This window comes from Flagellimonas chongwuensis (assembly GCF_013376415.1).
Classification (GTDB): Bacteria; Bacteroidota; Bacteroidia; order Flavobacteriales; family Flavobacteriaceae; genus Flagellimonas; species Flagellimonas chongwuensis.
The window spans coordinates 57672-115342 of record NZ_WYET01000008.1; the positions used below are offsets into that span (position 1 = coordinate 57672).

Annotated in this window: 45 protein-coding genes and 1 tRNA gene (2 of these 46 cut by a window edge); 22 read left to right on the plus strand and 24 right to left on the minus strand. The window is 42.5% G+C overall.

Features of this window, described 5'->3' with window-relative positions; translation table 11 throughout:
- The 6 genes from GUA46_RS14755 to GUA46_RS14780 form a co-directional block, all read left to right on the plus strand.
- Positions 1–460, plus strand: partial view of a FecR family protein gene (locus GUA46_RS14755; protein ID WP_176621136.1) — the end only. Its footprint begins 497 nt before the window's first position; only the last 460 of its 957 coding nucleotides appear in the window; the start codon falls outside the window, past its left edge; its stop codon occupies positions 458–460.
- Positions 461–610: 150 nt separating this feature from the next.
- Positions 611–3865 carry a SusC/RagA family TonB-linked outer membrane protein gene (locus GUA46_RS14760; RefSeq protein ID WP_176621137.1) on the plus strand — a complete coding sequence of 1085 codons (3255 nt, stop codon included), beginning with the start codon at positions 611–613 and terminating at the stop codon, positions 3863–3865.
- Between the two features lie 20 nt (positions 3866–3885).
- Positions 3886–5631, plus strand: coding sequence for a RagB/SusD family nutrient uptake outer membrane protein (locus GUA46_RS14765; RefSeq protein WP_176621138.1), 1746 nt, complete (start codon positions 3886–3888; stop codon positions 5629–5631).
- A gap of 82 nt (positions 5632–5713) precedes the next feature.
- Positions 5714–6841 carry an alkaline phosphatase gene (locus GUA46_RS14770; RefSeq protein WP_229418523.1) on the plus strand — a complete coding sequence of 376 codons (1128 nt, stop codon included), beginning with the start codon at positions 5714–5716 and terminating at the stop codon, positions 6839–6841.
- A complete protein-coding gene (locus GUA46_RS14775) occupies positions 6838–8607 on the plus strand; it encodes an alkaline phosphatase (RefSeq protein WP_176621139.1) in 1770 nt (589 codons plus the stop codon). The genes GUA46_RS14770 and GUA46_RS14775 overlap by 4 nt, the downstream gene beginning before the upstream one ends.
- A 161-nt stretch (positions 8608–8768) precedes the next feature.
- The gene (locus tag GUA46_RS14780) at positions 8769–10040 is read left to right on the plus strand and encodes a mechanosensitive ion channel family protein (protein ID WP_108245228.1); all 1272 of its coding nucleotides are present in this window, start codon (positions 8769–8771) and stop codon (positions 10038–10040) included.
- A 3-nt stretch (positions 10041–10043) separates the two neighbouring features.
- Here the strand turns inward: GUA46_RS14780 and deoD are convergent, their stop codons facing one another.
- Both deoD and deoC read right to left on the minus strand, forming a co-directional pair.
- On the minus strand, positions 10044–10748 hold the full coding sequence (gene deoD / locus GUA46_RS14785; RefSeq protein ID WP_176621140.1) for a purine-nucleoside phosphorylase: 705 nt from the start codon (positions 10746–10748) through the stop codon (positions 10044–10046).
- Positions 10749–10757: 9 nt separating this feature from the next.
- On the minus strand, positions 10758–11396 hold the full coding sequence (gene deoC / locus GUA46_RS14790; protein WP_108245226.1) for a deoxyribose-phosphate aldolase: 639 nt from the start codon (positions 11394–11396) through the stop codon (positions 10758–10760).
- Positions 11397–11614: 218 nt separating this feature from the next.
- On the opposite strand from deoC, the gene GUA46_RS14795 reads away from it, so the two are divergent.
- Entirely contained in the window at positions 11615–12652 is a 1038-nt protein-coding gene (locus GUA46_RS14795; RefSeq protein ID WP_176621141.1) for a sugar kinase, read from the plus strand.
- A 108-nt stretch (positions 12653–12760) separates the two neighbouring features.
- Here GUA46_RS14795 and GUA46_RS14800 read toward each other — a convergent pair whose 3' ends face one another.
- The gene (locus GUA46_RS14800) at positions 12761–14413 is read right to left on the minus strand and encodes a sodium:solute symporter (protein ID WP_176621142.1); all 1653 of its coding nucleotides are present in this window, start codon (positions 14411–14413) and stop codon (positions 12761–12763) included.
- A gap of 437 nt (positions 14414–14850) precedes the next feature.
- Between GUA46_RS14800 and GUA46_RS14805 the strand changes: the two genes are divergently transcribed.
- Complete coding sequence (locus tag GUA46_RS14805; protein WP_176621143.1) at positions 14851–15900, plus strand: LacI family DNA-binding transcriptional regulator; 1050 nt, start codon at positions 14851–14853, stop codon at positions 15898–15900.
- Here the strand turns inward: GUA46_RS14805 and GUA46_RS14810 are convergent.
- Genes GUA46_RS14810 through uxaC form a run of 5 tightly spaced genes read right to left on the minus strand, consistent with a single transcriptional unit; the run spans position 15886 to position 20750 of the window.
- A complete protein-coding gene (locus tag GUA46_RS14810) occupies positions 15886–17172 on the minus strand; it encodes a TRAP transporter large permease (protein ID WP_176621144.1) in 1287 nt (428 codons plus the stop codon). The genes GUA46_RS14805 and GUA46_RS14810 overlap by 15 nt on opposite strands.
- Positions 17162–17638, minus strand: a complete 477-nt coding sequence (locus GUA46_RS14815) for a TRAP transporter small permease (RefSeq protein WP_176621145.1) — start codon at positions 17636–17638, stop codon at positions 17162–17164. The genes GUA46_RS14810 and GUA46_RS14815 overlap by 11 nt, the downstream gene beginning before the upstream one ends.
- Positions 17638–18612 (minus strand): TRAP transporter substrate-binding protein, encoded by a 975-nt coding sequence (locus GUA46_RS14820; protein WP_176621146.1) that lies wholly within the window; start codon positions 18610–18612, stop codon positions 17638–17640. Before GUA46_RS14820 ends, GUA46_RS14815 begins: the two co-directional genes overlap by 1 nt.
- Positions 18609–19280 (minus strand): bifunctional 4-hydroxy-2-oxoglutarate aldolase/2-dehydro-3-deoxy-phosphogluconate aldolase, encoded by a 672-nt coding sequence (locus GUA46_RS14825; protein WP_176621147.1) that lies wholly within the window; start codon positions 19278–19280, stop codon positions 18609–18611. Before GUA46_RS14825 ends, GUA46_RS14820 begins: the two co-directional genes overlap by 4 nt.
- 39 nt (positions 19281–19319) lie before the next feature.
- Positions 19320–20750 (minus strand): glucuronate isomerase, encoded by a 1431-nt coding sequence (gene uxaC / locus GUA46_RS14830; protein WP_176621148.1) that lies wholly within the window; start codon positions 20748–20750, stop codon positions 19320–19322.
- Between the two features lie 483 nt (positions 20751–21233).
- Here uxaC and GUA46_RS14835 point away from each other — a divergent pair, with 483 nt between their 5' ends.
- The 5 genes from GUA46_RS14835 to GUA46_RS14855 are packed head-to-tail and all read left to right on the plus strand — an operon-like array spanning position 21234 to position 28310.
- A complete protein-coding gene (locus GUA46_RS14835; RefSeq protein ID WP_417943135.1) occupies positions 21234–23417 on the plus strand; it encodes an alpha-glucuronidase family glycosyl hydrolase in 2184 nt (727 codons plus the stop codon).
- 22 nt (positions 23418–23439) lie between these two features.
- The gene (locus GUA46_RS14840; protein ID WP_176621150.1) at positions 23440–24180 is read left to right on the plus strand and encodes an SDR family NAD(P)-dependent oxidoreductase; all 741 of its coding nucleotides are present in this window, start codon (positions 23440–23442) and stop codon (positions 24178–24180) included.
- Between the two features lie 25 nt (positions 24181–24205).
- Positions 24206–25375: a mannonate dehydratase gene (gene uxuA / locus GUA46_RS14845; protein WP_218109571.1), complete on the plus strand. Its 1170-nt coding sequence runs from the start codon at positions 24206–24208 to the stop codon at positions 25373–25375.
- Between the two features lie 59 nt (positions 25376–25434).
- Positions 25435–26598 (plus strand): endo-1,4-beta-xylanase, encoded by a 1164-nt coding sequence (locus GUA46_RS14850; RefSeq protein ID WP_176621152.1) that lies wholly within the window; start codon positions 25435–25437, stop codon positions 26596–26598.
- A gap of 29 nt (positions 26599–26627) precedes the next feature.
- Positions 26628–28310: a glycoside hydrolase family 43 protein gene (locus GUA46_RS14855; protein WP_176621153.1), complete on the plus strand. Its 1683-nt coding sequence runs from the start codon at positions 26628–26630 to the stop codon at positions 28308–28310.
- An 83-nt stretch (positions 28311–28393) separates the two neighbouring features.
- Here the strand turns inward: GUA46_RS14855 and GUA46_RS14860 are convergent, their stop codons facing one another.
- The 6 genes from GUA46_RS14860 to GUA46_RS14885 form a co-directional block, all read right to left on the minus strand.
- Positions 28394–30352: a sialate O-acetylesterase gene (locus tag GUA46_RS14860; RefSeq protein ID WP_218109569.1), complete on the minus strand. Its 1959-nt coding sequence runs from the start codon at positions 30350–30352 to the stop codon at positions 28394–28396.
- Positions 30353–30386: 34 nt separating this feature from the next.
- Positions 30387–33368 carry a glycosyl hydrolase 115 family protein gene (locus GUA46_RS14865; protein ID WP_176621154.1) on the minus strand — a complete coding sequence of 994 codons (2982 nt, stop codon included), beginning with the start codon at positions 33366–33368 and terminating at the stop codon, positions 30387–30389.
- Between the two features lie 19 nt (positions 33369–33387).
- Positions 33388–34503 (minus strand): endo-1,4-beta-xylanase, encoded by a 1116-nt coding sequence (locus tag GUA46_RS14870; RefSeq protein ID WP_176621155.1) that lies wholly within the window; start codon positions 34501–34503, stop codon positions 33388–33390.
- A gap of 209 nt (positions 34504–34712) precedes the next feature.
- Positions 34713–36239 (minus strand): carbohydrate binding domain-containing protein, encoded by a 1527-nt coding sequence (locus GUA46_RS14875; RefSeq protein ID WP_176621156.1) that lies wholly within the window; start codon positions 36237–36239, stop codon positions 34713–34715.
- A 220-nt stretch (positions 36240–36459) separates the two neighbouring features.
- Positions 36460–38370 carry a RagB/SusD family nutrient uptake outer membrane protein gene (locus GUA46_RS14880; protein WP_417943139.1) on the minus strand — a complete coding sequence of 637 codons (1911 nt, stop codon included), beginning with the start codon at positions 38368–38370 and terminating at the stop codon, positions 36460–36462.
- A 13-nt stretch (positions 38371–38383) separates the two neighbouring features.
- Positions 38384–41524: a SusC/RagA family TonB-linked outer membrane protein gene (locus tag GUA46_RS14885; RefSeq protein WP_176621158.1), complete on the minus strand. Its 3141-nt coding sequence runs from the start codon at positions 41522–41524 to the stop codon at positions 38384–38386.
- Positions 41525–41798: 274 nt separating this feature from the next.
- Here GUA46_RS14885 and GUA46_RS14890 point away from each other — a divergent pair, with 274 nt between their 5' ends.
- Entirely contained in the window at positions 41799–42965 is a 1167-nt protein-coding gene (locus tag GUA46_RS14890) for a glycoside hydrolase family 43 protein (RefSeq protein WP_176621159.1), read from the plus strand.
- Positions 42966–43040: 75 nt separating this feature from the next.
- Here the strand turns inward: GUA46_RS14890 and GUA46_RS14895 are convergent.
- Positions 43041–43113: transfer RNA gene (locus tag GUA46_RS14895), tRNA-Lys, on the minus strand.
- 118 nt (positions 43114–43231) lie between these two features.
- Here GUA46_RS14895 and GUA46_RS14900 point away from each other — a divergent pair.
- Positions 43232–43744, plus strand: coding sequence for a shikimate kinase (locus GUA46_RS14900; RefSeq protein ID WP_108245206.1), 513 nt, complete (start codon positions 43232–43234; stop codon positions 43742–43744).
- Here the strand turns inward: GUA46_RS14900 and GUA46_RS14905 are convergent.
- Both GUA46_RS14905 and GUA46_RS14910 read right to left on the minus strand, forming a co-directional pair.
- Positions 43736–44233: a phosphoribosyltransferase family protein gene (locus GUA46_RS14905; protein ID WP_108245205.1), complete on the minus strand. Its 498-nt coding sequence runs from the start codon at positions 44231–44233 to the stop codon at positions 43736–43738. The genes GUA46_RS14900 and GUA46_RS14905 overlap by 9 nt on opposite strands.
- 37 nt (positions 44234–44270) lie before the next feature.
- Positions 44271–44642, minus strand: a complete 372-nt coding sequence (locus GUA46_RS14910) for an RNA-binding S4 domain-containing protein (RefSeq protein ID WP_108245204.1) — start codon at positions 44640–44642, stop codon at positions 44271–44273.
- A gap of 78 nt (positions 44643–44720) precedes the next feature.
- Here GUA46_RS14910 and GUA46_RS14915 point away from each other — a divergent pair, with 78 nt between their 5' ends.
- The gene (locus GUA46_RS14915; RefSeq protein ID WP_108245203.1) at positions 44721–45674 is read left to right on the plus strand and encodes an FKBP-type peptidyl-prolyl cis-trans isomerase; all 954 of its coding nucleotides are present in this window, start codon (positions 44721–44723) and stop codon (positions 45672–45674) included.
- A 69-nt stretch (positions 45675–45743) separates the two neighbouring features.
- Here GUA46_RS14915 and GUA46_RS14920 read toward each other — a convergent pair whose 3' ends face one another.
- From GUA46_RS14920 to GUA46_RS14930, 3 genes are read right to left on the minus strand one after another with little or no spacing between them, the layout of a single operon-like run.
- Positions 45744–46343 (minus strand): outer membrane beta-barrel protein, encoded by a 600-nt coding sequence (locus GUA46_RS14920; RefSeq protein WP_108245202.1) that lies wholly within the window; start codon positions 46341–46343, stop codon positions 45744–45746.
- Between the two features lie 48 nt (positions 46344–46391).
- Entirely contained in the window at positions 46392–47345 is a 954-nt protein-coding gene (locus GUA46_RS14925) for a transketolase family protein (RefSeq protein ID WP_176621160.1), read from the minus strand.
- 17 nt (positions 47346–47362) lie between these two features.
- The gene (locus GUA46_RS14930; protein WP_176621161.1) at positions 47363–48208 is read right to left on the minus strand and encodes a transketolase; all 846 of its coding nucleotides are present in this window, start codon (positions 48206–48208) and stop codon (positions 47363–47365) included.
- Positions 48209–48364: 156 nt separating this feature from the next.
- Here GUA46_RS14930 and tgt point away from each other — a divergent pair, with 156 nt between their 5' ends.
- The 5 genes from tgt to GUA46_RS14955 all read left to right on the plus strand — a co-directional run bounded on the left by tgt (position 48365) and on the right by GUA46_RS14955 (position 54654).
- Positions 48365–49495 carry a tRNA guanosine(34) transglycosylase Tgt gene (tgt, locus tag GUA46_RS14935; RefSeq protein WP_176621162.1) on the plus strand — a complete coding sequence of 377 codons (1131 nt, stop codon included), beginning with the start codon at positions 48365–48367 and terminating at the stop codon, positions 49493–49495.
- Positions 49495–50577: an LptF/LptG family permease gene (locus GUA46_RS14940; RefSeq protein WP_176621163.1), complete on the plus strand. Its 1083-nt coding sequence runs from the start codon at positions 49495–49497 to the stop codon at positions 50575–50577. The genes tgt and GUA46_RS14940 overlap by 1 nt, the downstream gene beginning before the upstream one ends.
- Before the next feature lie 114 nt (positions 50578–50691).
- Positions 50692–51645: an acetyl-CoA carboxylase carboxyltransferase subunit alpha gene (locus tag GUA46_RS14945; protein WP_108245197.1), complete on the plus strand. Its 954-nt coding sequence runs from the start codon at positions 50692–50694 to the stop codon at positions 51643–51645.
- A 167-nt stretch (positions 51646–51812) separates the two neighbouring features.
- Positions 51813–53360, plus strand: a complete 1548-nt coding sequence (gene dnaB, locus GUA46_RS14950; RefSeq protein ID WP_176621164.1) for a replicative DNA helicase — start codon at positions 51813–51815, stop codon at positions 53358–53360.
- Positions 53344–54654, plus strand: coding sequence for an asparagine synthetase B (locus GUA46_RS14955; protein ID WP_417943146.1), 1311 nt, complete (start codon positions 53344–53346; stop codon positions 54652–54654). The genes dnaB and GUA46_RS14955 overlap by 17 nt, the downstream gene beginning before the upstream one ends.
- Here the strand turns inward: GUA46_RS14955 and GUA46_RS14960 are convergent.
- Both GUA46_RS14960 and GUA46_RS14965 read right to left on the minus strand, forming a co-directional pair.
- Entirely contained in the window at positions 54651–55538 is an 888-nt protein-coding gene (locus GUA46_RS14960) for a dienelactone hydrolase family protein (RefSeq protein WP_176621166.1), read from the minus strand. The genes GUA46_RS14955 and GUA46_RS14960 overlap by 4 nt on opposite strands.
- 87 nt (positions 55539–55625) lie before the next feature.
- Complete coding sequence (locus tag GUA46_RS14965) at positions 55626–56417, minus strand: HAD family hydrolase (protein WP_176621167.1); 792 nt, start codon at positions 56415–56417, stop codon at positions 55626–55628.
- 97 nt (positions 56418–56514) lie between these two features.
- Between GUA46_RS14965 and GUA46_RS14970 the strand changes: the two genes are divergently transcribed.
- On the plus strand, positions 56515–56937 hold the full coding sequence (locus GUA46_RS14970) for a secondary thiamine-phosphate synthase enzyme YjbQ (protein ID WP_176621168.1): 423 nt from the start codon (positions 56515–56517) through the stop codon (positions 56935–56937).
- Between the two features lie 111 nt (positions 56938–57048).
- Here GUA46_RS14970 and rplT read toward each other — a convergent pair whose 3' ends face one another.
- Positions 57049–57393, minus strand: coding sequence for a 50S ribosomal protein L20 (gene rplT / locus GUA46_RS14975; RefSeq protein WP_014033571.1), 345 nt, complete (start codon positions 57391–57393; stop codon positions 57049–57051).
- A gap of 89 nt (positions 57394–57482) precedes the next feature.
- On the minus strand, positions 57483–57671 hold the 3' portion of the coding sequence (gene rpmI / locus GUA46_RS14980) for a 50S ribosomal protein L35 (RefSeq protein WP_108245191.1). 9 nt of this gene lie beyond the right edge of the window; 189 of the gene's 198 nt are visible here — the last part of the coding sequence; the start codon falls outside the window, past its right edge — the gene reads right to left on this strand; it ends in the stop codon at positions 57483–57485.

Below are 57671 nucleotides of genomic sequence, written 5' to 3' on the forward strand. Positions count from 1 at the left end.
ATCTGGGGAGGTGGAGACCACAGTTTTGGGAACATCTTTCAATGTAAATACCTACTCCGAAAGCAATCAAGTGGCCGTAACCGTAGCCACGGGAAAAGTAAAGGTGGCTTCTAAGGAAAAGCAAATCTTCTTGATGCCAAACGAACAAGGTGTGTTCGATAAGCAATCAAAGTCCATTTCAAAGAAGAAAATTGATATCGCAGCCTTACTACATTGGAAAGATGGTATCATTCATTTTGAAGATGCAGAACTCTCAGAAGTACTCGAAACTTTGGAACGATGGTATGGGGTGACCTTTGAAGTGGATAATGAAAACATAGGGGATTGCCATCTAACGGCATCCTATAACAACGAAAGGTTGAGTGCCGTCCTAGAAAGCATCGTTTATGCGAAAAAGGGAATAAGCTATGAGTTCCTGAACAGCAAAAAAATTCAATTAAGGGGAAAATGTACAGACTAAAACCAACTGAAACCAAACATCAATAAACTATGACATAGAAACAAACTCATTAAAAAAGAGACAGCCCATTACACTTTGGCGAGCGGAAATAGGCTGTCGATAGTTCAATAATTACAAATAATCATAACCATTTAAACATTATGTGAAATTATGAATTCACTAACTATTAAACAATTAATCAAGTTGACATTCCATACATTTTGCTTTCTGATTGTTTTGTCCCTGCTGAATCCGGTGCTTGCTGCCGATGCCAGAGGTCAGAACTTGGAAAGTTTTAAGGTGGATCTGTCTGTGGACGACGCCACCGTAGTAGATGTGCTGAGACAAATTGAAGATCAAACCGATTTCAAATTTGTATATGACCGCAAAGTGGATAGGTTGCAGAATACCTATAACATTGCGTACCAAAACGTTTCATTGAAATCTGTTTTGGAATTGATGGCCAAAGACGCCGACCTAACTTTTAGAAGAATAAACAATACCATTTCCATAGATGTAAAGCCCAAAGCTCCTAAAAGAGTGGTTGAAGTGGTTTTTCTGACAGTTACCGGGCAGGTAACCGATGAAAACGGAGTTCCCTTGGCGGGGGCATCCGTTATGGAGAAAGGCAAGGGCAACGGCACCATTACAGATTTTGATGGAAACTACACCATTGAGGTCGAGAATGATGCCGTTCTTCAGGTTTCTTATCTAGGGTACAAATCACAAGAAGTTGAGGTTAACGGACAGAGTACCATAAATGTACAGCTCGCACAAGACGCGACCATGCTGGAAGATGTTGTTGTGGTTGGATATGGAACACAAAGAAAAACGGATGTAACCGGTTCCATTGCCTCGGTGGACAGTGAGGATTTTAACAAAGGAATTGTAATGAACCCAGGTCAGCTTTTACAAGGTAAGGTTGCCGGTGTAAATATTTCCAACGTAAGCGGTGAACCGGGTGCACAACAAGATGTGATCATTCGGGGCGTAGGTAGTCTTCGTTCCGGGACAACGCCATTATATGTAATTGACGGATTTGCTCTGGACAACACCAGTACCGGGGTGCCGACCAACCCGTTGAACTTCATCAACCCGCAGGATATTAAAAGTATCGATGTATTAAAGGATGCCTCTGCCGCAGCCATTTATGGGGCTAGGGCAGCCAATGGTGTAATTGTGATCACTACAAAAAGGGGCAAGGCCGGAAGAACCCAAATGGATTTGAACGTGTCCACTGGTTTTTCGAGCTTGGCCAATCAAGTGGATGTTTTCTCTGCAAATCAATTTAGACAAGAGGTTGTTGCTGCAGGAGGTACTTTGGATGATGGAGGGGCCAATACCAATTGGCAAGATGCCCTCAGCAGAACCGGGTTTACCAAGAATGTGAACTTGGCCATGAGCGGAGCATCCGAGCAATTCTCATACCGAGCTTCTTTGGGAGTTAATGACCAAGAAGGAATTCTTAGGGGCAACGACCTTAAGCGTTATTCAGGAAGATTGAACCTTACCCAAAGAGCATTCAATGATCGGTTAAAGGTCGAGTTCAATATGACCGCTACCAGAACGGAGAACCTTCGTGCCGATTCTGATGCCATAGTAAGGGATATGCTTCAGTTGAACCCTACACTGCCATTGTATGTTGATGGTGAGCCAGCTTTGTTGGACAACATGCTCAACCCTTTGACACGAGAGCGAATCTATAGTGATGATGCCGTGAACCATCGTATTCTGGCCAATTTGGCACCTTCCGTAGAAATCGTAAAAGGCCTTACCTATAAATTGAACTTGGGTGTGGATTACTCTTCTACCGCTAGGGACATACAGCTAAAACCATACTCGCTGTTGGAAGATTTTGTCAGGGGCGAACTGAACAGCATCTATACGACCAATAAGAACAGTCTTATTGAAAACACCTTGACTTACAATTTGATGACTGACAGGCACAACTTTACTTTCTTGGTCGGGCATACCTATCAAGAAACCTTTGTGCACCAGAAAAGTTTTGAGATGGAGGATTTCTCCGATAACGGAATAGATCCAAAATATCAAGATCAGATCAGCTCCGAGGATATGCCGACCTATATGAACACCTATGCCACCGAGAACGAGCTGCAATCCTTTTTTGGAAGGGCCAATTATGTGTTTGACAATAGATACATGTTAACGGCTACTATGAGAGCGGACGGGTCATCCAAATTCGGGGGAAACAACAAGTACGGATATTTCCCTTCCGTAGCGGCAGGATGGAATATTATGAACGAGGAATTCTTAAGTGATAACGCTACTATCAACAATTTGAAACTAAGGGCCAGCTGGGGTAGAACAGGTAATCAGGAGATACCTTCAAAAATTACCAAAAGAAGTTTTACCGATAGTAGGGACAATAACGATTCCTATCCAATAAATGGTGATGAAAGCACTTTGGCGGATTATCCTTACGGAACTATATTTACCCGTTTGGCAAATCCCGATATTCAGTGGGAAGTGTCGGAACAGTTGGATTTTGGTCTCGATTTTGGACTGTTCAACAACCGTTTGTCGGGTACTTTGGACTACTTTAATAAAGTATCCGAGAACATTTTGCTGGAAGTAACACCGGCAGATCCTGTTCAACCTACCGATAAATATTGGACCAATATTGCGGATATGGAAATCAAGAACAGCGGTATAGAACTCTCCTTGGACTACCAAAGCGATTACAGCAGGGACTTTTCCTTTAATATAGGGGGGAACCTTGCGTACACCAAGAACGAGGTGACCAATTCACCATATGAGGTGTTGACTACGGGTGCTGCACAGGGAGCGGGACAAACCGATGCCACCATTAACGGAAACATCAATGGAGAGCCAATAGGTGCTTTTTACATGCAGGAGTTTTTGGGAATCGGGGATGATGGGCTCAGTATTTTATCCGATGATAGACAGGTTGTGGGAAGTGCATTGCCAGATTTGATCTATGCATTCTACCTGAACTTCAATTATAAGAATTTTGACCTTGGATTGAATTTTAACGGAGTGTCAGGAAACAAGGTCTACAACCATACCGCCATGTCCTTGTTCAGTAAAGGGCTCCTGACTTCCAACTTCAATACCACATCCATTGCCACACAGTTTCCCGAGGAGGATATTACCAACTCCAATGCCGTATCCACCAGATATTTGGAAGATGGGGATTTCCTAAGGTTGAACAATGCCACGTTGGGATATAACCTAAACCCTGCGTTGATTGGGCTGGATGGATTGGTCAATGCCATTCGCTTGTCGATAACCGGACAAAACTTGTTTGTGATCACGGATTATAGTGGGTTTGACCCTGAGATCAATTCCAACTTGACCATAGACGGGATACAGACCTTTGGTATTGATTACTTCAACTATCCCAAAACAAGAACCCTTGTTTTTGGCCTAAACGTATCATTTTAATCAAAAAAACACTTCAAAAAATGAAGAATAGAATAATAATTGCATTATTTGGAATAGGCTTGCTTACCAACATAAGCTGTACCGATCTTGAAGAAGAAGTTATTGATGAATCCCTCGAGGGTAGCGGTCAGGCCGAAGCAATCAGCGGGGCCATTGCACCAGCCTATGGGCAAATAGCCTGGACTTGGCGACATACCAACTATTACGGACTGCAATTGATTCCCGCCGATGAGGCCATATTGCCTTACCGTGGTGGAACGGATTGGTATGACAACGGGAAGTTTTTGGATGCCCATTCACACGACATCGCGCCCAGCAATGATCTTGTGGGAAGCTCTTGGAACGAAGTGACCCGAAATATTTCCAGAACCATTACTGCTATAGAGGTTCTACAACCTCTTGCAGAAGCCGGAGATACGCAAGCAGAAGGAGCATTATATGAAATGATAGCGTTGAGGGCCTATTTGAACATGCTGACCTTGGATAGTTGGGGATTGGCCTTTAGAAAAGAAGTTTCTGGCGAGCTATCGGAGATTTTAAGAGGGCAAGAAGCCATCGATTATATCGAAAGTGAATTACTGTCCGTTGTGGATGTCATTAATACGAGTAGGGGGCCAGGAAGGATTACCCAAGCTGCCGTGTGGGGCTTTTTGGCACGATTGAGCTTGAATGCCGCAGTATATCGTGATCCTTACGGAACACCGGATTTTACCCAAGAGGATATGAACAATGTAATCGAATACACCGATCACATTATCAATTCAGGAATGTTTTCATTGTCCCCAGAGTATTTTGAACTTTTCAATGATGAGAACCACGACAATCCCGAGTTGATTTTTGCGCTGGACCAGCGTGGGGTAATGAACAATGAACATAGTCGGTGGGCCTATTGGTCATTGGCAGGTTCGTGGTATCCTCGACCAGAGCACCCAAGTGCTGATGGAACGGATGGCCCTGCAATTACATCCGATTTTTATCAAACTTGGGTAGATGCCTACGGGGATATAGATCCAGCACAGGCGGATGCAAGATTCTATCAAGAAAATCAAATGATTCCAGCAGAGCTTCAGGATTTGACAGGAGTTTCTCCCGAAAATGATGAAGACCACTATTACTGTGTTTCCGCTGACGATTTTGAAATCAATAGAGGGATTATCCGAGGAGTAATTTGGGGACCTCGTAAGGACGAGAACGGTGCTTTTTATACTTGTGATGAAGGTTACCGTATCTATCCAGTGATTCAAAGAAAAGGAAATGGCCCTGATAGGGATGTGGATTATGTGAACCATAATTTGCAGGTGGATTTTACCAATCAAGGAAGATTGCACAAAAATGGTTACCGCGTTTCCAAGTATCAGTTTAGTCGCACTTCACCCAACGGAAACAACTATAGCAGTGTTGATTTGGTACTGATGCGTTTGGCAGAAATTTATTTAATGCGCGCCGAAGCAAAACTAAGAACGGGTGACAATGCTGGTGCCTTGGGCGATGTAAATACCGTAAGAACTTCAAGAACGGCCCGTCCGGCTCAAACCCCGGAGGCGTTACCGGCGATTGATTTGGAAATTTTGTTCCGTGAAAGAGGATTTGAACTCTACTGGGAAGGTTTTAGAAGAGGAGACCAGATTCGATTTGGTCACTACGAGGACACTTGGACAGAAAAAACGGACGACAACGTATATCATAGATTGTTCCCGATTCCACAAGATGCAATAGATGGAGCATCCAATGTTGCAGGATATTTGGAGCAGAACGAAGGTTATTAAGATCAGGTGTATTTTTTAGCTAAGCGGCAAGTTGGTTTTTCCACTTGTCGCTTATATTTTTATAAACAACAAAGAAAAGAGCATGAAGATTTTATATCGAATGGTTATTGCGGCAATGGCTGTTTTAGGCCCGGTGGGCTGTAGTACTAAAAAAGAACAAGAACAGAAAGAAGTAGTTTCCAAGGAACCCTTGAGCATCATTTTTATGATTGGTGACGGAATGGGTGTGCCACAAGTCTCATCCGCCTATTATTTTGGCGACAGCTTGCCGAATTTTTCACGGTTCAAACAAATTGGGTTTCACCAAACGTCCGCAACGGATTACACTATTACCGATTCGGCCGCAGGGGCCACGGCCTTCTCGACTGGAGAGAAAACCTATAAAAGAGCCATAGGAGTGTCTTCGGATTCCCTTCCAAAAGAAACCATTTTAGAGCAACTTAAGGAGCAAGGATATCAAACCGGGTTAATAAGTCTCACCACCATAACACATGCAACACCTGCCAGTTTTTATGCACACGTCACAGACCGTGACATGCACGAGGAAATTGCAGCTCAGTTGATAGATGCCGAAGTCGATTTTTTTGCTGGAGGAGGTAAAAAGTTTTTCCGCCAAAGAGAAGATGGCAAAGACCTTTTTGCCGAGTTACTGTCCAAGAACTATCATTTGGATACCTTAGGGCTTTCAAAACCCGAAATAGGCAAAAGGAATGCCTATGTATTGGCGGATGATGGGATACCATCAAAAGTTGAAGGAAGAGGCGATTATTTGTCCGAAGCCACCAAAATGGCCTTGGATTATTTAGATAAGAAGGATGCACCGTTTTTTATGATGGTAGAGGGGTCGTACATAGATTGGGGAGGCCATGCCAAAGATGCAGAAATGATGATATCCGAAGTCTTGGATTTTGATAAGACCCTCGGTGTTGTTTTGGATTATGTAAAAGCCAATCCCAATACATTATTGGTAGTTACCGCAGATCATGAAACAGGCGGTGTGAGCATAGGCAAACACTATCAGATGGACGAAAGTACCGGAGAAAAAAAGGAGGTTCCCGAAAAAGTATCGGTATATTTCAATACGGACCAGCACAGTGGCGAGTTGATTCCGGTTTTTGCCAATGGTCAGGGAGCAGAAAACTTTCAGGGAATTTACGAGAACAACGAGATTTACCATAAAATGTTAAAAGCCATAAATCAAACAAAATGAGAAAAAGAACCTATTTGTTGATTATTGCCGGAGTAGTGCTCTTTATTTCCGGAAAAGTTTTCGGCCAGAATAGTTACAAAATTCACTCACATAACGACTATGCACAAGAATTACCATTCTGGTTTGCATACAGTAGCGGAGCATCATCCATTGAAGCTGATGTTTTTTTGAAGAACAATGAGCTATATGTTACCCATGCGGAAGAGGAAATCGTAGAAGGGTATACTTTGAACAAACTATATTTGAATCAACTCAATGATCTGGAAGCATCCGGGAAGCTTAGGGAACTTCAATTACTTATCGATATCAAGTCCGAAGCATCTACCACTTTAAAAAAACTGGTAGATGTGTTGAAGGAGTATCCGGAATTGATATCAGATGGCAAAGTCAAATTTGTGATATCCGGCAATCGACCAAAACCTGAGGAATACAAAAACTATCCTGATTTTATTTGGTTCGACCATCAAAATTTGGAAGAGCTAGGAACTATTGATTTGAGTAAGGTCGCATTGGTGAGCACGAGCTATAAAAACTATTCGGTATGGAACGGCTATGGAAGAATGACAGGACCGGATTTAGCCCAAGTAAAAGATGCGATTTCCAAGGCCAAGGCATCCGGAAAACCGTTTAGGTTTTGGGCCGCACCGGATACAAAGACTGCTTGGGCACGTTTGGCCAAATTGGGAGTAGACTTTATCAATACGGACAAACCGGCACTGGCAAAACAATATTTGGACGATGTGGACAAAAACACTTTTACCTTGGAATCGCCAGTTGAGGTTTATACACCCAAATATGAATATGATGCCGATTCCAAACCTGCCAATATCATTTTAATGATAGGAGATGGAAATGGTCTTGCCCAGATTTCTTCGGCCATGATTGCCAATAGGGGAAATCTTACTATAACATCATTGAAAAATATCGGACTGTCCAAGACCGCTTCCTATGATAATCTTATAACCGATTCGGCGGCTGGTGCCACGGCTATGGCCACAGGGCAAAAGACCAATAACCGTGCAATCGGTGTAGGGCCGGATGGCGAAAACTTATTCAATTTAACCGATGAGCTGAGCAAGAAAAATTTTAACACCGCCATAGTGTCAACGGATGCCATTTATGGTGCCACGCCCTCATCTTTCTATGCCCACAGGGTAGAACGGGATGACACCCCGGGTCTGGTAGCGGATTTAAAACGTAGTCAGTTAAATCTTTTTGTTGCTGGTGGTGAAGGAGAGAAAAAAAATATTGAAGAAAAATTTTCCACCACAGACCTTTCTTCTCTCAGTGAATTGGACGAACCAACAGCAATCTATCTAGGGGACAATAAGGCGCCATCCATGGCAAATGGTAGAGGAAACGCACTTCCCAAAAGTGTTGCCAAAACGCTTCAGGTTTTGGGGTCAAAGAACAATCCTTTCTTTTTGATGGTAGAAGCTGCCCAAATTGATAACGGTGGACACTCCAACAGTACCAGCGACATTGTTCTTGAAATGTTGGACTTTGACCGTGCCATTGCTGAAGCTATAAAATTTGCAGATTCCAATAAGAATACCCTTGTGATTATTACTGCAGATCACGAGACATCCGGTTTTGGGATAGTGGGTGGAAATCTAGAAACCGGTACAATCCAGGGCGATTTCTTAACAGTAGACCATACAGGAATCATGGTGCCCGTATTTGCTTATGGACCAGGAGCCATTAATTTTAATGGGGTTTATGAAAATACGGAGATCTTTAAAAAAATCTTGGATTCTTTGAAGTAGCATATGATCAAGGACATTTTTTGAACAAAGATGTCCTTGGTTTTTTAAAGATACATTATCAAGTCAACACCCTCAGCTCTGAAATAAAATCATGAATAGGAACTATTGGGAGCAGGATTAGTTTCCTTAATTTTGTGCCATATTTCTTTCAAAGACAAACTATGGACAAGGATTTAGGTCGTTTGCTTTATAACTATCTAATTGAGTTGGGAATGGCGGAAGGCATTGCCACTTACATCAATTTGATTGTGTTGATGTTGGTTGTCCTCGTCCTGGTGCTCTTGCTCGATATCCTGATTTGGAAGATTCTAAGAGGTGTTTCCGTTCGCTTGGCCAGAAAGTCCAAGAATAATTTCGATAATTTTCTGGTTGCACATAGGGTTCCGAGGTACGTGGCACACGTGGTTCCACTTACCATTTTATTGGAATTTGTACCCATAGCGTTCGAAGATTTCGATTACGCAGAGGGCATAGCACTGAAGACCATTAAAATTCTCTTTGTTCTTCTGGTCTTGGTCATATTCCGTAAGTTTTTTAAAAGTGTAAATGGCTATTTAAAAACCCGGCCCAAGTTTAAGGACAAACCTATAAACAGCTATGTGCAGGTATTCATGATTTTTGCATGGATAGTGGGTATACTTACCATTTTTGCTATTGTAACAGGTACTACGGTTTGGAAGTTTTTTACCGCCTTGGGTGCGGCATCAGCAGTGGTCCTACTTATTTTCAAGGACTCCATTTTAGGTTTGGTGGCCAGTATTCAAGTGACCATAAACGACATGGTCCGCATCGGGGACTGGATTACGTTTGAAAAATATGGGGCCGATGGCGACGTGGTAGAGATCAGTTTGGCAACGGTCAAAGTCCGAAATTTTGACATGACCATTACTACTATCCCTACCTATGCACTGATTTCGGATTCCTTCAAGAACTGGAGGGGTATGCAGGTTTCGGGGGGAAGGCGAATCAAAAGATCGTTGATTATAAGGCAAAAGAGCATTCGTTTCTTAACCGAAGAGGAACTGGAAAAGCTTAAGAAAATACAATTGGTTGAAGCTTATATAAATGCCAGAAACGAACAGATTAAAGCCTACAATCAAGATAACAAAATCAATAAAGAATTATTGGTAAATGGAAGGAATCTCACCAATTTCGGTGTTTTCCGGAAGTATGTGACGACCTATTTGGAAGGTCACTCTGCCATAAATAAAAATATGACTTTGATGGTTAGGCAGTTACAACCTACTCCACAGGGCATTCCCTTGGAGATTTATGCGTTCAGTTCAGATAAAAGATGGGAAAATTATGAATATGTGATGGCCGATATATTTGATCATCTGCTCGCTGCTCTACCATATTTTTCTTTGGAGCTTTTTGAGCTTCCCGTTACAAAAGAGTTCGTTCCTGTTGAGGAAGACGAACCTAAAGCCTGATTTTTAGGGCAAAGCGGCGGCCAAAGCAATTTTCACCATATCCTTAAAAGAACTTTCACGGGCGTGGGCCGATAATCTTTCCTTCGTCACCAATGAATCTGAAATGGTAAGGATGCTCAAAGCCTTTATGTTGTACTTTGCGGCTATGGTGTAAAGTCCGGCTGTTTCCATTTCCACACAAAGCACTCCATATTGTGCCCAGAGTTTGTACTCCTCCGGGTCATCTACATAAAATTCGTCGGAAGAAAGTACATTGCCTGCCTTTATCGGAATTTTATGTTCCTGTGCATAATTCACTGCTTTAATAAAAAGCTCAAAATTGGCAGTGGGGGAATAATCGGAGTTGATAAACTTTGAGTTGTTGATGCCCGAAGTGGTTGAAGCGGCCATCGCCAATACCACATCGTTTATTTTTACATTTTCTTGGTAGGAACCTGCAGAACCCACGCGGATAATGTTCTTGACCTCATAATCTTGAATCAGCTCATGAAAATAAATCATGGCGGAGGGCATGCCCATACCGCTGCCTTGAACAGATATTCTTTGGCCCTTGTATGTTCCCGTGTAACCGAGCATACCCCGTATTTTGTTATAGCAAAAGGCATCTTCCAGAAAAGTTTCCGCAATCCATTTAGCACGCAGGGGGTCCCCCGGCATTAAGACCGTGGCGGCAATCTCTCCTTGTTTGGCTTCAATATGGGTGCTCATTACTTGTTTTTATTGAATTAATGATGGTCCAGATGAGGTTCCAATTCGGGATACACCGAGTTCAATATATTTTAAGGCTTCTTCACGGGTCTTAATTCCACCTGAAGCTTTTATTTTTGCGTTATCGCCAACAACTCTTTTCATGAGGGCCACATCTTGCAGCGTGGCTCCGCCCGTACCAAAACCGGTAGAGGTTTTTACATAATCCGCCTTTGCTTCAACAGCTAAACGGCACGCTATTTCTTTCTCTTCATTTGATAGGAAACAGGTTTCAATGATTACTTTTAGTACATGGTCGCCAATGGCTTTTTTAATAGCTTCAATCTCCTCTCGAACGGCATCATAATCTTTCGATTTTAACCATCCTATATTAATGACCATATCAATTTCATCCGCACCGTTTTCAATACAGTCGACTGCTTCTTGGACCTTTGCCTTGAAAGACATGGCTCCTAATGGAAAACCCACTACGGCAGCAATTTTTATATGTGTTCCCCTCAGTACTTTTTTTGCGGAGGATACATGGCAGCCGTTAACGCAAACGGCATAAAAATTATATTCAATGGCCTCTTTGCACAATGCTTCAATATCGGTAGTGGTGGCCGTAGGCTTTAAATTGGTATGGTCAATGTATTTTTCCAAAGGAATAATAGTGATTAAAAGCTAAAGATAACCAACATATACCATTTATTCTTCCGACAGATGGTCTAAGATTTTTAAACATATGCTGATACGGCACACCTCTTTTCTACATATCAAAACAAACCCCCAATTTGTTAAAAATTCTTCATTGAATAGCAATGGAATTTGCTTGGAATATAGTAGTTTGCTAGGTGTACTGAACTATGTTTAACAAAACAAATAAAATGAAAAAAATTGTAACATTTGGAGAAATCATGCTCCGTTTGGCCCCCAAAGAAAACCTAAGGTTTTCTCAGGCATCAGAATTTAATGTCATTTATGGGGGAGGGGAGTCCAACGTAGCTGTATCCTTGGCCAATTATGGCCTTCCCGTGGAATTTGTTACGCGTTTGCCCAAAAATGATATTGGCGAATGTGCTCTTATGGAAATGAGAAAGCGGAACGTAGGTACCAATCATATTGCTTATGGAGGCGATAGACTTGGAATTTATTTTCTGGAAACGGGGGCCGTAAGTAGAGGGAGCAAAGTAGTTTATGATAGAGCCCATTCTGCCATGGCAGAAATTCAACCCGGAATGATAGATTGGAAAGAAGTTTTCAAAGATGCTCACTGGTTCCATTGGACGGGTATTACACCTGCAATTTCACAAGGTGCTGCCGATGCCTGCTTGGAGGCCGTTAAGGTGGCCAGTGATATGGGACTCACCATTTCAACGGATTTAAACTATAGAGCTAAATTGTGGAAGTATGGAGTGGAACCGGAGAAAATTATGACCCCATTGGTGTCATATTGCGATGTGATCCTCGGCAATGAAGAAGATGCACATAAACATTTTGGTATTCATCCCAAAGGACTGGATGTCCATAAAGATGGTAAGGATGTAACAGCTGAAGCATTTTTATCAGTTTGCGAACAAATGATGGAAAAATTCCCAAGAGCCAAAAAAGTAATTACAACTTTAAGAGGTTCCATTAGCGCGTCGCACAATACATGGGCGGGGGTAATGTACGATGGGAAAAGAATGTACAAGTCGACAACCTATCAAATTACACATATTGTGGATAGAGTAGGAGGAGGCGATAGTTTTATGGGCGGTTTGATATATGGGTTGAATACTTATAATGATGACCAGAAGGCTTTGGAGTTTGCAGTTGCAGCATCCTGTTTGAAGCATACCATTTACGGTGATGCGAATCTAGCTACAATCGCCGAGGTGGAAAAGCTGATGGAAGGCGATGCATCAGGAAGGGTGGCAAGATAGTTTTTTATTTACCTATTTATACAATCGATTGTGTAAATCAACCGAACAGCCATGAAAAAGAAAAGCCCCGTAATTACGGGGCTTTTCAACATATAAATTTTTCTATTATTATCCAGTAAAGTAAGAAAGGATACCTATTACTATTACCACCAAGAGCACCGAAAGTACAATATCGATAGTGCTATAACTACCTTTTGAATTTATACGATCCTCGGGAGACAGTGTTCCAAAGGACAGTCCTTTTATGGTCGTATAGTTTGGTGGAGCGGTTGCCAAAGTAACGGCAATGCACAACGCTACGGAAAAAAGAAACATAAAGATGGCCATATGGGCAAAGTTTACCGTAGCAAACGCAAACAGAAATCCAGATAACTCTGTTCCTGCTGCAATCTCAGGTTGGTAATAAATCTCTGACCCCAAACGCAGGATTAATAAAACCAGTCCCGCCAATAATGTGGTAATGGCCGCTTTGGAGTTTACCCTTTTCCAGATGATTCCCAATAAAAATACCGTGGTTACGGGCGGTGCGATATATGATTGCACGTTCTGTAGGTATTGGTACATAACACCACCGCCAATTTTGTCCATAATCGGGATCCAGATGATACCCAAGACAACAATAATACCAGTGGCAATCTTACCAATGGTCAATAATTCCCGTTCAGATTTTTCTGGGCGCAATTTTTTGTAGATATCAATGGTGAAGATGGTGGAGCATGAATTGAACACAGATGCCAAAGAGCTCATCAATGCGGCCATAAGACCACCTGCGACCAAACCTTTTAATCCAACAGGCAGTAAAGTTTTTACCAACATAGGGAAAGCCCTATCAGCTCTATCTACACTAAAAACCTCAGGATTTTGAATGGTGAGTGCAAAGGCAATGATACCAGGAATCAAGAAAATCAAAATAGGCATCAATTTTAGATAGGCTCCAAAAATGGCCCCTCGTCTACCAATCTTAATATTATTGGCCGCCAAGGTACGCTGGACAATATATTGATCGGTACACCAATACCAAATTCCAACAATGGTTCCACCGAACAGCAATCCGGTCCACGGAAAATCAGGGTCGCTCATGGGTCTCCACATATTAAAATGGTCTGGGCTTACAGAGGTTACTGTTTCGTGCAGTTGTCCCCAACCACCTACTTCTTTCAGTCCAAGGTAGGTAATCACCAACGAGCCTAAAATCAGGATAACAGTCTGTAATGTCTCGGTGTAAATAACAGCTTTCATACCGCCGACAACAGTATAGATTCCTGTAAATATGACTACACCGATAGCTCCATACCAAAATGGGATTCCCAAAAGCTCGGAAACAACAATACCACCGGCGTAAATGGTTACCGATACTTTGGTAAGCACATAGGCGACCAAAGAAAAAATGGACAAGAACCAGCGGGAACGACTATCGAAACGTTTTTCCAAAAACTCAGGCATGGTAAATGCACCACTTCGGATGTAAAAAGGCAGGAACAACCAGCCCAACAATAGTACAATCCAAGCATGCAGCTCATAATGCGCCATTGGGGTTCCTGTTTCAAACCCTGTACCTGCTAGGCCTACCACGTGTTCCGAGCCTATGTTCGAAGCAAATATGGAGGCACCTATCACAAACCACCCTACATTTCTACCGGCCAAAAAATAGTCTTCGGTATTTTTGTTCTTTTGGGATACCACCCAAACGGCAACGCCGATCAAGGCCAAAAAGTAAATGCCCAGAACAATCCAATCCGGCCTTTCCAAAACTGATTCCATAATTAAGTTTGATTAGTTAACGAAGTATTTTATTTATTGGTTTGATATATATATATTAATGCTAAGATCTTTCAATAGTGCACATAGCGTCTCCACTTGAATCGATTATGTTTATATCTTTTAGGTATTTGTCAATGGTTAATGTGAACACCTTATCAGTATCTTGATTAAAAAAGTACATATTTTTTCATATCTTATTTCAAATATAGTTAACGGAATCGATTGCATAAATTAATTTTTAAATTTCTTTTGTTGAAGTAAACATTTCTAGGGAGATAAGGTATTTGCTCTTGATCGGAATGAGCCTAAATAGCGCCAAATCCAAAAATCGATTTCAAATAATTATACTAAACTGAAACTAAAAGTTAATTTAGCAACATAAAAACTCAGGTCTGTTACAATTCCTCGACTTGAATAACCTAACCGAAATCTGAACAATGAAGATCAAAAAGGAGGTTACCATCTACGATCTTGCCAAAGAATTGAACTATTCACCCTCGACGATTTCGAGAGCCTTGAACAATCATAAAAGTATCAGTAAAAAAACCATTAAGTTGATCAAAGGGGCTGCTGAAGAGATGGGTTATCGTCCCAATAACTTGGCTGCGGGACTTAGAAACAATAAAAGCAATACCATAGGAGTACTCATTTCCAGGATCAACCGCCCCTTTATGGCTTCTTTGATCAGTGGAATAGAAGAGACTGCACGAAAAGCCGGTCACAATGTGCTTATCAGTCAATCCAACGATAAGTATGAGAACGAAATAAGTAATTGCAACACACTTTACGATAGTAGAATTACTGGGTTGATCGTTTCACTTTCCATGGAAACCGTGGAGATGGACCATTTTCAAAAATTTGTGGACAAGGGCATACCCATTGTCTTTGTGGACAGGGTGCCGGATAATTTCAATTCCTACAAAGTCGTCATCGATAACTACACCGCGGGTTATTCCGCAACCAAGCATTTGATAGAACAAGGTTGTAAACGAATTGCGCATTTTGCAGGGGCACAGCATAGAAATGTATATCGGGAACGTAAAAAGGGGTATTTGGATGCGCTTCGTGAACATGGTCTGCCCATTGAGGATAATTTGATAGTCCACTTTAAGACCTTAAGTTTTGAGGAAGGCAACAAGGCGACCAAAAAACTTTTAAAAATGAGCAATCCACCAGACGGCATTTTTTCTGCCAACGATACCGCTGCGGTGAGTGCCATTATGTGTGCCAAGAAAATGGGGGTTAATGTGCCGGAACAATTGGCGGTAATCGGATTTAACGATGACCCCATTGCATCCATTGTGCAGCCATCCCTGTCTACCGTATCCCACCCCGCAAGCAAAATGGGTGCGATTTCGGCCAAAAGAATATTAGATCATTCCATAAATACTTATGATACAGGTGTTTCTGAAGTCACCGTTCTCGGAACAGAAATAATTGCCAGGGATTCCTCCTTAAAGAAGGCCAAAGTTTTAGAGTCCGAATAATCTAGGAAGCCAAAGGCTAATCTCTGGAAATATACTCACCAAAATCAAAGCCAGAATCATTGCTAAAAACAAGGGCATCAGTGGACGTACTACTTTTTGAATCGTTGTTTTGGCCACCCCGACCCCTATGAACAATACTGCACCGACCGGTGGTGTGCACAGACCAATACATAGATTTAGCACCATTATAATTCCAAAATGGACAGGGTCTATCCCAAGTTCCATCACCACGGGCAAAAATATGGGAGTAAATATTAATACAGCAGGGGTCATGTCCATAAAAATTCCTACGATAAGAAGAATTATATTGATCAAGATGATAACCATAATCTTGTTGTCGCTCAAACTCAACAGTGCTTGGGTGACCGCTTGCGGAATGTTTTCATAAGAAAGCACCCACGACATCGCAATGGAAACAGCGATGAGCAACATTACAATGGCAATGGTTGAAGAGGACTCCACCAAAATAGGACGAATATCCTTAATAGAAATTTCCTTGTAGATCATGGCCAGTACCAAACAATAAATGACTGCTACGGAAGATGCTTCCGTTGCAGTGAATATTCCCGCCACAATACCACCGATGACCACTATCAATAGGAAAAGACTGGGCAATGCATTTAAAAAAGTAGTAAATATCATTTTAAATGAACTTCGGTCCGCGGTAGGATATCCTTTTTTTCTGGCCCAGATATAAGCAACTATCATTAAGAAAATTCCTGTGATAATACCGGGAAGATATCCTGCTAAAAATAGGGCGCCAATACTCACCCCACCACTGGCTACGGAATAAATGATAAAAATATTGCTGGGTGGAATTATCAGTCCAGTTGTGGCAGAGGTAACATTGACCGCCACTCCAAATCCTTTATCGTATCCTGATTCTTCCATTTTTTCCGACATAAAACCGCCAATGGCTGCCGCTGCCGCTCCGGCAGAGCCTGCGATGGCTCCGAACAACATGGCCGCAACAATGTTCACATGGGCCAATCCGCCGGGCAACGCACCCACTAAACTTTTGGCGAAAGCAATCAGGCGTTCGGCAATGCCCCCCTTGTTCATAATATGGCCGGCCAGAATAAAGAAGGGTATCGCCAAGATGGAAAAACTGTCCAATCCGGTTACGAGTCTCTGTGCAATGGTGGTTACTGCTGGAAAAGTATCTACACTCACCAATAAGGTAAGTAAGGATGATATCCCAAGGGCCCATGCAACGGGAACGCGAATAGAAATCAAAATGAGAAAACTCAGGATAAGTATGCTAATTTCCATTCTTTAATTTTTTTAGGATGATGAAAAGCTCCGACAATTTAAAATAGAGGATAAAAGCACCGGAAATGGGCAGTATCATATAAACAAATCCTATGGGCAATTGAAGCGCAGGTGAGGTCTGTCCCAGCGCAAAGGAAATATAGACATACCTTATACCCCCAATCAAAAAAACAGCCACAGCAAATAGCAGAACAAGTAAGTGTATAATGATGTCCAAATAATTCTGCTGCTTTTGATTAAGATGTTGAGGCAGCAGGTCGATGGCGATGTGCAGCTTTTTGCCCGAAGCGTAAGCGGCCCCCAAAATGCTGAGCCATACCAGTAAAAAACGGGCAAGTTCATCTGTCCATGAACTTTGACTTTCCAATAGATATCGTGTGATTACGCCCCAAAACACATCCAAAACCATAGCACCCAACAAAAAAGCCATGGCCCATTCCAAAAAAGTATCGACATGGTTTTTCATTATTCAGCGTTTTTTATTTCCTGTATCAGTTCATATAAATGCCCATTTTTTTCTTTTAGGGATTGGAGCATCGGTTTAGCTTTTTCCTCAAAAAGAGACTTGTCCGGGTATGAAACTTTAACTCCCGCTTTTTCAATTTCCGTCAACGCTTCACGTTCCGCATCTTCCCATAATTTTCGCTGTAAAACAGTAGCCTCTTCCACAGCTTCCATCAACCATCCTTTTTCCTGTTCGTTCAGCTTGTTCCAGGTCAATGTGCCAATGACTAAAATATCAGGGATTGAGGTATGTTCGTTTTTGGAAAAATACTTACAGACCTCATAATGTTTCGAGGTATAAAAACTGGGAAGGTTGTTTTCTGCACCATCCACGACGCCTTGTTGAAGTGAAGTGTATAGTTCCGCCCAAGAAATGGGAGTAGGGGACCCACCGAAATTCTTTACCATTTCTATGGCAGTGGGACTTTGCATGACCCGTAATTTAAGACCCTCCAAGTCTTTTGGGCTATCAATTGGGGTATCCTTTGTATAGAATGAACGATTTCCGGCATCAAAGTAGGTCAATCCCTTTAACCAAAACTGCTCTGAACCGGAAAGAAGTTCTTTGCCAATTTCACCATCATAAATTTTGAATCGATGTGCATCATCTTCAAATAGATACGGATATCCCAATACCTTAAGGTCGGGCGAAAAATTTTCCATTACCGCAGCGGATACCTTCGTCATTCCCAAACTGCCTATTTGGAGTAGTTCCAAAGATTGTTTCTCGGAACCTAATTGGCTACTGGGATAAATTTCAATTTTGAGTTTGCCCTCCGATTTTTTTGCGACCAAATCTGCCATGTGGACCATGGCTTCGTGCACAGGATGTTTTACCCCAAGACTATGTGCCAGTTTTATGGAATTTACATTTTCTTCATCAGCCTGACAACTCAAAAGAAAAATAGCAAAAAATAGAAAAAACCAGGTTTTCATACCGATTTTATCTCTTGGATAATCTTTATAACATCTTTTACCTTTTGCTTAATCAAATCAAAGTTGCCCTCTACCAGAGCCTGTTTGTCTATGAGTTTGGAGCCCATTCCCACACATATGGCGCCAGCTTCAAACCAAGCGGTCAGATTTTCCCGGGTAGTGTCAACCCCACCTGTTGGCATTATGTTGGTCCATGGTTGAGGTCCCTTAACAGCCTTGATGAATTGCGGGCCATATACTTCCGCAGGGAATAATTTTACCACTTCACAACCGAGTTCTTCGGCCCTTGTAATTTCGGTAAGGGTGCCGCATCCGGGGGACCAAAAAATCTTTTTACGGTTACAGATGATGGCAATGTCCTCGCGGAATACTGGAGTAACCACAAATGAAGCGCCCATATTAATGAAGTTGGATGCAGTAGCGGCATCTGTGATGGAACCCACGCCTAAAATCATATTCGGACACTCTTCATTACAAAAAGTGACCAGTTCAGAAAATACCTTTTCGGCGTTTTCCCCTCTGTGGGTAAATTCAAAAAGTCTAGCGCCCCCATCATAGCAAGCTTTTACTACTTGCTGTACCATTTTGGGGTCGGAATTGTAGAATAAGGGAACAAACCCAGTCTTCCCCATAGTTTTAAAAACCTCGAGACGGTTGTATTTTTTCATGTGCAATATGTTTGTTTAGTTCAGGGGTTGTGAGTCCCTTTATGTTTTTACGCTTTCATTTTTCATTACGCTCGGGAATTGAAAAAATGACTTGGCGTTATTATATGTTATGTCTTTTACTATTTGTCCTATCCATTCCATATCATTCGGTAGTAATCCAGCTTTAAGATCGTTGCCCAGTATGTTGCACAATACCCTCCTGTAATATTCGTGACGAGGAAAGGATAGAAAGCTTCTGCTATCCGTGAGCATACCCACTGAACAACTGAGTAATCCCATGTTGGAAAGAATGTTGAGTTGGTCTTCGATGCCATCTTTTTGATCCAAAAACCACCAAGCGGCCCCGAATTGCACCTTGCTTTTTACCCCTTCTCCTGTAAAATTACCGGCCATGGTTGCAAAAACCTCATTGTCCGAAGGATTGGAATTATACAGGATGGTCTTGGGCAAGCTATCATTTTTGTTCAGATGATTTAAGAATTTGGCCAAATGCTCCGCTTGTTGATAGTCACCGATACTGTCTACTCCGGCATTGATCCCGATTTTGGAAAGAACGGCCTGGTTGGTATCCCGTATGGGGCCTAAATGCAATTGCATTACCCAATTTTTCTTAGCGTACAACTCGCCCAGCGCATGCATGATCGCCGATTTGTATTGAGCCACTTCTTTTCCGGTAATCGATTTGCCCTCCAAACGAAGCTTCAATATCCCATCAATTTGATCTGGGGTAAAAGCTTCACCATAAGCATGGATAAGCCCGTGGTCGGAAAGTCTGCATCCATGGGCATGGAAAAAGTCAATCCTTATACCAATGGCTTCCTTTAGGGATTCAAAATCAGAGATGGCAATGTCCGTGATTTCGGATAGGCGTGATAGGTAATCTGTAAAACCATGTTTCTCAATATCGATTAATCCATCAGGCCTGAAGGTCGGTAGAATCTTAACGGGATAATCCGATTCTCTCAGTTGGTTATGGTCACAAAGATTATCCAAGGGGTCATCCGTTGTGCAGACGACTTCCGCCTTCATCCCATAAAGTAGGTTCTGTGGAGAAAAATCGGGACTTTCCAATTTTTCATTACAGATTGAATAGATTTCGGCTGCAGTCTTGGGAGACAGTATTTTATCGACCCCAAAATACCGGATCAGCTCCATATGGGTCCAATGATATAATGGATTTCTTAATGCATATGGAACGGTTTCAGCCCATTTGAGGAACTTCTCCTCATCTGTAGCGTTGCCCGTAATGTACCTTTCCTCTATGCCCAAGGCTCGCATGGCCCTCCACTTATAATGATCGCCCTCAATCCATACCTGCGTCATGTTGACAAAGTTTTTATTTTCTGCAATTTCGTTGACCGGGAGGTGACAGTGAAAGTCTATTATAGGCTGATTTTTTGCATAATTATGATATAGCTCCTTGGCGTAATCAGTTTCCAGCAAAAAGTCATCGTGTATAAATTTCTTCATGTGTTGGTTTCTAAGTAAAGGTTTAATTTAAGATGACAGTTTTGGCTGGGCTGCCATGCCTCAATTAGTGAGGAACTATCATCAAAATATACTTCGAGCTTTACAGGTGAAAAAACCTGTTTACCCATATTGAATACAATTAGCCAAACGTTGGGTTCAAAAGTGAAGGTACTATTTTTCGAGGTATTTAGATTAATATTTTTTGGATAGCCCTCAAGGTCCCGTTCCATGATTTCTTTTATTTTCTCCTTGCACAATGAAAAAATAGAGAAAGCCAGGGAACAAAATAAGTGAACCTTAGAAGACTTCATCGTTTATTGGTTTAGATTACTTTTTCTTTAAATAGATTCCAAATTTCGTAAAAATTTTCATTTTTGCAATCGATTGCGTTAAACATTTTGTTAATCTATGAATTTTTTACTTATTTTACTGGGCGCAATTGATTGATTAACCAATTAATCGATTTTTTTTGTGAATTTCCAAATGATGAAACATCTCTTTAGACTTAAAAAAACATTTTCCCTAAGCTTTTTTGTACTGCTGGGCAGTATGTCGTTCGCCATGTCCAACGGATATGAGCTATGGTTGAATTACGATAAAATATCAGATGATACTGTCTTAAAAACTTATCGAAATCAGCTTCAAAGTGTCTTTATGGAGGAAGGTGGTGCGACAATGGAAGCCATAATGATGGAGTTGGAAATGGGTTTGGGAGGCCTATTGGATAGGGAAATTCGGTTCGATTCCCTTCCATCTTCAGGGAATCAATTGGTTGTTTCCAAATATGGTAGTTTGCCGAAGGACTTTAAAGAGGACATCAATATTGATTACCTTAATAGTGAAGGCTACATCATAAAGCATATCAAAAAAAGTGGGAGGGGCTATTTGGTTATTACAGGCAAGGAAGATATCGGATTGTTATATGGAACTTTTCACCTTTTACGCATTCTAAAAATGCATCAAACACTGGAAGGTTTAAATTTGGAAGAATCCCCAAAAGTCGATATCCGTATGTTGAACCATTGGGACAATTTGGACAGAACGATAGAAAGAGGCTATTCTGGGTTCTCCATTTGGAATTGGCAGACACTTCCCGATTATATCGACCAGCGTTATATCGATTATGCCCGTGCCAATGCATCAATTGGAATCAATGCCACAGCATTGACCAATGTGAATGCGAATGCACTTATTTTAACCCCTCAATATTTGGAAAAAGTGCAGGCCTTGGCAGAAGTTTTTCGCCCATATGGCCTAAAAGTATATCTCACGGCCCGTTTTTCAGCACCCATGGAAATAGGAGGTTTGGAAACAGCGGATCCTTTGGACCAAGAAGTAATTCAATGGTGGAAGAACAAGGCTGCAGAAATTTATAAAAGCATTCCTGATTTTGGAGGTTTTTTGGTGAAAGCAAACTCTGAAGGGCAGCCCGGACCGCAAAACTATGGACGAACCCATTTGGATGGCACCAACATGTTGGCCGACGCTTTGACACCATACAAAGGAAATGTAATCTGGCGTGCCTTCGTATATTCTGAGCACGATGCGGAGGATAGGGCCAAACAAGCGTACAGCGAATTTGTTCCAGATGATGGGAAGTATCGTGACAATGTGCTTATCCAAGTGAAAAATGGCCCTATCGATTTTCAACCACGGGAACCGTTTCATCCTATGTTCGGAGCCATGCCGAATACTCCACTTATGATGGAGTTTCAAATCACCAAGGAATATTTGGGCTTTGCCACGCATTTGGTTTATCTCCCCAAGTTATTTGAAGAGGTACTTCAGAGCGATACCTATCAAAAAGGAAAAGGGTCCACGGTGGCCAAGATGGTCGATGGCTCCCTCAATACTAAAAAGTTAACCGGAATGGCGGGCGTGTCCAATATTGGAACAGATACCAATTGGACGGGACACCCGTTCGGTCAGGCAGATTGGTACGGCTTCGGAAGGTTGGCATGGGATCCCTCCATGAACTCGGAAGCAATAGCCGATGAATGGTTGAGAACTACTTTCAGTAATGACGAAGAGTTTATAAAATCCGTAAAAAAAATGATGCTGGAATCTAGGGAAGCCGTTGTCAACTATATGAATCCACTGGGATTACATCATATATTTGATACCAGCCATCATTACGGCCCCGGACCTTGGGTCGGTAATCTGTCCCGCCCGGAGTGGAACCCGGTATATTATCATAAAGCGGATGAAGATGGAATTGGTTTTGACAGGACCAAAACGGGTAGTAATGCATTGTCCCAATACGCACCAGCATTCGAGGAAAAATTTGGCAACCTTGAAACCTGTCCGGAGGAATACCTCCTATGGTTTCATCATTTGCCATGGGATTATCAGCTGAAGAGCGGAAGAACGCTCTGGGACGGTTTGGGAATCAAATACCAGCAAGGGGTGGACCAAGTCAAGCAAATGATCAATACGTGGGAAAACATGAAACCCTACGTGGATGAATATAGACACAATCAAGTGAGGATGTTATTGGGTATACAGCTCAAAGAGGCCAAATGGTGGCGAGATGCATGTATGCTCTATTTTCAGACATTCTCAAAAATGGATTTTCCAAAGGAAATGGAATCCCCGGAAAATACATTGGAATATTATAAATCTTTGAAATTTCCATATGCACCCGGTATTCGGCCGCAGTGGGATTAAAATTTACCAACACACATAATTAATGGATAAAAAAGTAGCCATAGTAACCGGGGGCAACTCTGGATTGGGATATGCAACAGCAAAGAAATTCTGCGATAACGGTATTAAAACCTATGTTATTGGGCGGACAAAGGAGCGCACGGTAAATGCCTGCTCCGAGATAGGGGACAATGCCATGCCATTGATTTTCGACCTGACAAATTTGGATGAAATACCCGGAATGATCCAAGATATTTTCGATAAGGAAGGGCAGATTGATATTCTGGTCAACAATGCGGGCATTAATATGAAGAAAGAGTTTATCGAAGTCACGGATGCCGAATTTGAAAACATACTCCACACCAATTTGTTCAGTGTTTTTGCCATCAGTAGAGAGGTGGTGAAAAAAATGAAGGAAACAGGAGGCGGAAGCATTGTGAACATCAGTTCCATGGCCGCACAGTACGGTATGCCCAAGGTAGTGGCGTATTCCGCCAGTAAAACCGCTATAGAAGGTATGACACGGGCAATGGCCGTTGACCTGGCCCAATTTAACATTAGGACAAATTGCATCGCTCCGGGCTTTATCAAGACCAAAATGACCGCTAAGGCACTGGATTCCGACCCACCACGAAAGGAAAAGGTCTTTTCAAGAACACCGATGGGCAAAATGGGACTTCCAGAAGATATTGCAGATGCCGTGTTCTTTATGTGTTCCAAGGAGGCCAAATTTGTTACAGGAACGGTACTTCCCGTTGATGGAGGAAATAGTATAGGTTTTTAATTATACAGGACAGAGTATGATCAGAATGCAGCAGACCATGCGTTGGTATGGCCCAAACGATGGTGTTTCCCTTCGGGATATCAGAGAGTGTGGGGTAGCGGGAATTGTTACCGCTCTGCACCAGATTCCAGTTGGGGAAGTATGGCAGGTACAGGATATTCAAGAACGTCAGCAGGTCATTCGTGAAGAAGGCATGGAGTGGATGGTAGTGGAAAGTTTGCCGGTACATGAGGATATAAAAAGACGTGGTGGTAACTTCGAGCAATATATCCAAAACTATAAAAAGAGTTTGAAAAACTTGGACGAGTGTGGCATCAAAGTGGTCGCATACAATTTTATGCCCATTTTGGACTGGGTGCGTACAGATCATGCCCATGTCAACCCTGATGGGACAAAAGCATTGTTGTTCGATGAGGTGGCCTTTATATTTTTTGATGTGTATTTACTAAAAAGAACGGGTGCAGAGGACGATTATACCAAAGACCAATTGATTGAAGCAAAAACCTATGGAAACTCGTTGGACGAATCTGAAAAGGAAAAACTCTTTAAAAACGTGTTGTTGGGATTGCCGGGAAGTGATGAAAGCTTCACCCCCGAAAAGATTTTAGATCTATTGAATGCTTATCAGGGTATCGATGATGATGCCTTGCGCAAGAATCTGGTTCATTTTCTTTCCGAAGTAGCACCTGTGGCCGAAGAACTCGGAATAAAATTGGCCATTCATCCAGATGACCCACCTTTCTCCGTGTTAGGACTTCCTCGGGTGGTTTCCACCGAAAAGGATCTCGCCGATATTTTATCTGCCGTTCCACTTGATGCCAACGGACTTTGCTATTGCACAGGTTCCTTAGGTGCCCAACCGAACAACGATTTGTTACGGATCATAGATCGGCACGGAGATCGTATTCATTTTTTGCATTTACGGAATGTAAAACGGGAGGATGGTAAACGGTTCAGGGAATCGGAGCATTTGAACGGGGATAATCCCATGGAAGAAATTATTGAAAAACTCTTGTTGGTCATGAACAAGAACAACTCTCCTCTTCCGATGCGCCCCGACCATGGGTTCCTGCACTCTTTTGAAGCTAAAGAAAAGTACCCGGGATATTCATTAATTGGAAGGTTAAAGGGATTGGCAGAATTGAGAGGGTTGGAACTTGGAATTGTACATAAACTGAAACAAACGAAACAGTGAAGTCATTCTACTTCATTGAATCCACTTTAAAGGCACATATTAATTAAACAACGATTGAAATGAAATTATTGAAGATTATATCTGTTTTGCTATTGGCAATGTGTATAGGTTGTAGTTCTGGGGACGATGGGGGACCTCAAGTCGGAGGACCAACTGAAACTCCCGACCCCGATTCCGAAACACCACCAGTGGATAACAGCGACCCTTTTTTATATAGCGCAACCCAAAACTTGAAAGATGTTGCAGATTTTCCTCTCGGAAATATAGTGTCCGCAAGTAAATTGGCTTCAACATCTGCCAGTAACACCACTTTTAAGGATATCTTGAACCAGGAATACAACAGCATCACTGCCGAAAACGACATGAAGATGGCCAATATGTTCACTGGTCCGGATACTTACGATTTTAGCGACGGAGATGCCATTGTTGCCTATGCTCTGGAAAATGGGTTTAGAGTGCACGGCCATGCATTGATTTGGCATTCGTCCATTCCCAATTGGTTGAACACTTTTGAAGGTACAGATGAAGAATTTGAAGCCCAGATAGAGGCATATGTCAAAGCAACCGTAGCACATTTTGCTGAAGTGACCGATGGTGACGGAGTTCCTGTGGTAGCATCCTGGGATGTGGTAAATGAATATTTTGATGGTTCCGCTGTACGTACTTCCTTGTTCACTCAACGTATCGGTACGGATTTTCACGAAAAGGCCTTTCAATGGGCCAGAGAGGCCGACCCCGATGTGAAATTGTTCTACAACGATTACAATATAGCTGGAGAGGTTGACAAACGTAACGCCATTATAAGCATGGTCTCCAACTTTATATCCGATGATATTCCAATCGACGGGATAGGTATGCAAATGCACCTGAACCACGATTGGCCATCAACGGATTTGCCGACATCTATCCAGGATATCGCCGATACGGGGTTATTGGTCCATATTTCGGAGCTGGATGTAAAAGCAAATTACAGTGATGACCTCAGTGAGCTGACCGTGGAAAGGGCCCAAGCCCAAGAAGAGCAGTATCAAAGAGTCGGATATTATTACACCAGCATAGTTCCACAGGCACAGCAATTTGGTTTGACCATATGGGGTGTTAGAGATCAAGATAGTTGGCTGTACGATGGTGGTTCCGATTGGCCATTATTGTATGATAATGATTTCAATACCAAAATCACCCACAGGGGATTGGTCGATGGATTGGAAGGAGTGGCACCTTGATAAAAACATGGAATCATTATAACCAAATTATGAAGAAGATAGTTTTATTGTTACCCACAATTTTGTTGTTTTTGAGTCCAATGGCCTCGAAATCACAGACCACTACATTGGTCAACCCGATCCTGACCGGTTTTTACCCCGACCCCAGTATTGTAAAAGTGGATACCGATTATTATTTGATCAATTCTACCTTTTCCTACTTTCCTGGCATTCCGGTAATGCACAGCAAGGACTTGAAAAACTGGAAACAGATAGGAAATGTAATCCACCGCCCTTCTCAAATGGATTTTATGGGCGAACGGATGACCCGGGGATTGTTTGCCCCGGCCATTAGTCATCACAAAGGTATTTTCTATGTCAGTTGCACGGATATCGATAACATGGGCAATTTTGTGGTGACGGCGACGGACCCTGCCGGGCCATGGAGCGACCCTGTTCTGCTTCCAGAAGTAAGTGGGATTGATCCTTCCATATATTTTGACAAGGATACTGATAAGGCCTATATCATTTACAATAGTGATGCCCCGGATAGGAAGCCCTTATATTCTGGGCACAGAACCATCAGAATGTATGAGTTTGATTATGAAAACTTGAAAACAGTAGGAGAAGAAATACAGCTGGTGAACGGGGGAGTGGACATTTCAGCAAAACCGGTATGGATAGAAGGTCCGCACATTTGGAAAAGAAATGGGTGGTACTACCTGTATGCTGCAGAAGGGGGTACATCCGTCAACCATTCCGAAGTGGTTTTCAGGAGCAAATCACCCCAAGGCCCTTATGTTCCCTACAAGAACAATCCCATCCTTACCCAAAGGCATTTGCCAGAGGAGAGGGACAACCCAATTACTTCAACGGGACATGCTCAATTTGTTGAAGGCCCGGATGGCAAGACCTATTCTATCTTTTTGGCCGTTAGACCGTATGAGGGAGATTATTACAATACAGGTCGCGAAACTTTTATTGCCCCGATTGAATGGAAGAACGACTGGCCCCACTTTGATTTGGGCGGAGAGGAAGTAAAGTATGCGTATGACTTTGATTACAAGGAAGCGCCCCAGAAAGATGCTTTGCCACAATCTGGTAATTTTGAGTATACACTGGATCTGAAAAAAGGATTGGACCCATCCTTACTCTTTCAGAGAACTGTTGATAGCAGTTCGTTTTCCATATCCAAAAAAGAAGGTTTGGTGCTAAAGTTAAAGCCCGGGACCATTACGGAATATGGAAACCCTTCCTTTGTTGGAAAACGTCAGCAACATTTAAATAGCAGAGCAGAGACTCAAATACACTTTGATGCGAAAGCTCAATATGAAAAAGCCGGTTTAGTGGCCTTTCAAAATGAAAAGCACTTTTATTTTTTGGCAATTTCCCAGAAAGAAGGTCAAAAGGTTATCCAGCTGTATAAGAGCAATCCTGATGAAGGAGAAATGGATGAACTGGCAAATCTTCCTTTGAAAGTTGATGATACTAAGATTAAACTAGCTATTGAATCCAAAGGAGCTACGTACAGCTTCCACTATTGCGTAAATGGCAAAGATTGGCAATTGGTGAAGGATAATGTGGACGCCAAATTTTTGAGCACTAAGGTAGCGGGCGGATTCATTGGCTGTTTGTATGGTATGTACGCTACATCATCCGGGGAGAAGTCGGAAAACTCAGCTTCCTTTGAATATTTAAAATATACGGGTAATGACCCTGTATTTAGGGATTGATGCAAAATTCCAGCATTCTTTTTATAAATAGAAAAGGGACATCATTATCGATGTCCCCTTTTTTTTGCCTTGGCTAATTTAACCTATTTAGTTCTGAAAGGTGATGCTGGAAGTCCTTCCTTGTTGTATAAATTCGGATTATCGGGATTGTCGGCCCATGCATATCGTACATATTTTGGGTTTGGAACTTCATCACTCCAAACGATTACTTTATCACCATCAATTTTCGCGTTGGCCCAAACAAAGTTTTTGTCTTCGCCAGCAATCTCGAAGCTATCAAGGGCCTCACCATCATCAGTGGTCAATCCACCTCCAATATGGGAAAATGAAATGATGATTTTATCGTTCTCAACCTTGGAAGATTGGTAGAGCGGCCCGGAATAGACGATATCTTCCCCATATGCTATTTTTTGGGCTGCCAAAGCCATACGTTCCCCAACATCTTTCTTGTTGTCGGGGTGGATGTCGTTCCATTCCCCAAGGTCGATGTTTACTGTCATGGCTGTGTTAGCGTCGTCCCATGCCCGCAATTGCGCTTCCCTTAGTTCGGCCCAGTTACTGTCCGTAGGTGAATAGGTAACATCTCCGAAGTTGGGAAGCTGGGCGTAAATAAAGGGCAGCTCTGGGTCCCTGTAAATACCCCTCCATCCATTGATCAGGGCGTGCATTAAATCCAAATATTCTTCAGGTCTACCGGCATTGCTCTCACCTTGATACCATAATACCCCTTTAATAGGAAGCTGGGTGTAGGGAGCGACCATGCCATTATATAAGGCTGTGGGTTCATTTTGAGGATTGATGATCCTTTCCTCTGGGGCATCATTATTATGCGTAAAGGATGAAAAAGCTATAGGTGGATAGACTTCCCCAACTTTGTATTTCCAGTATCCTTTTAGGTCTACGGTATCCTTGTCGGTGAAAATGTAATACGGTTTATCCGGTACAAAACCGCCCTTACCGCTGTTGTTGGTCACGCGAATCACGAAAGTGTTTTTCCCGGCCTTAAGAAGATCGGCAGGTACATCATACCTTCTTTGCGGGTATTGGTAGGTAGTCTTCCCAACTTTTTCACCGTTGATGTACAACTCGTCCGCATCTACAATCCTACCTAAAAAAACAGTAGCTTCCGCCGCGTCCATTGATGGAGGCAAGTCGATTTCTTTTCGGTACCATACCACACCGTTGAGGTCTCTGACCCCTTGATCTTCCCAATAGCCTGGAATATTGATCCTGCGCCAGTTTTTGGGCTCAAAGCTGACATCGTACCAAGGTGTTTCGCCAATTAGCCCCTTGTCTTTCGGTTTTTGAGATTGTTGATTTCCAGAAAAGCGGTTCATGGAATGACTGTTCACAAAAGCCGTATCCTTGTTCTCTTCGATGATTTTTAATTTTTCAGGGAATTTTTGATACCCTTCCCTGTTTATCCATGCCTCGATAGGAGTACCGCCAACACTGGCATTGATTAATCCAATGGGGACTCCATATCTCTTGTACAATTTACGGGCAAAGAAGTAAGCAACTGCCGAGAAAGGCCGAACTTCGTCGGATACGGCTACCTCCCAAGAGCCACCATCCAGATGTTTGCTTGGACCTGTTAGGTCTGTCTTTCGGGGGACTTTAAAATGGCGTATTTCAGGATAATTGGCATTGGCAATATCCTCGGCGTAGGTAACATCATGAATGTCCATTTGATGTACCATGTTGGATTGCCCGGAACAGAGCCAAACATCGCCGATGAGAATATCTTCCAGAAGAATTTCGTTCTTCCCTGAAATCTTCATGGTATACGGCCCCCCTGCCTTCATTTTGGGAAATTCTACGCTCCAGTCACCATGGGCATTTGCAGTAGCTTTTCTTTTCTTGCCATTGAAGGTGGCAACCACTTGTTCATTAGGTGATGCCCATCCCCAGATCATGATGTTTGCATCACGTTGCAGGACCATACCGTCCGTGATAATCTTGGGAAGTGTTATTTGGGAAATTCCCATGGTGACCGAGCAAATGAATATTATGAGGGCCACCAAGACTTTACTACTTTTCACAATTATGGTTTTAGTGTACTGTTTGTTTCAAAAATTATTTTATCAGGGTACTTTCAGGAGGGCCCAAATAGCTTTCTGCATTGGCGCCTTCCTTTTGTAATACCATTTTTTGCAAGACCAAACCGGGGTCCACGGCCCAATATTTGATGGTATGTGCCCCTTCCGAAAGTTCTTTTTCAAGTACGGACTGTGTCATGATGTTATCCTTGACCGCTTCATTCCACCATTCTGGGTAGGTCCAATCTGCGGCAAGGGCATCTTTATGCAAGTTCATCATTTTTGGGTTATCCCCATCAATGGAAACCGCATAGATCAGGCCTTCGTCTTTCTGAAAATTCAGCGTAGGTGAAAAATATGTGGTCAGGTTATAGGTGCCGGAATCCAATAGATATATTTCATATTCCAAATAAGGGCCATCGTTGTTGGGGTTTTGTTTGGGAGCTGTAGCGGGCATAGTGGTAATCGCTGACCCAGTGCGCCCGAGATTGGGTATGGTCTGCCAAGAAACTTCTGCTGTTTCTTTAGCGTTCTGATAATTGACGGCATCCACGCTCACGATACCTTGGTTCGCTACAAAGCCTTTAATGTTTTCTGCGAGATTATTGCGGATAGGGACGCTAACCTTGGTTCCTCCTTCTGAATTGTCCGCTTTAATCACAATTTCTCCTACCTCTTTTCCTTTGGGTGCCTTGTTCCAATCAATGCTAACAAAGACTTTTTCGTCGTATTGGATGGTCCCGCCCTTTGAGGACAACTGTATCCAATCGTTTTCTGAAGTGATGGTGTACGTCAGTTTCTCTTCGCCCATATTGAAGACTTCAACATAGTATTTTTGATCATTGATAGGGTCAAAAGTCGAAAAGCTACGACTGTTCAAACCGCTTGGCATCCATTGAGACCTGCTGATGCCATTTTCCACCACATAACCCAAATTGGCTTCCTTTCCAGATTGGATGAACGATACCGAGGGCATTTTGTTAAATGCCGGGTCGTTCCAACTGATATGGCCCATGTGGGTTTGGGACATCATATGGTTCCATTTACCGTTGGCCAAGCTATCCTGATAATAAGAGGTGAATTCGGCATCCTTGAAGAACAACTTTTTGGTTTTGTCAGCGTAGAAGTTGGTCGACGCTCTGTTTTGAAATGCGTACAATCTGTTCTTTCCTGCAGCGACGTACATCTCGTTCAAATTGGCACAGGTTTCAACAGGATATTGCACTAATTGATAGAATGCAGCGTGCGCATCTGTGGGCAATTGCTCCTTCACTTTTTTTGCACGTTCCACCAGCGTTTTATAATCTTCCACCATATTTTCAGCCTCATTAAAATGTTGAAGACTGTAGGTGTTGGGTTCTATCAACTCTGGTTTTCTGCGTGAATTAAATTTGGTGTACAGCGCGATGATTTCTCCGATTTCTTGGGCATGCTTGGCACCAAATTGTTTTTGGGCCCATATAGTGTAATAGTTTGGTAATTGCTCTGCCGAAAAAGATTCTGGGTTCCAAGCAAAATCCAAAAAGAAACTGATGGGGAATTCCATGGGCTTTATATCACCAACGTTCACCAACCATATCTCATCGACTCCGTAGGAATAAGTAAGGTTCATTTGCTCCCAAACACGCTCAATTTGAGTAGTGTTCAACCACTTGTAGCTACGGGGACCACCCACAAAGTCAAAATGATAGTACATGCCATACCCCCCTGAACGAGGTTTACTGTCCAAAGCGGGCAAAACCCTTACTTGGCCCCAGTTATCATCACAGAGCAACAGGGTTACATCGTCGGGAACTCGCATGCCTTTATCGTAATATTCCTGCACCTCCTTGTAGAGCGCCCATACTTGTGGCGTTTCTTCAATAGGTTTTCCGGTAACCTCTTTAATGATTTCTCTTTGATCTTTCACGATTTTTTCTAGAAGCTCAATATTGGTTCCCTCGCTCATAGCTTCATCACCATCTCCACGCATAGCAAGTGTAACCACTTTTTCCTGTCCCTGGGTACGTTCCATACCTTTTCTCCAAAAATCCTGGAGTTTTTCCTGGTTTTTATCATAGTCCCATGGGCCTTCCCCATATCGGTTCCATTCTACATGAGAGCGCATTAAGGGTTCATGGTGCGAAGTGGCCAGGACCACACCCATTTCATTGGCCAATGGCGCAGTTTCGGGGTCATCGTCCCATAGCGAACTACCCCACATCGCCGGCCATAGGTAATTTCCTTTTAACCTTAGGATGAGTTCAAAGACTTTTTCGTAAAACTGTTTGTTGAAACCACCAAACTTTTCGGAAGACCATCCCGATAGTGCCGGAGCTTCGTCATTGATAAAAATGCCCCTATATTTCACTTTGGGCTCGCCCAAGGTGTACGTGTCAGGCTTTACGTAGATATTCTTTCGGACCTTTACAGGTACATCGGCCCACCAGTACCAAGGCGAGACACCCATCTGTTCCGAAAGGTCGAACATCCCGAAAATGGTCCCTCGTTTGTCGCTTCCAGCTATCACCAAGGCGTTATCGACTCCTTCAATGGGGTTTTGTACAGGAGTGATTGAAAATTGTTCCCACTTGCCTTCCAATTCGGCCACATCGATTTTGCCTTCTTCGACCAAATGGTCGATTACTGTGCTCTGGCCAACGGTTCCAATGATAATCAGGTTATTGGATTGATGGGTATTTCCAAAAATTAATTCTGGTTCATTGCCGGAGACATTACCCAAGTCTTTCTGAAAGATCCCGGCAATTCTTTTAACTCCGGGATAATCGGACTCGCTAACAAGAAGGTCACTAGCAACCCCATTTGCAATAATTGGGAATGTATTCTCTTCTTTTTCGGTTGTAAGTATTGAATTTTGTGGGAAGGCATCCTCTGTGGGTACGGTAAGGATTTGTTCTATGTCGTTTGTTTCGGTATTGGCCTCTAACGTTTCTTCTTTACAGGAGAAGAGGAACAATAATACCACCAAGGGGTATAAGTGAAAGAAATTCGGATATCTAAGGTTGGTTCTTGTATTCATGAATCTTTTAGAATGGAAATTAATGATTAACCGTTTGTATTACAGCGTGAAATGCTTTCTTTGGTTTCAGTTCTCTATCGAACAACAAGGTGTAATCCGTTCTGCCGCGAATAGGGAAATTGTTTTTCCAGGACAATCCATCGTGCAATCCCCAAAAGGTAACCCTTCCAATTTTGTCGGAATGTTTGTTGAATAGTTTAAAAATTTCTGCATACCGGTTAGCCAATTGGTCCTCAACCGAATCTGGTAAACCGTTGGGGTATGGGTCCATGTCCGGATTGTTCTCAAAGCTTACGGAAACATCAGCGGTCGGCGAGTTCCATGGACTGGGCAAAACCGAAATATCCAATTCCGTAAACATGACCTTCACACCGGTCTCTGCATACATTTCAATGGCGGTCTCGATATCTTCGATGGAGGGTTCGTCCAAACTCCAATGCGCTTGGACGCCGACCCCGTCTATTTTAATGTTCTTGCTCTTAAGGTGGTTTATAATCCGAATGGCGCCATCTCTTTTATCTGCATCGATGAGGTTGTAATCGTTGTAATATAACTCAGCTTCGGGGTCCGCTTCATGAGCAAACCTAAAAGCATTTTCAATGAATGTTTCGCCACTTATTTTATAAAATGTGGATTCCCTGTAGGAGCCATCTTCGGCCAAAGCTTCGTTGACCACATCCCAAGCATCTATTTGGCCTTTGTATTTACCTACGATAGTTGAAATATGTTTTTCTATCCGATGGGTCAATTCCAAATTATCAATAGTGTCCCCATTTGCTGTCTTAAAAACCCAAGGTGCCAATTGACTATGCCATACCAAGGTGTGCCCGATCACAAACATATCATTGGCATCTGCCAGGGCCACCAATTTGTCGGCCTGTTCAAAATTGAATGTATTCTCCTTGGGATGTATGTGCATCCACTTCATATCGTTTTCTGCGGTCAATGCATTGAATTGGGAAGTGATCAGATCTGTTTCTTTCTTGTTGCTTTGGTTTATTTGATATCGATTCACCGCTACGCCCATCAAGAATTTATCTTTAAAAGCATCTTTGAGGCCTGTTGCTTGTGCGAATAGAGGGGATTGGCCTAGAAGTGTCGATATGGTCAAAATCAAGGTCAAGTATTTGTTCATAATGGGTTATCAATTTTAGGGTTATCGTTGGATAAATCAATGTGCAAAAGGCAATCAACTGCATTTATAAAGTGTATTTTGATCTTAAATTTTTCATGTTGCAATTTGATGAAAACCAAATTGTATCATCCTTAGGGTCATAAAAGGAAAGGCCGCCCAATGACAGCCTTTTCATTTTAATTTATAAACGTATACGTGTCATCGTTGTCCTACTCTTCTTGTGGTGGCGCCAATAGGCTTACATCATCAATAAAATAAACTGCATCCAGGGTGAATCCAAGGTCCAATACTATGCCGGTCTGAGTGCTATTTGCTGTAAATATCCATTCAACTTTCTGCCATTCGGTGGTTACGGTCACATCACCTTGATATTGTGCATCCCCGTTACCGGTGGTGGACATTCTGATGGAACCTCCATTGCCAGGACCTGGTGCCGCTTTGATCCATAAACTGGCGGTATATTCCACCCCATCTTCGGTTGCAACTGCATCACTAGCCAATTGGGTCCTCCAGGCATCTCCTCCAAATCCAACGGCCCTTAGCGCCCTTTCGCCGCTTCGGACTTCGTCGCTTGCTGTTGTCGCAGTCAACAAATCAGCTCCATTGAACTTACTCCAATTGGTAAATTCATCGCCATCTCCTTCTTCAAACCCTCCATTGAGCAAGATTTCCGTAGGCTGTGGTCCTGAAAGGCCGGTTGCGACCAAGGTGACGTTGTCTATAAAGTATACGGCATCCGCAATTACCCCAAGGTCCAAAACAGCTCTTGCAGGTGTGGCGTTGGCTGTAAATACCCACTCAATTTGCTGCCACTCCGTGGTTATATCGTAGTTTCCACTGTAAAGGGCATCCGGATTGGTCGAAAATCTAATGTTCCCACCATCGCCAGGGGATCCTGCCTGTGCTTTGATCCACATGGTTAGCGTGTATTCCACTCCAACCTCTAAAGGCGCTGTATCACTTGCCAATTGGGTTCTCCATGCGTCTCCGCCGGCACCCAAGGCACGTAGGGACCTGCCGAAATAGGCCTGACCATCGACGCTGGTTGCCGTAAGTCCATCGCCACCGTTAAATTTTGACCAATTGGTAAAATCATCTCCATCACCCAGTTCAAAACCTCCATTTAAAAGTAGATTTTCACCTACATAAAATTTTCCTGGCGCTGTTGCCTCACCACCAGATGTTACCACGGTAATCGGCGCTTCAAGATTTTCTTGAAGACCGGAAGGAACGGTAATCGTCAATTCTGTTGCTGTCGACGAAACTACATTTGCTTCGACCTCTCCAATAGTCACTGACTCGAGATTATTGAGGGATGTTCCTTTAATAATCACTTCTGCACCTTCCGGAGCAGCATTTGTAGATAATGCCAAGATAATAGGGAAAGGCCTTGCAACCACCTCTATGTTTCGGGTAACAATATAACCATCTGGCATTACCAATGTTACAAGTCCTTCACCAATGGCCACGTTTGAGGGTAGGGTAAAGGTCAATGTATCGCCATCCAATTGAAAGGGAATCTGGTTATTTCCTAAAAATACGAAAAGGACGGCTTCAAAATTACTTCCTTGCATGGTTACCTGATCGCCCGGATAAAAATTCTCGGACTCTACGCTGGTTACATCTACCGTGGAAGCGGATAAATCATCCTCTTCGCAACTCGATATCATGGCAGCTGCAAAAACAATCGCCATAACGGTTAAAAGGTTACTAAAATATTTTAGAGTTTTTGACATGATCTTGGTTTTTGTTTAGTTGTAACTTATGTTTTATGCGCTAAAAATGAATTAAATAGTAGTTATGTTATGGATACTCCTATGCTATTGTTATCGTTATCATTTTGAGGTCTCTGCCATCTGCATTTTTAAAAGAGGCCGTCGCATTGGACCGCCTCTTTTTAATGCAACTTTAAACTAACTAACTCAAACTATTTACGAATTTTACGTAACTAGATTTTTAATATCCTGGATTTTGATATGCAGCCTTTTCGGCTTCTGACATATTCAAATCATCTATCTGTCCTTGTGGTATTGGTCTTAAGTAATGGTATGGTTCAATGGTCCTGTTCGTTGTTTCAGGATTATGGTCGGCAGCATCATTTCCTGCAATTTCATAGGAACTTGCGTATTCTGTCCATTTTTGTGTGCGTACCAAATCATACCATCTCATACCCTCGCCAAAATATTCTCGCGAACGTTCGGCCAAAACATAGTCGATATCTATTACGGCGGGTGTTGCAGCGACCATAGCGGCACTGTTGTCCTCGATACGTTCTTGTTGCTCACCGTTATCGAAGCGCCACATACCGGCACGGGCACGGATTACATTAATGAGGTCGTTCGCAGTAAAGCTTCCTGTAGCCCCTTTAACAGCTGCTTCGGCTGCCACTAAATAGAATTCTGAGAATTTGGCAATAGGGAAGGGGCGTGTGATGGCTCCGTTAGGGGATCCTAGGCCTCCACCATTATCGGTACGGTAGGTTCCCAATTTCCATAGACCAGGATAGAACCTCCTGTTAATTTCATTGAGATTGATAACATAATCCGACCTTCCAGGAATTTGTCCTCCTCCTATATTACCACCATTTACGCTATAGTCTACAGCCGGATCATAATCATCCAAGAACGATACCACTGCATCTCCCGGAGCTATTTCCAAACCATTGGCCGCGGTTAGGGTAGGACTTGGGTCTCCCCCTTTATCCCAGTTTCCTCGATAACTGGTGACGAATGTACCATCGTAACGGGAATCCAAATCTTTTTCTGCAAACGTTTCTGTGAATACACTTATAGGCGGGGCCATACGCGTCCAAGGCCTACCATAGCTCTGCGCAGCTTCACGTTGAACTGCAGCAACACCATCAACGCTGATGGTCGTATAGTTGGATGTCACCATCCAAACAGCTGTATTTGCTGGATTTTCGGTTCCGCTGAAGCCTAGGTCCGCACCGTTGTAAATTTGACTTTCTTCCGTACGGTCGGCATACAACATCATTTCCTCATGACGGTCGTTGGTAGCTACATGTACATCATAGAAATAATCCAATAGGCGATATGGCCCAGGGTTATTGATGCCCTGTACTGCTAGATTGTACGCTTGTTGGAAATAATATGATGGGCCATTGCCATCCGGGTCTGTCCTTGGGGCTTCTGGATATGTTGGAATACCGTTGGGGTTTTCCAACCACCATCCGTAAGTTAAATAGGCCTTGGCCAAGATCAATCGGGCCGCGTTTTTGGTAACTGCCCCGGTCAACCTTGGGCTTTCTGGCAAATTGGCAACGGCATCCTCTAAATCGGGAAAAATAGCCCTGGTATATACTTCTGGGACGGTGTTACGGACCGAAGTCCTGACCGCGGAACTGTTGAAAGCCAATTCGCCCGAACCTAGATCCAATGGAACACCTCCGTAGGTTTGAACCAATAGGAAATAATTGAACGCCCTAAAAAACTTGGCCTCTGCGATCAAAGATTCGTCCAAGCCCACGGCTGCTGCGTTTTCTATGATTCCGCTGGCAGTATTGATGGCCGGGAAAGCATTGCCCCACGGCGTACCGATGGAAAAACCGCTTTCAGGTCTTAGATTTCCTTGGCCAGCAAGGTCAAGGTCATAAAAATTATTATCGGCACTTTGTGCAGCGCAGTACTCATCTGTTCCCGTTTCTCCCAAATTTAGGAAATAGGCAAAGCCATATACGTTCCTTAAGTTTTGGTACAAATAGGTCAAACCACCCTGAACACCAAGCTCTGTTGAGAAAAACTCTGGGGTGAACACACCTCTTGGTTCCTCCTCTATAATATCTTTTGTACAGGATCCTATAAACAATGCAATGGATAAGATTGCTATTGATATACTTTTTCTTTTCATCTTTCTCATTTTTTTAAAATGTTACGTTTAATCCTAGCATAAAATTCCTTGATGTGGGCGCATTGGCTCCTACCGTTGGTATTCCTGTGGAAATATTATTAGTGTTAACGGCAACGTTTTGTCTTGTGCCGTCAGCATTTACACCCGAGTTGGTTTCCGGGTCCAGACCGGATTCATCGTGGAATGGAGAGAACAATACAAATGGATTTTGTACCGTGGCATACAGGCGCAGACTTTTGAACCAAGTATCCTTTAAAGTGGATTGGTCAAAATTATAGCCCAAGGTCATTGCGCGGACCTTTAGATAAGAGCCATCAAAATAACCTAAGGTACTTCCGTATTTTGGGTTGTCACCGCTTTGGATTCCCCCAGGAGCAGGATACCTGGCATCGGTATTGGAAGGGGTCCAATAATCTACATCAACGTTATTTCTTCTACCGGTAAGTAGGTTCAGATATCCGCTTGATGAGTACAATGTACTTACGAGTATACCTCCACTTTGGAAAGCACCAACCACATTCAAATCGAAATTTTTATAGGCAAGGCGAGTATTGAAACCACCAAGGAAATCCGGGGTGGGGTCTTGAACGATTCTGTCATCGGCACCGATAACGCGGGTAGGAGAACCGTCAGGATTGAAATCTCCGGTATATCTTACCCTGATCATACCTTCGTTACCTCCGGGTTCATATTGGTCCAGATATTCAAACCCTGGGTCGGATTCGTTCCATAGGCCCAATCTTTCGTAATCAAATATTACATTGATGGGAGAGCCAACAAACCAAAGGTTTCCTTCATCCCTGTCCTGACCGGAGGCCAATGAGGTAATCTCGTTTCTATTGGTATACACGTTAACCCCAACGTCCCATGAGAATCCATCGGGATTGTCGAAAATGATACCGTTCAGCGCAATCTCGAGACCTTTGTTCTCTGTGTTACCTATATTACTGGTCACGCTTCCCACACCCGCAGTACTTGGAAGTCCGAGGCCCAATAAGATATCATTGGTTTTGGTAATGTAGTATTCAGCGCTACCGGATAGACGGTTGTTGAAAAATCCAAAATCCAGACCGTAGTTGTAGGTTTCTGAAAACTCCCATCCCAGATCCGGATTAGGTAGTTGATTTACAAAGTAACCTGTGGCAAAGGTATCCCCAAAGTTATAGTTGACCTGTCCTAATCTACCTTGAACGGAATAAGGAGCGATGGCCTGGTTGGAGGTTTCACCGTATCCTGCACGCAATTTCAACTGATTTACCCAGCCAACTTTGTCCATAAATGGCTCATTGGCAATATTCCATCCTACAGAAACTGCGGGATATGTAACCCACTTACGCCCGGGAGCTAATCTGGATGAACCGTCCGAACGAACGGTAGCGGTCAATAAATACCGATTGTCAAACTGATATAGGACCCTGGCCATATAGGATAATAGGCCAGTTGCGGAATAACCGGTTCCGTAGTCTGTAATGTCCTCTGAAAGCGCAGCATCAAGATTGTACCACAAAGATGTTTCATCGGGAACATTTCGTACAGCCAGTCCCACATTGTCAAATTCGGTGTTCTGAGAAGAGAACAACCCAACAAAATTGACTTGGTGTTTGCCAAACGTCTTATCGTAGATTAATTGATTTTCAATGACGTAATCCTTTTGGATTGAAGAGTTGTAGCTTGCAGATGAAGGGTTTATGGGGTTATAATTGAATACACCCTGACCAGTGAAATTACCATCTCTGGCCGAACGGAAATTCAAACCGACATTAAGGCGGTATTTTAATCCATCTACCCAAGGTATTTGCAATTCCCCATAGATATTGTTGTAGGTACCGAAGTCTAGTTGCTCGTTTACCCTACCTTTACCGATACGGTTTACTTCGTCTCTGGTGGGAATCCATGCATCATCTGCCTGCGTTTGAAGACGGACAGATTCTAGGTAGTTACCATCTGCATCGTACGGACTCAAGAGGGGAGATGCTCCCAACGTTTGGTATATGCCCACAATACTACTTGTTTTATTGAAGTTGGTAACCGAGTTTAAACCAAATCGGAACAGTTTTCCTACATTTTGGTCAATCTGTGCACGTAACGAATATCTATCAAAGGAATCGCCAGGTACAACGGATGTTTCTTTAAAATATCCCAGTCCCACATTATAGGAACCATTTTCCGTACCACCCTGAATACTTACATCGTGAGCGGTTTGCAGACCGGTCTTGTATAATTCGTCCTGCCAATCGGTATCGTTGCCCAAGTATTCATCACCGGCCAAACCGAATAGTGGCGTACCTCCGTTGTTTGCCGCCACATCTGCCCGCAATTGAATAAGCTGTGCTGCATTCATCATCGGGAATTTGGCAAACACTTCTTTTGATGCATAATAGGTATTATAGGTAATGGTGGCCTTTTGCCCTTTTGTACCGGATTTAGTGGTAATCAAAATAACACCGTTTGCACCTCTGGAACCATAAATCGCTGTGGCGGATGCATCCTTTAATATGTCAAGGCTCGCAATATCGTTTGGATTGATATCACTTAATCCTCCAGAAAAAGGGATTCCGTTGAGAACTATCAACGGGTTGTTGTCCGCAGAAAGTGAGCGTGTACCACGAATACGTATTTGTGGTGCCGCACCGGGCCTAGAACTGGTCGAGGAAATGTTGACACCGGCGGCTCGACCTTGAAGTGCTTGTTGGAAGTTGGCCGATTGTACCTCATTTAAATTATCGCCCTTAATGGAGACCACGGAACCAGTTACAGATTCCTTTCTTTGGGTACCATAACCTATTACGACCACCTCGTCCAATTGTTGGGTATCCTCAGCCAATTGCACATTAAGTGTAGATTGGCCATTTACCGCAATCGTTTGAGAAATGAAACCAAGATAACGGAATTCTAGGGTCGCATTGGACGCAGCCTCAATCTGATAGTTCCCGTCAAAGTCTGTCGATGTTCCATTTGTTGTATTCTGCACGATTACACTGGCCCCTGGAATTGGTGTGCCAGATGCGTCAGTCACAGTACCTGATACGGTGACGGTGTTCTGAGCTATAGCTGCGGTAGTGCAAAAAATAAATAACAAAAAGCTTGTTAAGTACAAACGCAAAGGGGAGGTCCATCTGCCATTTGTATAAACAAATAAAGGTTTTTCAGTCATGTTACTAAGTTTTGATTTTGTTCAGTTAATTAATTCCATTATGACAAAAAAGAATGCTCATTATTTGGAATGTGATAAATATACATAATATATCGTTTAACGCAATCGGTTGCATTAATTTTTTTTAGATTTGACATTGAAATTATTCTGTATGCACAATAAATACTATATAAGTAACTGATAAACAGTTTTATATATTTTTTAAAAAAATAAGCAAACGATTGTTTATTCAGAATAATATGTATTTTTAAAAATCAAAACGATCTATTGTATTATGAAAAACACATTTTTGACTCAAAAAAACTGCTCAAGGCGGATTTCTTCAACCTGTTTTCTATTAATTCCACTTGTTTTTTTTACGTTTAGTTGCAAACGTCAAAAGCAAGGTCCCCAAGATGCTCAGGAGGATGTAGGTGTGATTGTGGATACCGTCGGAACAACTCCTGATAAGGTCTATACTTTGACATCTGAACTTTATACTGCAGATCCTTCTGCCCATGTTTTTGAGGGTAAGTTATATGTATATCCATCACACGATTTTGAATCAGGAATTCCAGAGGATGATTTGGGAAGTCATTTTAACATGGAAGATTATCATGTGTTTTCGATGGATAGTGTGGGAGGAGAAGTTACAGACCACGGATTGGCGCTACATATTGACGATGTCCCTTGGGCAGGTAGGCAAATGTGGGCTCCGGACGCTGCTAAAAAGGGCGATGAATACTTTTTATACTTTCCGGTTAAGGACAAAGAGGATGTTTTTCATATTGGTGTGGCCAAGAGCAACGCTCCCGAAGGTCCATTTGAAGCCATGCCGGAGCCAATTAAGGGAAGTTTTAGCATGGACCCTGCGGTTTTTGGGGATATCGATGGCTCCTATTATATGTACTTCGGAGGTATTTGGGGTGGACAGCTTCAACAATGGGACCAAGGGGAATATTTGGGAACCGACAAGTACCCTGCAGATGACGAACCGGCACTTATGCCCAAGATTGCCAAAATGGGAGATGATATGATAAGTTTTACTGAGGAGCCCAAAGATGTTATGATATTGGATAAAAATGGAGAGCCTATTCTTGCAGGGGACAACGACCGAAGGTTTTTTGAAGCTGCCTGGGTCCACCGGTATAATGGCAAATATTATCTTTCTTACTCCACTGGTGATACCCATAATATTCTTTACGCTATCGCAGATAATCCATATGGACCGTTTACTTATCAAGGGGTGATCTTAGATCCTGTATTGGGTTGGACCAATCACCATTCTATCGTCGAGTATCAGGGGAAGTGGTGGTTGTTTTTCCATGATAGTTCCATGTCCGGCGGAAAAACACACTTACGAAGCGTTAAAATGACCGAACTTACCTATAATCCCGATGGGACCATCCAAAGAATTAATGCGCTGGTAACTGCAGAAACCGGGTCTGCCGATGAAAAATAAAATCTCGTAGTAAAACACTTAAAAAGAAAAACCCGATAAATCGATTGACTTATCGGGTTTTACGTTTTTTAGAAGTGACCTGACTGGGGCTCGAACCCAGGACCCTCTCCTTAAAAGGGAGATGCTCTACCAACTGAGCTATCAGGTCTTCAAGTTGTGCCTAGCTGTTTGGCTAAGCGGGTGCAAATATAACATCAATAATCTATTTTCCAAGGTGAATTATGGATAAATTTGTGTTTTTTTGAAATCTGATAAAATTCATCAATATGAAAATTGTGTTAGTAGGGTATATGGCGAGTGGTAAGTCGACCGTTGGACGATTGTTGGCCAGTCATTTACAGATGGAGTTCGTCGATTTGGATGATTACATTGAAGCCAATCAAAAAAAAACCATAAAAAATATTTTTTCCGAAAATGGTGAGATTTTTTTTAGAAAGTTGGAGCATCAAATGCTCAAGGAAGTTCTAGAAAAAGAAGAGTCCACTATAATTTCAACTGGGGGCGGTACACCATGCTATGGCACCAATATGGCCACCATTTTGGAAAAGGCCGATGCATCTATCTATCTTGACCTGAGCATTCCCAATTTGGTGAACCGGATTTCAAAAGAAAAGGAGAATCGCCCATTGGTGAAAAATATTCTCGATGCGGAACTTCCAGAATTTATCGGAAAGCACTTGTTTGAGCGAAGGCCCTATTATTTACAATCAAAGTATATTTTGGATTGTAATGGAAAAGATGTGGAAACTGTAGTGGATAAAATCAAGGAACTACTCTAGGTAGACGGCGTTGTTCTTGGGCTCAAAATCCACTTTTATATGCTCGTTCAATGATGTGGATAACGAAATACCCTTGAAATCGGCCTTAATCGGATATTTTTTGTGGTTCCTGTTGACCAATACAGCCGTTTTAAGCTGTTTTATGGGCGTTTTAAGGAAATGATGGGTTCCATATATCAAAGTAGTGCCGGAATTCAGCACATCGTCCACCAAAACGATTGACTTATTTTTATAACCATCTTCAGCCAGGGAGGTACTGACCCCACTTTTCAACGGATTTTTCTTGTCCATATCCATTTTGCACAACACAATGTTGGCATCGGTAATGTTCTTGAGCACGGCAACTATTTTTTTTGCAAAACTTTCTCCGCCACCTTTAATTCCAGCGACCACAATTTCAGCTTCGTCCACATTGGTCTCATAGATCTGATAAGCGATTCTCTTGGTAATGTGCTGTATCTGGTCGTGGTTAAGAATAAGGTTCCTCATAGTTGCGCAATAGTTGATTCAAAGATATGAAAACGGTTTATTCCGATTCGTCCAAAAAGTCGTCCAAATCCCGACGGTCTTTTTTGGTAGGTCGACCAAGTCCTTTTTTTCGGTAATGCTTTTTGGCATGTTGAAGCAGTTCGCTGTGCTCAAAGGCCTCTTTTGGCGTAGTATCTTTTCGGTAGATGTCCACCAATTTGGCCGCGACACGGCTTTCGGGAACGTCCAAAACAGTAAGCTGATAATCGATTTGATTTTTCCGTACCACGATTTTATCCATGGGGAAAACATCCCGTGAAGGCTTCACGGCGCTCCCGTTTACCTTAACATGGCCCTTTTTTACCGCATTGGAAGCAATGCTTCGTGTTTTAAAGTATCTGGTGCACCAAAGGTACTTGTCTATTCGCATGGTCTTCGCAAATCTTTGTTAACGGACGGAACAAAAATAATGGAAAATTGTATCTTGCGCGCCTAAATAACAGACTTGATGAAGTACGGAGTTTTAGTATTTATTTGTTTTGCGGTCACACTGCTATCCTGTAAAAATGATGATAATGGAGGCCCTGAAGCCATACCACCAAGCTTATTGAGCGATGTAGCACCGGAGGATGACGAAACCATAAGAGAATTTTTGAACACCCACTTTTACAATTACGAAGAATTTGAAACACCACCTGAGGGCTTTGATTATAGAATAGTTATTGACACCATAGCAGGTGAGAATGCGGACAAAAGGCCTTTGATGGAAGATGCTGAATCTATTACCTTGAATGTATCATCAAGTTTTTTGGGCCTTAGTGCCGGAGAAGAAAATATAGCTCATAAACTGTACTACATCGAAGCACGTGAAGGAGGCGGAGAAAGCCCGACGTATGCAGATTCGACTTTTGTAAAGTATGAAGGTACGTTGTTGGATGGTACTCCTTTTGATCAAAGATCTGAATTTTTGTGGCAAGAACTTGCAGGAACTGTTCAAGGTTACTCTAATGGTGTTGCACAAATGAAAGCTGGAACATCTGATCAGGTAATAGACAACCCTGATGGCACCTACAGTATTGCTAACAGCGGAATAGGTTTGATCATTATGCCTTCCGGTCTTGGATATTTTCATAGTCCAAATTCCTCGGTAATACCAAGATATGCACCTCTTATCTTTAAAATGGAATTAGGTGCTTTTATTGAGGATACCGATAGTGATAATGATGGTATTCCCTCAATCCAGGAAGATTTGAATGGTAATGGTTACTTGGGTGACGATAATACAGACATCGACCAAGAATCATCCTTTACTGGTTTCATCCCTAATTTTCGTGATTCGGACGACGATGGTGATGGCATACCTACACGCGATGAGATTTCAGACGAAAATGGGAATATCATCATTCCTTATCCAGATGCGGACGGAGACGGAGTTCCAGATTATTTGGACCCGGACAACTAAAAGCAATCGCTTATAAAAAATAAAAACCCGCTGCATTGCAGCGGGTTTTTTATTGTACTTAATCGGATTTTATAATTTCAGCGATGCTGCAAAAATAACTTGCGAAGGTCTTGAATCTATTCTTCCTTCCACATTGGCAACATTTGCGTCGATGAATTCGGCCTCATTTTTAGAGAAGCCTCTTTCGTATCGTACATCAAGTCCCAATCTTCCCAAGTTGACACCTATACCTGCATTCAAGCCTACGGTAAAATCGTTCTCCACATCTTCGATTTCCAAACCTTCCAAATCGTTCTTAAGGGTATATTGGAAAGCTGGACCTGCAAAAATATGCAAGGGGCCAATCAATTTATACCCTAAAAGAACAGGCATATCCAATTTGGATACATCATAATCTTGTGAGTCACCATTAATATCATAGGAACTCTTAGTTTTGGAATACACCAATTCGGGCCTTAAATAAATTTTTGGAAAATCAAGTTTACCCCAAAAGCCAAAATGATACCCAGCTTTACCCTCGGGGTCATCTACAGCATCTGTTACAGTATTGACCAAGTCACCATTCTTGTTGTAAGAAAGACCGGCCTTGATACCGAATCCTGAACCGCTCTGAGCCATGGCAGCAGAGCCAATAAGGGCAAATGCTACTACTAAAAAAGTTTTTTTCATAAGTGTTGTTTTAAAAGATGAAATATCCCCATAGGGGGATACCTGAAACTATTTACGTTTCAACACCTTTAAAACGGCTTCTTCAATAGCTTTATTGTTCAAACCATACTTCTCCATAAGTTGCTCGGGCGTACCACTTTCCCCGAAGGTGTCCTGTGTTGCCACAAACTCTTGTGGTGCAGGATGGTTGCTGGCTAATACACGAGCCACACTTTCTCCAAGTCCACCTAAATAATTATGCTCTTCTGCAGTTACAACACAACCTGTTTTCTTCACGGAATCCAAAATGGCTTTATCATCCAATGGTTTAATAGTGTGAATGTTGATCACTTCTGCAGAGATTCCTTGGTTCTCCAAACTTTCGGCAGCAATCAGAGCTTCCCATACCAAATGGCCCGTTGCAATAATGGTAACGTCGGTACCTTCGTTGAGCATAAGGGCTTTCCCGATTTCAAATTTTTGGTCAACAGGAGTAAAATTGGCCACTTTGGGTCTTCCAAAACGAAGATATACCGGTCCATGGTGCTCGGCAATGGCAATGGTTGCCGCTTTGGTCTGATTGTAATCACATGGGTTGATCACGGTCATTCCGGGCAACATTTTCATCAAACCGATATCTTCCAAAATCTGGTGGGTAGCACCATCTTCACCCAAGGTCAAACCCGCGTGGGAGGCACATATTTTTACATTTTTATCCGAATACGCAATGGACTGGCGGATTTGATCGTACACACGGCCAGTGGCGAAGTTCGCAAATGTAGAGGCAAAAGGGATTTTCCCGCCAATGGTCAAACCAGCGGCCATTCCCATCATGTTGGCCTCGGCAATTCCTACCTGAAAGAAACGTTCTGGGTTCTCCTCAATAAAAGTTTCAATTTTAAGGGAACCTACCAAATCGGCACAAAGGGCCACTACATTTGGGTTGGTCCTCCCCAATTCCGTCATTCCGGCACCATATCCGCTTCGGGTGTCCTGTTTTCCTTGATCTGTATATTTAGTCATCGTATCTTTTTCTATAATTAGTAATCACCTAAAGTCTCTGGGTTCTGCTCCAATGCATTTGCCAATTGCTCATCGCTTGGTGCCTTACCGTGCCATGCGTGGGTGTGCATCATAAAATCAACACCGTTCCCCATTTCAGTTGTCATAACAATACATACTGGCTTTCCTTTACCAGTTCTGCTCTTGGCTTCTTTTAGCCCTGCAACAACTTGCTCTAGATTGTTTCCGTCTTCTATTTCCAACACATCCCATCCAAAGACCTTGAATTTTTCGGCAACATCGCCAATGGGCAATACATCTTCGGTAGCCCCATCGATTTGTTGTCCATTTCTATCAACGGTTGAAATCAAGTTGTCCACTTTGTTCCCGGCAGCGTACATAATTGCTTCCCAGTTCTGACCTTCCTGCAACTCACCGTCGCCATGAAGACTGAATACCAAATGGTCGTCACCGTTCAGCTTTTTGGCTTGTGCCGCACCGATGGCAACCGACATTCCCTGACCCAAGGACCCAGATGCTACGCGAACACCGGGTAGGCCTTCGTGGGTAGTGGGGTGTCCCTGTAATCTGGAATCGATTAGCCTAAAAGTGTTCAATTCCTCAATCGGAAAGTAACCTCTTCTTGCTAAAACGCTATAAAAAACGGGAGAAATATGGCCGTTGGACAGGAAAAATAAATCTTCCCCGATTCCATCCATATCAAAACCATCCTTTAATTCCATTACCTCGTTGTAGAGTGCTACAAAAAACTCGGTACAGCCCAAAGAACCTCCTGGGTGACCCGAATTTACCTTATGGACCATTCGTAAAATGTCCCTTCTAACCTGTACTACCAGGTCCTGTAATTCTTGCGTGTTCGGCATCGTGTCAATAATTTAGATATCAAATGTAATTGCATTATTCGTAGAAAACAAGTGTCTATTTTACATTTAATAAACATCTTGTGCTCAGAAACTTTATTTTTTTGTTAAGGATGAACGAAATAGAGTTAGTTATATTTGCGGTTCTAAAACGAACAATTGGAATTTACCTTACTACAAAAGGACAGCAAAACAAAGGCTAGGGCAGGGGAACTGACTACCGACCATGGCAATATACAGACTCCTATTTTTATGCCCGTGGGAACTGTGGCCTCCGTTAAGGGCGTTCACCAAAGGGAATTAAAAGATGAAATAAATCCTGATATTATTTTAGGGAACACCTATCATCTTTTCTTAAGACCGGGCACCGGAATACTTGAAGAAGCTGGCGGACTTCATAAATTTATGAATTGGGACCGTCCCATTTTGACGGATAGTGGTGGGTATCAGGTGTATTCTTTATCTGATAACAGAAAGATTAAAGAAGAGGGGGTCAAGTTCAAGTCCCATATTGATGGGTCACGTCACGTTTTTACTCCGGAAAATGTGATGGAGATACAGCGTACCATTGGTGCGGACATCATCATGGCATTTGATGAATGTACACCTTACCCTTGCGATTACCAGTACGCCAAACGCTCCATGCACATGACGCATAGGTGGCTGGACAGATGTATCAATCATTTGGAAACACTTCCGTTCAAATATGGGTATTCACAAAGTTTTTTCCCGATTGTACAGGGGTCTACCTATAAAGATTTAAGAAAACAATCCGCAGAATACATTGCATCCGTAGGTGCGGAGGGCAACGCAATCGGAGGACTTTCGGTTGGGGAACCTGCTGAGGAAATGTATGAAATGGCGGAGATTGTATGCGATATCCTGCCAGAGGACAAACCAAGGTACCTCATGGGTGTTGGTACCCCTATCAATATTTTGGAGAATATAGCATTGGGCGTGGATATGTTCGATTGTGTGATGCCTACTCGTAATGCTCGGAACGGTATGTTGTTCACCGCACATGGTACCATCAACATCAAAAACAAAAAATGGGAGAACGATTTTTCTGCCATTGATGAAATGGGCATCACATTTGTAGATACCGAATATTCCAAGGCCTATCTGCGACATTTGTTCGCTGCCAATGAATATTTGGGCAAGCAAATTGCCACCATTCACAACCTTGGTTTTTATTTATGGTTGGTACGTACCGCAAGAGAACGTATTTTAGCCGGAGACTTTTTGGAGTGGAAGACCAAAATGGTCATTCAAATGGATAAAAGATTGTAATGCTTACCATACTCGATAGATACATTTTAAAACGCTACCTGATCACCTTTATGGGGATGCTTTTGCTGTTCGTGCCTATTGGGATTATGGCCAACCTGGCAGAAAAAATTGGTAAGATCATTGACAATGAAGCGCCGTTGGCCGAAGTAATCGTGTTCTATGGAAACTTTACTTTGGTGATCGGAAACCTATTGTTGCCGATTTTCCTTTTTCTATCTATCATCTTTTTTACCTCGAAATTGGCGAGCAATACCGAAATCGTGGCGATTTTGAGTTCAGGGGTATCTTTCGGACGTTTTTTGCGCCCCTATTTTGTGGGGGCAACATTGGTGGCCATATTGATCTTTATGATGGGAATGTTCATTGTGCCCCATGCCAGCATTGGTTTTAACGAGTTTGAGTACAAATATTTTAAAAAGGGTAAACAGACCAGGGTAACGGAGAATATCTTCAACCAATTGAACGAGCGAGACTATTTGTACGTAAGCAGTTTTGATCCCAATCGTCAAATAGGATACAATTTTACCTACGAGCATTTCGATTCCATTGGTAAACTGGATTACAAGATTTCGGCGAGTAATATTCGGTGGATTGCTGACGACAGCATATACCGTTTGACCAATTACGAGAAGCGAGAGGTAAGGAACGAAACCGAATACATCAGCGCAAAGCGTAGGCTGGATACGGTGTTTGCCTTCAAAATCGATGACCTTACTCCGGTATCCTATGTAGCCGAAACCAAAAACCTTTTTGAGCTGAACGATTTTATTGAAGATCAGCGTAGAAAGGGAGCATCCAACATCAATGCATATGTACTGGTAAAATATAAAAGGTGGGCACTGCCCATTGCAGCATTCATCCTTACAGTTATTGCCGTAGCGGTATCATCAGTGAAACGTAGGGGAGGTATGGGTCTTAATCTGGCGTTTGGTATTGGGGTGGCCTTCGTATATATCTTTTTTGATAAAGTTTTTGGAACACTGGCAGAGCAATCTGGTTTTTCACCACTATTGGCAGTTGTGATTCCCAACCTTCTTTTTGGCGTTTTTGCGATTTATATGCTTATGAAAGCCAAACGATAATTTAGTCACAATGGCGTATATTGTTGAAGTTAAAAGACTTGTATATTTCATGTGAGTATGTCATAATGTTATATATTTGTCCCCATTGTTTTTCGTGAAAATAAAAGACTTCCCATGGAATATCTAGAATTTGAACTCCCTATCAAAGAACTTGAAGACCAACTTCAAAAATGTATGGTGATCGGGGAAGAAAGTGATGTTGACGTTACCGAGACCTGTTCTCAAATCGAGAAAAAACTGGCCCAGACCCGAAAAGATATATATCAGAACCTTACCGCTTGGCAAAGGGTGCAATTATCCAGGCACCCCAGCAGGCCTTACACAATGGATTACATCAATGCCATTTGTGGAGATACCTTTTTGGAGCTCCATGGTGACAGAAATGTAAAGGATGACAAGGCTATGGTAGGGGGACTTGGAAAAATAGGCGACCAGAGCTACATGTTCATCGGTCAGCAAAAAGGATACAATACTAAGACCCGTCAGTACCGTAATTTTGGTATGGCAAATCCTGAAGGATACCGTAAAGCACTTCGTTTGATGAAGTCCGCCGAAAAATTTAAGATACCTGTAGTGTGCTTTGTGGATACTCCCGGCGCTTACCCAGGTATTGAAGCAGAAGAACGTGGACAGGGAGAGGCAATTGCACGTAATATTTTGGAGATGACCCGCCTAAAGGTGCCTATTATAGTAATCATAATTGGCGAAGGTGCATCGGGTGGAGCATTGGGCATTGGTGTTGGAGATAAAGTGCTGATGTTGGAAAATACATGGTACTCCGTAATCTCTCCAGAATCTTGTTCATCCATTCTTTGGAGAAGTTGGGAATACAAGGAACAAGCCGCGGAAGCTTTGAAGTTGACCGCTACCGATATGAAAAAGCAGGGTCTTGTCGATGAAATCGTTAAGGAGCCTCTTGGAGGGGCACATTCCAATAGACAGAAAACATTCGAAACCGTAGCCAATAAAATTTCTTCCCATTTCGAAGAACTCAATAAGTTATCACCAAAGGAATTGGTGAAATCCCGAATGGAAAAGTATTCCAATATGGGTGTTTTCAGTGAATAATCCTTGTTTTTTGGGGGTTGACCATTTTAGTTAGGTTATATCCCCGATTTTTTTTATGTTATTAACAGGTATTTTAAGTTATCAACATTTAAATTGTTGAGTACCTGTGGAAATCGTTACTGTCAAAATTAAAGTTAACTAAAGGTTAATTAGCTACTTTCGCATTCATGGAAAAACCTAGCCCCATAGTTGGACACAGAGTGGACAAATCTGCCCTTATCAGTCTTGAGAAAGGAAAAATACCTCCTCAAGCAGTTGATTTAGAGGAAGTTGTGTTGGGTGCTATGATGATTGATAAAAAAGGTGTCGATGAGGTCATCGATATTCTTCATCCAGACGTTTTCTATAAAGATTCACATAAATATATTTACGAGGCCATCTTCAAACTCTTTGAATCTTCCGAACCGGTGGATTTATTAACGGTTTCTTCCCAGTTGAAGAAAGATGGCAAGCTGGAAGTGTCGGGAGGTGATTTTTACCTCATTAAACTTACCCAAAAAGTAGCATCTTCAGCCCATATCGAATTTCATGCCAGGATCATACTTCAAAAGTATATTCAGAGAAGTTTGATCAAGATTTCCAACGATATTATCGAGGAAGCGTATAGTGATGCTACTGATGTTTTCGACCTTTTGGACAACGCGGAGGCGAAATTGTACGAGGTTACCCAAGGTAACTTGAAGCGTTCGGCCGAAACTGCCCAAAACTTGGTGATACAGGCCAAAAAGCGAATCGAAGAAATTTCGAATAAGGAAGGTCTCAGTGGTATTCCATCCGGGTTTGATAAATTGGATAGACTTACCTCTGGGTGGCAGCCCAGTGATTTGATTATTGTGGCAGCACGTCCGGGTATGGGTAAAACAGCTTTAACGTTGTCCATGGCTCGTAATATTGCTGTGAACTCAGAAATCCCAGTTGCGTTCTTCTCCTTGGAGATGTCATCCGTACAGTTGATTACCCGTTTGATTTCTTCCGAAACAGGTTTGTCATCGGAAAAATTAAGGACAGGTAAACTGGAAAAGCATGAATGGGAACAATTGAACGTAAAGGTGAAAACCTTGGAAAAAGCACCGTTGTTCATTGATGATACCCCTTCGTTGTCCATTTTTGACCTTCGTGCCAAGGCAAGGCGATTGGCTTCACAACATAATATCAGGTTGATTATCATTGACTACTTGCAATTGATGACCGCTGGAGGAAGTCAAAAAGGAGGAAACCGTGAACAGGAAATTTCTACCATTTCACGTAACCTAAAGGCATTGGCCAAGGAACTGGATGTTCCCGTAATTGCACTTTCACAGTTATCCAGGGCCGTGGAGACACGCGGAGGTAGCAAGCGACCCATACTTTCGGATTTGAGGGAGTCCGGTGCAATCGAACAGGATGCGGATATCGTATCGTTCATCTACCGTCCCGAATACTATAAAATTGACGAGTGGGACGATGAGGAACGCACCCCTACCCAAGGTCAGGCAGAATTTATAGTGGCGAAGCACCGTAATGGTGGTTTAGAAAATATTAGGTTAAAATTTGTGGGTGCTCTAGGTAAATTTGATAACTTGGATGACTTTGATTCCCCATTCGAATTCCAATCGAAGATGAATGCGGATGAAGATAATCCCTTTGCAACACCAAATCTGCCCAGTGCGGATGATGCGTTTGGTAGCGCAATGAACAGTGATGATGACCTAGATGATAATGACGTACCGTTTTAAAAAATTTCTTTCCGAAGTGTCATTTCGAGCAAATGCGAGAAATCTCACCTTCATTTTTATTTTATTTTTTTTCTTTAAAGCTTCAGCCTCCGTTATCCTAATCCCTATGGATGATGAAGGACAAAAAAATCATTTAAAAGCATACGGAATTACCTATTGGGTGCTTTCCAAGCAACAAAAGGTTCAATGGCTACTTAACTATCGAGGTGGGTCTTTTTTGTTGCCTGATGGAGATGCCATCCGTAAAGAATGTCAGATTAGAGGTGTTTCTTTTGAAGTACTTTCAGATGGACAGGCTGCAGGGATTTTAGATGATATTAGCAGCCCATCCCAAAACCAAGATGCCGTAATCCTTGAAAAGGCCCCGAAGATTGCTGTCTATTCCCCAAAGGGAAACCAACCATGGGACGATGCGGTGACCATGGTGCTTACCTATGCAGAGATTCCCTACACCACCATTTACGATACGGAGGTGTTAGGGGATAAATTGGCCTTGTATGATTGGCTGCACTTGCACCATGAAGATTTTACAGGTCAGTATGGACGATTTTACGGGCACTACAGAGCTGCGCCATGGTACATCGAAGATAAGGCAAAAGCTGAAGCATTGGCTCAAAGTTTGGGCTATTCGAAAGTGTCGGATGAAAAATTGGCCGTGGCTCTTAAAATTAGAAATTATGTGATTGGAGGAGGGTTCATGTTCGCCATGTGCTCTGCCACCGATAGTTTTGATATTGCACTGGCCGCTGAAGGTATTGATATCTGTGAACCTATGTTCGATGGGGACCCTTCGGATGCGAATTATCAATCCAAGTTGGATTATAGCAATACGTTTGCATTTACCAATTTTACGTTGGAGCGAAATCCTATTCGGTATGAGTTTTCATCCATCGATATGACCAATAAAAGGGCGAATGTGCCCAAGGAGTCGGATTATTTCTCTTTGATGGAATTCTCGGCCAAATGGGACCCTGTCCCCACTATGCTTACACAGAACCATACCAGCTTGGTCAAAGGATTTATGGGACAGACTACGGCCTATACTCGTAAAGAGGTAAAACCAACGGTAATGGTCTTGGGTGAAAACAAAATCAATGGGGAGGCTAGATACATCCATGGTATTAAAGGCAAAGGTTTTTTTACCTTTTACGGAGGTCACGACCCGGAGGATTACCAGCATAGGGTAGGGGACCCTAAAACAGAGTTGGAACTGCATCCCACCTCACCAGGGTACCGATTGATTTTGAACAATGTGTTGTTCCCTGCTGCCCGCAAAAAGAAACAGAAGACCTAATTCAGGTGCTCTTTGAAGAAATCTACCGTTCTTTTCCACGCTAAATCCGCCGAAGCTTCATCAAAGCGAGGAGTAGTATTGTTGTGGAACCCATGGTTGACATCGGGATAAAAATGTACCTCGTAATCCTTGTCGAGTTCTTTTAATTTGGCTTCGTAATCCTCCCAGCCGGCATTTACCCTTTCATCCAATCCTGCATAATGAATCAATAATGGAGCGTTGATATCTGCCACTTGATCATCTGCGGGCTGACTTCCGTAAAAGGGAACGGCTGCGGCCAAATCGGGAATTTTCACGGCCATCATATTGGAGATCCATCCGCCAAAACAAAATCCTACCACACCAATTTTACCGTTGCAGTCCTCATGGTTTTTAAGATAATTGAAGGCGGCGATAAAGTCCTCCAACATTTCGTTTCGGTCTCTTTGTCGCTGAAGCGTTCTACCTTCATCATCATTGCCTGGATAACCTCCAAGGGGGGTAAGGGCATCAGGAGCCAAAGAAATAAATCCTGCTTTGGCCGCCCTACGTCCCACATCTTCAATATAAGGGTTTAGACCACGGTTTTCGTGTACGACCACAACACCACCCATTTTACCCTTACTATTTTTTGGTTTGGATAGCAATCCTTTGATTTCACCGCCGCCTTTTGGAGAATTATAGGTGATGAATCCGGAATCCAAATCAGGGTCGTTTGGTGAAACGGTTAGCGTATCCTTATAATTCGGCATAATAAAGCTCATCAACGAAGCCATGGTGATGCCGCCAACAGCGTACACGGAAAGTTTTTCCATAAACTCACGGCGGTCTATTTGGTTGTGGGCGTATTTGTCGTAAAGGTCAAAGACCTCTTGTTTGATGTCGTCTTTTTTTAAGGGAGCCATAGTGTTGCTTTTATAGTTTGTTCTTTAAGGTACAAAATTTACAAAAGCAAATTTCTCAGGCAGAGCTGAATAAAGAGGAATTATATGTTAAATCAATTTCTCCAAAATCCTCTCCACGCCAAAATTATCATTGCTATCTGTTCTGAATTTTGCTGTTTTTAGCACATTAGGGTGGGCATTTGCCATGGCGAAACTAAAATCAGAAAGTTCCAGCATCTCCAAATCGTTGTTATAATCCCCGAATACCATTATTTCATTGGGAGCTATCTGAAATTCATCCATTACTTTCTTCAAGGCGTAGCCTTTGTGGGCGTTCAAATCGGAAATATCCACCCAATTGGCACCGGAGACTTTTACCTTTAACTCTCCCTCTAAATGTTTTACGTGTGGATAGATATGTTCCTCGGAACTTTCAAAATGGTATATGGCTATTTTCAGCACGTCATCGACCACTTGTTTTTGGTCTTCCACGATTTGAAATTCTGAATAATATTCACGTAGCATATCCAAAAATTCATTGGAATCTCCACCGACGTACGCGGTGTTTTGGGAACATAGCACGGGATGGACGTTTTTTAACGGTTGTACCGTATCAAGAATGCGGTGTACTTCGGACTGGTTGATTGTAGTGGTGAGCAGGGTTTTTTCTTGCTGTTTTATCAAAGCTCCATTTTCTGCAATCACCAGAATCTCATTTTTAATGGAATCCAATTTGTCCACCATGCTATGGTACTGTCTGCCACTGGCGGCAACAAAGGCAATGTTCTTTTTTTTGAGTTCTTCGAAAATTTCAAAAAATCGAGGGCTCACCTCATGTTTGGAATTTAAAAGCGTTCCATCCATATCGGTGACCACCATTTTAATCTGTGATAAATCCATGCAAAATATTTAAGCTGCAAAGTTATTTGTTATTCATGGAACAGGACCTTTGTTTTGGTAAACTTTATATTAATTTGGGGTCAAAGAATGTTTTTGCATGAATTTTTATCAGAAAGAAATACAATTACGATCATACTCCAGAGGGTTCCATTTAATTACGGATACGATTCTTGATGCGTTGCCAGAGCTCAAAAGGATAAGCACGGGCTTTTTACAGGTTTTTATTAAACACACTTCCGCTAGCTTAACAATAAATGAAAACGCCGACCCAACGGTTAGGAGGGATTTTGAGAGCCATATTAATGAAATGGTACCGGAAAATGCTCCGTATTATGTTCACAATTATGAGGGGCCCGATGATATGCCGGCCCATATCAAGGCCTCCTTGATGGGGGCCTCTGTTCAGATACCAATAACACAAGGTAGTTTGAATATGGGAATATGGCAAGGGATTTATCTTTGTGAGCACAGGAACCATGCTTCCGGGAGAAAGCTGGTCATTACTGCATTTGGGCAATAATCATTCTTGACAATTTGAGTAACTCGTGTCAAGCTGTTTAGACTTTTTATAAAATAAAAGATCCCGCACAAGGCGGGATCTAAATAAGCGGGGTAAGTTTATATTAGCTTTTTATTTTACTTTCTCAACGATGGCCTTGAAGGCATCTGGGTGGTTCATGGCCAAATCGGCAAGAACTTTTCTGTTCAATTCGATTCCATTGGCTTTCACCTTGCCCATAAATTGAGAGTAAGACATTCCGTGCATCCTGGCCCCGGCATTGATACGGGTAATCCAAAGTGAACGGAAAGTACGCTTTTTGTTTCTTCTGTCGCGGTAAGCATATAGCATTGCTTTCTCTACCGCATTTTTGGCTACTGTCCAAACGTTTTTACGTCTTCCAAAGTAACCTTTGGCTTGCTTCATTACTTTTTTTCTTCTAGCTCTTGAAGCAACTGAATTTACTGATCTTGGCATAATGTCATTTTTTTGTAGCAGGCGTCCCTATATTGAGTACTTTTTTTGGCCTGGCTCCATGGTTAATAAATAATGTACCGGTCGAACAATTATTTTAAACGTAATTGTTCTTTGATGTTGTCCTCGTCCGCTTGGTGAACCAATGTGGAGTGGGTCAACTTTAGCTTGCGCTTTTTTGATTTTTTGGTCAAAATGTGACTCTTAAAAGCGTGCTTTCTCTTGATTTTACCAGTTCCTGTAAGCTTAAAACGCTTCTTGGCACTGGATTTTGTTTTCAT

Bases quoted from the DNA above. Each gene is read 5' to 3' on its own strand.
- GUA46_RS14915 (WP_108245203.1), top strand. From the start codon at position 44,721: ATGAAGTACGGAGTTTTAGTATTTATTTGTTTTGCGGTCACACTGCTA.
- GUA46_RS14760 (WP_176621137.1), top strand. From the start codon at position 611: ATGAATTCACTAACTATTAAACAATTAATCAAGTTGACATTCCATACA.
- uxaC (WP_176621148.1), bottom strand. From the start codon at position 20,750: ATGAAGAAATTTATACACGATGACTTTTTGCTGGAAACTGATTACGCC.
- rplT (WP_014033571.1), bottom strand. From the start codon at position 57,393: ATGCCAAGATCAGTAAATTCAGTTGCTTCAAGAGCTAGAAGAAAAAAA.
- GUA46_RS14930 (WP_176621161.1), bottom strand. From the start codon at position 48,208: ATGCCGAACACGCAAGAATTACAGGACCTGGTAGTACAGGTTAGAAGG.
- GUA46_RS14775 (WP_176621139.1), top strand. From the start codon at position 6,838: ATGAGAAAAAGAACCTATTTGTTGATTATTGCCGGAGTAGTGCTCTTT.
- GUA46_RS14870 (WP_176621155.1), bottom strand. From the start codon at position 34,503: ATGAACAAATACTTGACCTTGATTTTGACCATATCGACACTTCTAGGC.
- GUA46_RS14970 (WP_176621168.1), top strand. From the start codon at position 56,515: ATGAATTTTTATCAGAAAGAAATACAATTACGATCATACTCCAGAGGG.
- dnaB (WP_176621164.1), top strand. From the start codon at position 51,813: ATGGAAAAACCTAGCCCCATAGTTGGACACAGAGTGGACAAATCTGCC.
- GUA46_RS14920 (WP_108245202.1), bottom strand. From the start codon at position 46,343: ATGAAAAAAACTTTTTTAGTAGTAGCATTTGCCCTTATTGGCTCTGCT.
- GUA46_RS14910 (WP_108245204.1), bottom strand. From the start codon at position 44,642: ATGCGAATAGACAAGTACCTTTGGTGCACCAGATACTTTAAAACACGA.
- GUA46_RS14855 (WP_176621153.1), top strand. From the start codon at position 26,628: ATGAAGAAGATAGTTTTATTGTTACCCACAATTTTGTTGTTTTTGAGT.
- GUA46_RS14875 (WP_176621156.1), bottom strand. From the start codon at position 36,239: ATGTCAAAAACTCTAAAATATTTTAGTAACCTTTTAACCGTTATGGCG.
- GUA46_RS14965 (WP_176621167.1), bottom strand. From the start codon at position 56,417: ATGGATTTATCACAGATTAAAATGGTGGTCACCGATATGGATGGAACG.
- GUA46_RS14890 (WP_176621159.1), top strand. From the start codon at position 41,799: ATGAAAAACACATTTTTGACTCAAAAAAACTGCTCAAGGCGGATTTCT.
- GUA46_RS14925 (WP_176621160.1), bottom strand. From the start codon at position 47,345: ATGACTAAATATACAGATCAAGGAAAACAGGACACCCGAAGCGGATAT.
- GUA46_RS14795 (WP_176621141.1), top strand. From the start codon at position 11,615: ATGAAAAAAATTGTAACATTTGGAGAAATCATGCTCCGTTTGGCCCCC.
- GUA46_RS14805 (WP_176621143.1), top strand. From the start codon at position 14,851: ATGAAGATCAAAAAGGAGGTTACCATCTACGATCTTGCCAAAGAATTG.
- deoD (WP_176621140.1), bottom strand. From the start codon at position 10,748: ATGAGCACCCATATTGAAGCCAAACAAGGAGAGATTGCCGCCACGGTC.
- GUA46_RS14880 (WP_417943139.1), bottom strand. From the start codon at position 38,370: ATGAAAAGAAAAAGTATATCAATAGCAATCTTATCCATTGCATTGTTT.
- GUA46_RS14865 (WP_176621154.1), bottom strand. From the start codon at position 33,368: ATGAATACAAGAACCAACCTTAGATATCCGAATTTCTTTCACTTATAC.
- GUA46_RS14810 (WP_176621144.1), bottom strand. From the start codon at position 17,172: ATGGAAATTAGCATACTTATCCTGAGTTTTCTCATTTTGATTTCTATT.
- GUA46_RS14770 (WP_229418523.1), top strand. From the start codon at position 5,714: ATGAAGATTTTATATCGAATGGTTATTGCGGCAATGGCTGTTTTAGGC.
- GUA46_RS14800 (WP_176621142.1), bottom strand. From the start codon at position 14,413: ATGGAATCAGTTTTGGAAAGGCCGGATTGGATTGTTCTGGGCATTTAC.
- GUA46_RS14960 (WP_176621166.1), bottom strand. From the start codon at position 55,538: ATGGCTCCCTTAAAAAAAGACGACATCAAACAAGAGGTCTTTGACCTT.
- GUA46_RS14885 (WP_176621158.1), bottom strand. From the start codon at position 41,524: ATGACTGAAAAACCTTTATTTGTTTATACAAATGGCAGATGGACCTCC.
- GUA46_RS14780 (WP_108245228.1), top strand. From the start codon at position 8,769: ATGGACAAGGATTTAGGTCGTTTGCTTTATAACTATCTAATTGAGTTG.
- uxuA (WP_218109571.1), top strand. From the start codon at position 24,206: ATGCAGCAGACCATGCGTTGGTATGGCCCAAACGATGGTGTTTCCCTT.
- GUA46_RS14815 (WP_176621145.1), bottom strand. From the start codon at position 17,638: ATGAAAAACCATGTCGATACTTTTTTGGAATGGGCCATGGCTTTTTTG.
- GUA46_RS14765 (WP_176621138.1), top strand. From the start codon at position 3,886: ATGAAGAATAGAATAATAATTGCATTATTTGGAATAGGCTTGCTTACC.
- GUA46_RS14820 (WP_176621146.1), bottom strand. From the start codon at position 18,612: ATGAAAACCTGGTTTTTTCTATTTTTTGCTATTTTTCTTTTGAGTTGT.
- GUA46_RS14825 (WP_176621147.1), bottom strand. From the start codon at position 19,280: ATGAAAAAATACAACCGTCTCGAGGTTTTTAAAACTATGGGGAAGACT.
- GUA46_RS14905 (WP_108245205.1), bottom strand. From the start codon at position 44,233: ATGAGGAACCTTATTCTTAACCACGACCAGATACAGCACATTACCAAG.
- GUA46_RS14835 (WP_417943135.1), top strand. From the start codon at position 21,234: ATGATGAAACATCTCTTTAGACTTAAAAAAACATTTTCCCTAAGCTTT.
- GUA46_RS14945 (WP_108245197.1), top strand. From the start codon at position 50,692: ATGGAATATCTAGAATTTGAACTCCCTATCAAAGAACTTGAAGACCAA.
- GUA46_RS14900 (WP_108245206.1), top strand. From the start codon at position 43,232: ATGAAAATTGTGTTAGTAGGGTATATGGCGAGTGGTAAGTCGACCGTT.
- GUA46_RS14840 (WP_176621150.1), top strand. From the start codon at position 23,440: ATGGATAAAAAAGTAGCCATAGTAACCGGGGGCAACTCTGGATTGGGA.
- GUA46_RS14940 (WP_176621163.1), top strand. From the start codon at position 49,495: ATGCTTACCATACTCGATAGATACATTTTAAAACGCTACCTGATCACC.
- GUA46_RS14850 (WP_176621152.1), top strand. From the start codon at position 25,435: ATGAAATTATTGAAGATTATATCTGTTTTGCTATTGGCAATGTGTATA.
- GUA46_RS14955 (WP_417943146.1), top strand. From the start codon at position 53,344: ATGACGTACCGTTTTAAAAAATTTCTTTCCGAAGTGTCATTTCGAGCA.